Origin of the sequence: Microvirga sp. 2MCAF38 (assembly GCF_052115485.1) — a bacterium.
In the GTDB taxonomy this organism is placed as follows: Bacteria; Pseudomonadota; Alphaproteobacteria; order Rhizobiales; family Beijerinckiaceae; genus Microvirga.
Genome location: NZ_JBFRGU010000002.1, coordinates 395,053 through 451,761 on the forward strand (window position 1 = coordinate 395,053; position 56,709 = coordinate 451,761).

The 56,709-nt window shown below is 61.5% G+C and carries 58 protein-coding genes (1 of these 58 only partly in view); 23 read left to right on the forward strand and 35 right to left on the reverse strand.

Annotated elements, in window-relative coordinates; genetic code table 11:
* The first annotated feature begins 209 nt into the window (after positions 1–209).
* The gene (locus AB4072_RS06330) at positions 210–683 is read left to right on the forward strand and encodes a hypothetical protein (protein WP_441966338.1); all 474 of its coding nucleotides are present in this window, start codon (positions 210–212) and stop codon (positions 681–683) included.
* Between the two features lie 391 nt (positions 684–1,074).
* Here AB4072_RS06330 and AB4072_RS06335 read toward each other — a convergent pair whose 3' ends face one another.
* The 6 genes from AB4072_RS06335 to AB4072_RS06360 form a co-directional block, all read right to left on the reverse strand.
* A complete protein-coding gene (locus tag AB4072_RS06335; RefSeq protein ID WP_441966340.1) occupies positions 1,075–1,563 on the reverse strand; it encodes a MerR family transcriptional regulator in 489 nt (162 codons plus the stop codon).
* An 18-nt stretch (positions 1,564–1,581) separates the two neighbouring features.
* Positions 1,582–1,896, reverse strand: coding sequence for an integration host factor subunit alpha (locus tag AB4072_RS06340; protein WP_441966342.1), 315 nt, complete (start codon positions 1,894–1,896; stop codon positions 1,582–1,584).
* A gap of 130 nt (positions 1,897–2,026) precedes the next feature.
* Entirely contained in the window at positions 2,027–3,004 is a 978-nt protein-coding gene (locus AB4072_RS06345) for a beta-ketoacyl-ACP synthase III (RefSeq protein ID WP_441966344.1), read from the reverse strand.
* A 14-nt stretch (positions 3,005–3,018) separates the two neighbouring features.
* Positions 3,019–4,053: a phosphate acyltransferase PlsX gene (gene plsX / locus AB4072_RS06350; RefSeq protein WP_441966346.1), complete on the reverse strand. Its 1,035-nt coding sequence runs from the start codon at positions 4,051–4,053 to the stop codon at positions 3,019–3,021.
* A 125-nt stretch (positions 4,054–4,178) separates the two neighbouring features.
* Positions 4,179–4,697, reverse strand: coding sequence for a YceD family protein (locus AB4072_RS06355; protein WP_441966348.1), 519 nt, complete (start codon positions 4,695–4,697; stop codon positions 4,179–4,181).
* Positions 4,694–5,233, reverse strand: a complete 540-nt coding sequence (locus AB4072_RS06360; RefSeq protein WP_441966350.1) for a ubiquinol-cytochrome C chaperone family protein — start codon at positions 5,231–5,233, stop codon at positions 4,694–4,696. The genes AB4072_RS06355 and AB4072_RS06360 overlap by 4 nt, the downstream gene beginning before the upstream one ends.
* 110 nt (positions 5,234–5,343) lie before the next feature.
* Here AB4072_RS06360 and AB4072_RS06365 point away from each other — a divergent pair, with 110 nt between their 5' ends.
* Complete coding sequence (locus AB4072_RS06365) at positions 5,344–5,805, forward strand: outer membrane protein assembly factor BamE (protein WP_441966352.1); 462 nt, start codon at positions 5,344–5,346, stop codon at positions 5,803–5,805.
* Positions 5,806–5,868: 63 nt separating this feature from the next.
* Here the strand turns inward: AB4072_RS06365 and AB4072_RS06370 are convergent, their stop codons facing one another.
* The 10 genes from AB4072_RS06370 to glyA form a co-directional block, all read right to left on the reverse strand.
* Positions 5,869–6,417, reverse strand: coding sequence for a DUF2087 domain-containing protein (locus AB4072_RS06370; RefSeq protein ID WP_441966354.1), 549 nt, complete (start codon positions 6,415–6,417; stop codon positions 5,869–5,871).
* 393 nt (positions 6,418–6,810) lie between these two features.
* A complete protein-coding gene (locus tag AB4072_RS06375; RefSeq protein WP_441966356.1) occupies positions 6,811–8,934 on the reverse strand; it encodes a sodium-translocating pyrophosphatase in 2,124 nt (707 codons plus the stop codon).
* A gap of 151 nt (positions 8,935–9,085) precedes the next feature.
* Positions 9,086–10,279 (reverse strand): MFS transporter, encoded by a 1,194-nt coding sequence (locus tag AB4072_RS06380; RefSeq protein ID WP_441966358.1) that lies wholly within the window; start codon positions 10,277–10,279, stop codon positions 9,086–9,088.
* A 7-nt stretch (positions 10,280–10,286) separates the two neighbouring features.
* Positions 10,287–11,273, reverse strand: a complete 987-nt coding sequence (gene thiL, locus AB4072_RS06385) for a thiamine-phosphate kinase (protein WP_441966359.1) — start codon at positions 11,271–11,273, stop codon at positions 10,287–10,289.
* Positions 11,274–11,464: 191 nt separating this feature from the next.
* Positions 11,465–11,947: a transcription antitermination factor NusB gene (gene nusB / locus AB4072_RS06390; RefSeq protein ID WP_441966361.1), complete on the reverse strand. Its 483-nt coding sequence runs from the start codon at positions 11,945–11,947 to the stop codon at positions 11,465–11,467.
* A 4-nt stretch (positions 11,948–11,951) separates the two neighbouring features.
* Positions 11,952–12,440: a 6,7-dimethyl-8-ribityllumazine synthase gene (ribH, locus tag AB4072_RS06395; protein ID WP_441966363.1), complete on the reverse strand. Its 489-nt coding sequence runs from the start codon at positions 12,438–12,440 to the stop codon at positions 11,952–11,954.
* A gap of 289 nt (positions 12,441–12,729) precedes the next feature.
* Complete coding sequence (locus AB4072_RS06400; protein ID WP_441966364.1) at positions 12,730–13,362, reverse strand: riboflavin synthase; 633 nt, start codon at positions 13,360–13,362, stop codon at positions 12,730–12,732.
* Entirely contained in the window at positions 13,362–14,471 is a 1,110-nt protein-coding gene (gene ribD / locus AB4072_RS06405; RefSeq protein ID WP_441966366.1) for a bifunctional diaminohydroxyphosphoribosylaminopyrimidine deaminase/5-amino-6-(5-phosphoribosylamino)uracil reductase RibD, read from the reverse strand. The genes AB4072_RS06400 and ribD overlap by 1 nt, the downstream gene beginning before the upstream one ends.
* A gap of 31 nt (positions 14,472–14,502) precedes the next feature.
* Positions 14,503–15,000: a transcriptional regulator NrdR gene (gene nrdR, locus AB4072_RS06410; RefSeq protein ID WP_441966368.1), complete on the reverse strand. Its 498-nt coding sequence runs from the start codon at positions 14,998–15,000 to the stop codon at positions 14,503–14,505.
* 15 nt (positions 15,001–15,015) lie between these two features.
* A complete protein-coding gene (glyA, locus tag AB4072_RS06415) occupies positions 15,016–16,320 on the reverse strand; it encodes a serine hydroxymethyltransferase (RefSeq protein WP_441966370.1) in 1,305 nt (434 codons plus the stop codon).
* Positions 16,321–16,513: 193 nt separating this feature from the next.
* Between glyA and AB4072_RS06420 the strand changes: the two genes are divergently transcribed.
* Entirely contained in the window at positions 16,514–18,250 is a 1,737-nt protein-coding gene (locus tag AB4072_RS06420) for a hypothetical protein (RefSeq protein WP_441966372.1), read from the forward strand.
* Positions 18,251–18,295: 45 nt separating this feature from the next.
* Here AB4072_RS06420 and AB4072_RS06425 read toward each other — a convergent pair whose 3' ends face one another.
* The 7 genes from AB4072_RS06425 to AB4072_RS06455 form a co-directional block, all read right to left on the reverse strand.
* Positions 18,296–18,667, reverse strand: a complete 372-nt coding sequence (locus tag AB4072_RS06425; RefSeq protein WP_441966374.1) for a hypothetical protein — start codon at positions 18,665–18,667, stop codon at positions 18,296–18,298.
* A 93-nt stretch (positions 18,668–18,760) separates the two neighbouring features.
* Positions 18,761–18,973: an alkylphosphonate utilization protein gene (locus AB4072_RS06430; RefSeq protein WP_441966376.1), complete on the reverse strand. Its 213-nt coding sequence runs from the start codon at positions 18,971–18,973 to the stop codon at positions 18,761–18,763.
* A gap of 187 nt (positions 18,974–19,160) precedes the next feature.
* Positions 19,161–19,943, reverse strand: coding sequence for an ADYC domain-containing protein (locus AB4072_RS06435; protein ID WP_441966377.1), 783 nt, complete (start codon positions 19,941–19,943; stop codon positions 19,161–19,163).
* Between the two features lie 49 nt (positions 19,944–19,992).
* Positions 19,993–20,160 carry a hypothetical protein gene (locus AB4072_RS06440; protein WP_441966378.1) on the reverse strand — a complete coding sequence of 56 codons (168 nt, stop codon included), beginning with the start codon at positions 20,158–20,160 and terminating at the stop codon, positions 19,993–19,995.
* A gap of 238 nt (positions 20,161–20,398) precedes the next feature.
* Entirely contained in the window at positions 20,399–21,655 is a 1,257-nt protein-coding gene (locus tag AB4072_RS06445; RefSeq protein ID WP_441966380.1) for a L,D-transpeptidase family protein, read from the reverse strand.
* 243 nt (positions 21,656–21,898) lie between these two features.
* Positions 21,899–22,345, reverse strand: coding sequence for a DUF6163 family protein (locus AB4072_RS06450; RefSeq protein WP_441966382.1), 447 nt, complete (start codon positions 22,343–22,345; stop codon positions 21,899–21,901).
* Between the two features lie 29 nt (positions 22,346–22,374).
* A complete protein-coding gene (locus AB4072_RS06455; RefSeq protein WP_441966383.1) occupies positions 22,375–23,430 on the reverse strand; it encodes an enoyl-CoA hydratase/isomerase family protein in 1,056 nt (351 codons plus the stop codon).
* A gap of 392 nt (positions 23,431–23,822) precedes the next feature.
* Here AB4072_RS06455 and AB4072_RS06460 point away from each other — a divergent pair, with 392 nt between their 5' ends.
* The 7 genes from AB4072_RS06460 to AB4072_RS06490 all read left to right on the forward strand — a co-directional run bounded on the left by AB4072_RS06460 (position 23,823) and on the right by AB4072_RS06490 (position 30,750).
* Positions 23,823–24,236: a helix-turn-helix domain-containing protein gene (locus AB4072_RS06460; RefSeq protein WP_441966385.1), complete on the forward strand. Its 414-nt coding sequence runs from the start codon at positions 23,823–23,825 to the stop codon at positions 24,234–24,236.
* A 157-nt stretch (positions 24,237–24,393) separates the two neighbouring features.
* Positions 24,394–25,434 carry a porphobilinogen synthase gene (gene hemB, locus AB4072_RS06465; RefSeq protein WP_441966387.1) on the forward strand — a complete coding sequence of 347 codons (1,041 nt, stop codon included), beginning with the start codon at positions 24,394–24,396 and terminating at the stop codon, positions 25,432–25,434.
* Positions 25,435–25,502: 68 nt separating this feature from the next.
* Positions 25,503–26,807, forward strand: a complete 1,305-nt coding sequence (locus AB4072_RS06470) for a branched-chain amino acid ABC transporter permease (protein WP_441966389.1) — start codon at positions 25,503–25,505, stop codon at positions 26,805–26,807.
* A gap of 16 nt (positions 26,808–26,823) precedes the next feature.
* Positions 26,824–28,077: a threonine ammonia-lyase gene (locus AB4072_RS06475; protein WP_441966391.1), complete on the forward strand. Its 1,254-nt coding sequence runs from the start codon at positions 26,824–26,826 to the stop codon at positions 28,075–28,077.
* A gap of 11 nt (positions 28,078–28,088) precedes the next feature.
* Positions 28,089–28,559, forward strand: a complete 471-nt coding sequence (locus AB4072_RS06480; protein ID WP_441966393.1) for an RDD family protein — start codon at positions 28,089–28,091, stop codon at positions 28,557–28,559.
* Positions 28,560–28,669: 110 nt separating this feature from the next.
* Complete coding sequence (locus tag AB4072_RS06485; protein ID WP_441966394.1) at positions 28,670–29,416, forward strand: arginyltransferase; 747 nt, start codon at positions 28,670–28,672, stop codon at positions 29,414–29,416.
* Positions 29,417–29,514: 98 nt separating this feature from the next.
* Positions 29,515–30,750, forward strand: coding sequence for an MFS transporter (locus AB4072_RS06490; protein WP_441966396.1), 1,236 nt, complete (start codon positions 29,515–29,517; stop codon positions 30,748–30,750).
* 120 nt (positions 30,751–30,870) lie between these two features.
* Here the strand turns inward: AB4072_RS06490 and parC are convergent, their stop codons facing one another.
* The 3 genes from parC to AB4072_RS06505 form a co-directional block, all read right to left on the reverse strand.
* Positions 30,871–33,114, reverse strand: coding sequence for a DNA topoisomerase IV subunit A (gene parC / locus AB4072_RS06495; protein WP_441966398.1), 2,244 nt, complete (start codon positions 33,112–33,114; stop codon positions 30,871–30,873).
* Positions 33,115–33,179: 65 nt separating this feature from the next.
* The gene (recO, locus tag AB4072_RS06500) at positions 33,180–33,911 is read right to left on the reverse strand and encodes a DNA repair protein RecO (protein WP_441966400.1); all 732 of its coding nucleotides are present in this window, start codon (positions 33,909–33,911) and stop codon (positions 33,180–33,182) included.
* 530 nt (positions 33,912–34,441) lie between these two features.
* Positions 34,442–34,567, reverse strand: a complete 126-nt coding sequence (locus AB4072_RS06505) for a hypothetical protein (RefSeq protein ID WP_441966402.1) — start codon at positions 34,565–34,567, stop codon at positions 34,442–34,444.
* Positions 34,568–34,997: 430 nt separating this feature from the next.
* Here AB4072_RS06505 and AB4072_RS06510 point away from each other — a divergent pair, with 430 nt between their 5' ends.
* Entirely contained in the window at positions 34,998–36,050 is a 1,053-nt protein-coding gene (locus AB4072_RS06510) for an OmpA family protein (protein ID WP_441966404.1), read from the forward strand.
* A 9-nt stretch (positions 36,051–36,059) separates the two neighbouring features.
* Here the strand turns inward: AB4072_RS06510 and AB4072_RS06515 are convergent, their stop codons facing one another.
* The 6 genes from AB4072_RS06515 to AB4072_RS06540 form a co-directional block, all read right to left on the reverse strand.
* The gene (locus AB4072_RS06515) at positions 36,060–37,835 is read right to left on the reverse strand and encodes an adenylate/guanylate cyclase domain-containing protein (RefSeq protein ID WP_441966405.1); all 1,776 of its coding nucleotides are present in this window, start codon (positions 37,833–37,835) and stop codon (positions 36,060–36,062) included.
* 87 nt (positions 37,836–37,922) lie between these two features.
* A complete protein-coding gene (era, locus tag AB4072_RS06520; RefSeq protein ID WP_441966406.1) occupies positions 37,923–38,837 on the reverse strand; it encodes a GTPase Era in 915 nt (304 codons plus the stop codon).
* Positions 38,824–39,537: a ribonuclease III gene (gene rnc, locus AB4072_RS06525; protein WP_441966408.1), complete on the reverse strand. Its 714-nt coding sequence runs from the start codon at positions 39,535–39,537 to the stop codon at positions 38,824–38,826. Before rnc ends, era begins: the two co-directional genes overlap by 14 nt.
* Before the next feature lie 4 nt (positions 39,538–39,541).
* The gene (gene lepB, locus AB4072_RS06530; RefSeq protein WP_441966410.1) at positions 39,542–40,300 is read right to left on the reverse strand and encodes a signal peptidase I; all 759 of its coding nucleotides are present in this window, start codon (positions 40,298–40,300) and stop codon (positions 39,542–39,544) included.
* A 180-nt stretch (positions 40,301–40,480) separates the two neighbouring features.
* Complete coding sequence (gene acpS / locus AB4072_RS06535; protein WP_441966412.1) at positions 40,481–40,882, reverse strand: holo-ACP synthase; 402 nt, start codon at positions 40,880–40,882, stop codon at positions 40,481–40,483.
* Positions 40,883–41,030: 148 nt separating this feature from the next.
* Entirely contained in the window at positions 41,031–41,786 is a 756-nt protein-coding gene (locus tag AB4072_RS06540; protein WP_441966414.1) for a pyridoxine 5'-phosphate synthase, read from the reverse strand.
* A 325-nt stretch (positions 41,787–42,111) separates the two neighbouring features.
* On the opposite strand from AB4072_RS06540, the gene rpsF reads away from it, so the two are divergent.
* From rpsF to AB4072_RS06590, 10 genes are all read left to right on the forward strand, one after another.
* Positions 42,112–42,501 (forward strand): 30S ribosomal protein S6, encoded by a 390-nt coding sequence (gene rpsF, locus AB4072_RS06545; RefSeq protein WP_441966416.1) that lies wholly within the window; start codon positions 42,112–42,114, stop codon positions 42,499–42,501.
* A 2-nt stretch (positions 42,502–42,503) separates the two neighbouring features.
* Positions 42,504–42,758, forward strand: coding sequence for a 30S ribosomal protein S18 (gene rpsR / locus AB4072_RS06550; protein WP_196272021.1), 255 nt, complete (start codon positions 42,504–42,506; stop codon positions 42,756–42,758).
* Positions 42,759–42,882: 124 nt separating this feature from the next.
* A complete protein-coding gene (locus AB4072_RS06555) occupies positions 42,883–43,863 on the forward strand; it encodes a DUF2232 domain-containing protein (RefSeq protein WP_441966418.1) in 981 nt (326 codons plus the stop codon).
* Between the two features lie 25 nt (positions 43,864–43,888).
* On the forward strand, positions 43,889–44,452 hold the full coding sequence (rplI, locus tag AB4072_RS06560; RefSeq protein WP_441966420.1) for a 50S ribosomal protein L9: 564 nt from the start codon (positions 43,889–43,891) through the stop codon (positions 44,450–44,452).
* 332 nt (positions 44,453–44,784) lie between these two features.
* Positions 44,785–46,278, forward strand: a complete 1,494-nt coding sequence (locus tag AB4072_RS06565; RefSeq protein ID WP_441966422.1) for a replicative DNA helicase — start codon at positions 44,785–44,787, stop codon at positions 46,276–46,278.
* An 8-nt stretch (positions 46,279–46,286) separates the two neighbouring features.
* Positions 46,287–47,429 carry an alanine racemase gene (gene alr, locus AB4072_RS06570; protein ID WP_441966561.1) on the forward strand — a complete coding sequence of 381 codons (1,143 nt, stop codon included), beginning with the start codon at positions 46,287–46,289 and terminating at the stop codon, positions 47,427–47,429.
* Positions 47,429–48,832 carry a DNA repair protein RadA gene (gene radA / locus AB4072_RS06575; RefSeq protein ID WP_441966424.1) on the forward strand — a complete coding sequence of 468 codons (1,404 nt, stop codon included), beginning with the start codon at positions 47,429–47,431 and terminating at the stop codon, positions 48,830–48,832. Before alr ends, radA begins: the two co-directional genes overlap by 1 nt.
* Before the next feature lie 260 nt (positions 48,833–49,092).
* Positions 49,093–49,683, forward strand: a complete 591-nt coding sequence (locus AB4072_RS06580; protein ID WP_441966426.1) for a CvpA family protein — start codon at positions 49,093–49,095, stop codon at positions 49,681–49,683.
* 120 nt (positions 49,684–49,803) lie between these two features.
* Positions 49,804–51,291, forward strand: a complete 1,488-nt coding sequence (gene purF, locus AB4072_RS06585) for an amidophosphoribosyltransferase (RefSeq protein ID WP_441966428.1) — start codon at positions 49,804–49,806, stop codon at positions 51,289–51,291.
* A gap of 6 nt (positions 51,292–51,297) precedes the next feature.
* Entirely contained in the window at positions 51,298–52,041 is a 744-nt protein-coding gene (locus AB4072_RS06590; protein WP_441966430.1) for an SDR family NAD(P)-dependent oxidoreductase, read from the forward strand.
* Between the two features lie 147 nt (positions 52,042–52,188).
* Here the strand turns inward: AB4072_RS06590 and AB4072_RS06595 are convergent, their stop codons facing one another.
* Positions 52,189–52,692: a DUF805 domain-containing protein gene (locus AB4072_RS06595; protein WP_441966432.1), complete on the reverse strand. Its 504-nt coding sequence runs from the start codon at positions 52,690–52,692 to the stop codon at positions 52,189–52,191.
* A gap of 201 nt (positions 52,693–52,893) precedes the next feature.
* Between AB4072_RS06595 and AB4072_RS06600 the strand changes: the two genes are divergently transcribed.
* Positions 52,894–54,324, forward strand: coding sequence for a hypothetical protein (locus AB4072_RS06600; protein WP_441966434.1), 1,431 nt, complete (start codon positions 52,894–52,896; stop codon positions 54,322–54,324).
* Between the two features lie 84 nt (positions 54,325–54,408).
* Here AB4072_RS06600 and AB4072_RS06605 read toward each other — a convergent pair whose 3' ends face one another.
* Positions 54,409–54,549 (reverse strand): hypothetical protein, encoded by a 141-nt coding sequence (locus tag AB4072_RS06605; protein WP_441966436.1) that lies wholly within the window; start codon positions 54,547–54,549, stop codon positions 54,409–54,411.
* Positions 54,550–54,915: 366 nt separating this feature from the next.
* Here AB4072_RS06605 and AB4072_RS06610 point away from each other — a divergent pair, with 366 nt between their 5' ends.
* On the forward strand, positions 54,916–56,460 hold the full coding sequence (locus tag AB4072_RS06610) for a hypothetical protein (protein ID WP_441966438.1): 1,545 nt from the start codon (positions 54,916–54,918) through the stop codon (positions 56,458–56,460).
* A gap of 20 nt (positions 56,461–56,480) precedes the next feature.
* Here the strand turns inward: AB4072_RS06610 and der are convergent, their stop codons facing one another.
* Positions 56,481–56,709 carry the end of a ribosome biogenesis GTPase Der gene (der, locus tag AB4072_RS06615; RefSeq protein ID WP_441966440.1) on the reverse strand. It continues 1,118 nt past the right edge of the window, so 229 of the gene's 1,347 nt are visible here — the last part of the coding sequence; the start codon falls outside the window, past its right edge; its stop codon occupies positions 56,481–56,483.

Here is a 56,709-nt window from a genome sequence, read left to right on the forward strand (position 1 = left end):
TTTCAGAACGAAACGGACTCGGTGTGCATGCTTGGAGGCCGAAAGTCCGATCATCATGGATCCGTTTTTCACCCGTCGTGCGCCAAGCGAAGTACGATCCCTATTATTTTCGAGAGGGCAGATCGACTTCTGATTGAGCAATGATAGTATATTCCGCCGCCTGAGGATGCAGAAGACATAGCTCTATGCCCCTATACCCAGCAAAACTGTTGAGTGCCCTGTTGCTTTTGCTCGGATTGGGCGCACCTGCAAGAGCAGATATCGCACCTGCAAGAGCAGATATCGAGATGATCTTCGCGTCCTGCGGCGCGTCTCAAGGCGTAGCATATTTCTTCGAGGGCGGGCTCGTTGGCCCAGGACAAGGCGGTTGGCTCAAAGATGGCGTTACCGACGGTGGCATTGCCCTCGTTAAGTTGGATGGGAAATTAGATATTCTATTCAAAGATGCCACGGGGAACCGGTATTCCCACCGCGCGGAGGGTTCCGATATCCGCTTGATCGCAGCGGACCCTGACGGATCATATTTGGTTATCGCAACCAACCCTAAGGGTAAGTCCGCAGAGCATTTCCTTTTTAAGGTCAATGAATACGGTGTAGGGACTTTGGTCTGGGGCACAATCAGAACGGACACCCCGGCATCAAAGAGTTCCCTCATGACGGCAGAATGCGGTCCAAAGAAATGAGCCTGGGAGACTTTGCCTCGCTCTTTACTGCGCGCAGAAGACGTTGGGCGAATAATAATTTCCATAATGATCAGCCCCGGGGATACATCAGGAGAATGCTGGGCGCTACTTGCGCCGTGGCTTTGATCGTTATCGGCGGCTATGTCGTTGGCTCCATTCTGGAGCGAGGGGAGATTCCTCTCGGTTGGTTCACACTAATAGGGCCGAACCTTATTGTGGTCGGCCTCATCTGGCTTGGTTGCGAGGCTAGGGGTTACTAAGCCCGCGGCGTTAGTCGCACTCAGTTGGGCGGCGAGCCAACCGTGAATGCCTTTTCGAAAGCATCCGCTGCAGTCTTCGCAGATTTAAAATGCCCTACGTCGAACCACGCACCAGCGGCATCAAAGACTGCTCACTCCGGCACGCCACTTCCAGCCGGCACCTTCAGGGCGCTGATGACGCGCTCGCACTCCGCTAGCTCGGTGAAGGCAGACCGGAGGAGGTCGAGATCGGCGTCCGAAAGGCTGGGGCCTGAACGATCGGAGCCAGAGCCGTTTCCGGTATAGACCTCCCGCTCGTCTGCGCCATTCAGCTCTCTCTCGTCTGCCGAGGGGGCAGAGACGAGCGTTTCCCCACGGCCGACAGATTGGACAAACCGCACCCCCTCTTCCTTGAGGATTCGCTGCACACCCTTGATGGTGTAGCCCTCTCCGTAAAGGAGGTGGCGAATGCCTTTCAGGAGCTCAACATCGTCCGGACGATAATAGCGGCGGCCGCCGCCGCGCTTGAGCGGCTTGATATGAGTGAAACGGGTTTCCCAGAAGCGCAGGACGTGCTGCGGCACATCGAGGTCTTCGGCGACCTCGCTGATCGTGCGGAAGGCGTCAGGACTCTTGTCCATCGCGTTTTCCCGTTCCTATCAATCGTCCAACCCGTTGATGCTTTCGCCGTTGATCTGCGCTTTCAGGATATTCGACGGCTTGAAGACCATGACCCGGCGCGGGTCGATCGGCACCTCGATGCCGGTTTTGGGGTTGCGCCCGATACGCTCCCCCTTTTCGCGTACGATGAACGACCCGAAGGAGGACAACTTCACGGTCTCACCTGCGGCCAGGCAGGTGCAGATTTCCGAAAGGACGGACTCTACGAGATCTGCTGATTCCGTTCGGGAAAGGCCGACTTTCTGATAAACGGCCTCGCTCAAATCCGCTCTGGTGACTGTTTTTCCAGCCATCAACGCCCCCAAGCGCTCGGTAAAATGCTGCTGACAAATCGTTCGATCCGGTGACGCTATGCAGACGCGAGCCTGCGGTCAACCGTCTAAAGGTCTGAAATCGTAATCAAAAACGCAACACGGTGTCCTATTACCAGCGGATCAGCGCACTGCCCCAGGTAAATCCACCACCGATCGCCTCAATCATCACGAGATCGCCCTTTTTGATGCGGCCATCCTTGCAAGCGACGTCGAGCGCCAGCGGAATCGACGCCGCCGACGTATTGCCGTGTTTGTTGACGGTGATCACCACCTTCTCGGGTGCAATGCCGAGCTTTTCGGCGCTCGCCGTGATGATGCGTTTGTTGGCCTGGTGCGGCACGAACCATTTCAGGTCTTCAGCCGTCGTCCCCGTCGCGTTGAACGCATCCTTGATCACATCGGTGACCGAGCCGACCGCGAAACGGAAGACCTCTTTGCCCTCCATTTTCAGGACGCCGGTGGTCTTCGTCGAGCCGGGGCCGCCGTCCACGTAGAGCTTCTCACGATATCGCCCATCGGAACGCAGATGAGAAGTCAGCACGCCGCGATCGGCCGAGGTCCCCTCGCCTTCCGCCGCTTCCAGCACGATGGCGCCCGCGCCGTCGCCGAAGAGCACGCAGGTGGTACGGTCGTTCCAGTCGAGAATGCGCGAGAAAGTCTCCGCGCCGATGACCAGCGCGCGCTTATGGGAGCCCGAGGCCAAAAACTTGTCGGCGGTCGCGACCGCGTAGACGAAGCCGGTGCACACGGCCTGCAGATCGAACGCCGCGCCGTGGCTCATGCCGAGGCCGAACTGGATCTGGGTCGCGGTCGAGGGGAAGGTGTAGTCCGGCGTCGAGGTGGCGCAGATGATGAGATCGATATCGGCGGGCGTCAGGCCGGCATCCGCCAGCGCCGCCTGCGCGGCCTTGATACCGAGCGCGGAAGTCGGCTCGTCGTCGGCCGCGATATGGCGTTCCTCGATGCCGGTGCGCTGCACGATCCAGTCATGGGACGTTTCCATGACCTTCTCGAGATCACGGTTCGTGACGACGCGCTCCGGCAGGTAGGAGCCGACGCCGCGAACGATGGAACGAATGCGTTTCAATCCCTGACCGTCCTTTAGGCGGGTTGTTCCAGCGGTCCATGCTCGAGCATGTCGCGGATGGTCTTCATCAATTCAAAGCGGGCCATGTCGTAGGCGACATCCACGGCACTGGCGAAGCCGATGGCATCGGTGCCGCCGTGGCTCTTCACCACGACGCCCTCGAGGCCGAGAAACACGCCGCCATTCACCTTGCGCGGGTCGAGTTTGTCTTTCAGCGCCGCAAAAGCCTGCTTGGCGAAAAGGTAGCCTATCTTCGCCATGATCGAACGGCTCATGGCCGCGCGGAGATATTCAGCAATCTGCTTGGCGGTGCCTTCGGCGGTCTTCAGGGCGATATTGCCCGTAAAGCCCTCGGTTACGACCACATCGACCGTGCCCTTGCCGAGATCGTCGCCCTCGACGAACCCGCGATAATCGAGATGCGGAACCGGCGTCTCCCGCAGGATCCTCGCCGCTTCTTTCACGGTCTCGATGCCCTTGATCTCTTCCGTACCCACGTTCAGCAGGCCCACCGTCGGGCGTTCCAGATCGAACACGATCCGCGCCATGGCCGCGCCCATGATTGCCATATCGACGAGGTGCTGCGCATCCGCGCCGATGGTCGCGCCCACGTCGAGAACGATGCTCTCGCCGCGAAGGGTCGGCCACATGGCAGCAATGGCCGGACGGTCGATATGGGCCATCATCTTCAGGCAAATCTTGGCGGTCGCCATCAGGGCGCCCGTATTGCCGGCAGAAACGGCCGCATCCGCCTGACCGTCCTTCACCGCCTGCACGGCCCTCCACATGGAGGATTTGCCACGCCCGATGCGAATCGCCTGGGCGGGCTTCTCGTCCATGGAAATGGCGACATCCGTATGACGGATCTCGCTGGCGGCCTTGAGTTTCGGATGCGCGTTCAGAAGCGGCGCAATCATGGCCTCGTTCCCGAAGAACAGGAATTGCATGTCCGGATGACGCTCCAAAGCCAAGGCTGCGCCCGGAACGACAACCGAGGCGCCATGATCCCCACCCATCGCGTCAAGCGAAATACGCACCGGCTTCGACATGGGAAGGCTATTCTTTCTTGGTTCTCTGGAACAGGCGCCGGAAAATACCGCTTTGATACGTGACCGCAACCGAATTCTACCTTTCCACGAGCCGCTTTTGACGAAACGCGGAAGGTAATCAGCCCTTAGTCGCTTTTCTTCAGCTTTTCGAGCGCAGCAAAGGGAGATTCTTCTCCCTCGCGCGCCGTTTTCTCATCGAAATTCACGCCTGGTTTCTTCGGATAGGGGTCGAGACCGAGAGCCAGAAACTCCGCCGTGAGCGCGCCGATATCGACACGCCCGTTCACGATCTCGTCCGGCGGGTCGTATTCGCTGACTTCCACCGCATGCTCCGGCTGACGGGTATCCGTATCGGCGAAATCGATCTCCACGTCTTCCTCGATCACGGAATCGAACGGATCGAGGCTGACCACGCAAATCTGGGTCACATCGGCCGTGATGCGGCCGGTGACGCGAACACCCTTGCCGGTTTTCGAGATCGTGTAATCGCCAATGAGAGAACGGATGGCGGCGAGCTTGAAATCCTCGGCCAAGGCCCTGCATTCATCAGGCGTCGCTTCGAGCCGTTGGGCAAGCCCACGGGGCGGCAGATGCCGCACATCGATGAGCCGGGTCAGCGGGCCGACGGGTTCTGGCGTCATCATGCACCCTCCTTGAAGGTTTCAGGCTCAGGGAAAGCAGGCCCCTGTTTCAGAATTGTGTCGAGATCTATGGCTTTGAGAAGCCTGTCCGTGGCGAGCGCATAGCGCGCCAGTCCCGTCGCCGGCAGGTCGTCTCCGGTCACGTTCCGGCCGAGAGCCAGGGCCAGGCCCGCTTCATCCCCGGAATCAAGTGGGCCGTCATAGGCCTGCGCCCGGCCATAAAATGCGCCCGCCATCTTTTTCATCCGCTTCGGCACCGTGGTGTCACCCACACCCATTTCGCGTAAAGCAGCATCGAGCTCGGCGAACAGGGCATCAGTCAGGTCGGCCGCGACATCATTGGCCGGCTCGGGCAGCGGCTTCAGAGCGCGGAGGACCAAAATCATATGCAAAGCAAGGGATTCGAAGCGCCCCTCCAGGGTATCCGGGATGCCCAGGGAGAGATAGAGGCCCGGCACACGGGACGCCGCGGCAACGCGCTCGTAGAGGGTGCCGATGGTCACACGCCGTTGATCCTTACGGAAAAGACTGAAGATCACTGGGCCTGTCCTGCCTTGTCAAAATCGAAGCCTCGGGTTACGCCACCGAGGTACGCCATCCACATCCAAAGGCGCAAGCTTACCCTGCGCCTCACCATTGGAAGTTTTACATGACGCGTCGAGTTTCTCCGATTGTTGCGCGCTTGGCCGCAGCAGCTTTCCTCGCCTCCCCCCTTCTCGCCTGCAGCTCTATCGGCGAGGATTTCCAGCGCGGCTATATTGTCGACGAGAACGCCCTCGCAACCGTGAAGAAGGGCATGAGCGCCGATCAAGTTCTCCAGATCCTTGGCACGCCCTCCACGGTCTCCACGGTCGGGAACAAGAACTGGTACTATATCAGCCAGAAATCCCGTCGCACCCTTCAGTTCATGGGTGAGACCGTGGTCGACCAGCGCGTGACCGCCGTCTATTTCGACAAGGGCCTCAAGGTCGAGCGCGTGGCGCTCTACGGCTTGGAAGAAGGCAAGGTGTTCGATTTCATCAGCCGCACCACCCCCTCCGGTGGCGAAGAGTCGAGTTTCCTCGGCCAGCTTTTCCGCGGCACGAACAACTTCAACCCGTTCGGAGCCTAAAGGACGAACGCGAGCTGTCATCCACAGGAGATCGAGGCCGGGCTCGCGCCCGGCCTTTTTGTTTCAACGATTCCCTGAGCCCAGCTTCAGATGACGCAACATCGCCACCGCGTCAGCGGGCATGGGCTGCTCGACCCGGCGATAGATGCGCCCGTCGCGGGTGCGCTCCACCAGTCCAAGATCGCAGAGTTCGCGACGCAGAAGCGCGTGATCGCCAAAGCCGTGCATCGCCTGGAGCCGCTCGTTCACTTGCGCCTCCGAAAGCGCGTCCTTTGCCGGCAGTTGCGCCCACAAAACCCAGAGCGCGATAAGCCGTTCGCTGTGCTTTGCCGGCCAGCGCACCAGACGGCCTTGTGCATCGTAGCAACGGGCCAGTCGCTCGAGCTTGCGGAAATCGACCGGCTCGGCGTCGACCGGCGAATGGCTCAGTCGCTCCGATGCCGCCATCTGAGTGCGGAGTTGCTGGAAATTGCCGTGCCCGATGGAGCGGGCGAGCATGTTGAGCAGTTCCACATGGCCCGGCGCGACGTCGCGCTCGGCAAGCTGGCTGCGTAAAGAGCGCGCAACGGCGGAAATGTCGTTGGCGTGAAATGGCAAGGCTGTCCTGGACATGACCTATCCCCTGATGTCGTGCCTATCCGACGCGGGATGACCGGTGATCGCCCTTCCGACGCGGCACGAGATGAGAGGTGTCCGTCGACTTGGTAGAACAGGTTTAGCGTGCCCTTGCGGGCGGCGATGCCTCGGTGAACTGCAGACCGTTGCCTTTGGATAGTATGGTCTCGCAGCGCGATCAAGGTGTCTTTCGACAAACCGTAACGATCAAGACAAGAGCCTCACCCCGAGGGATGCGAAGCATGGTCTCGAAGGGCGAGGCGTCTCCAGTGCGCACTGGACCCTCCTTCAAGATGCGGCTTCGCCGCTCCTCAGATGGGTTGTTCCATTTCAAAAACGAAAAGCCCCGCAGCAGGAGCTACGGGGCTTCGATTCTCGTCCTAGCAAGGCTTACGAATGCGCGAGGATCGCCAACAGCAGCAATGCGATGATGTTGGTGATCTTGATCGCCGGGTTCACGGCGGGGCCCGCCGTGTCCTTGTAGGGGTCGCCGACGGTATCGCCGGTGACCGATGCCTTATGGGCTTCCGAACCCTTGTGATGCATGATCCCGCCATCATCCAGGAAGCCGTCCTCGAACGACTTCTTGGCGTTGTCCCAGGCCCCGCCGCCGGAGGTCATGGAGATGGCGACGAACAGGCCCGTCACGATCACGCCGAGGAGCATCGCACCCACAGCCGAGAACGCCTGCGACTTGCCGGCGATCCAGAAGACCACGAAATAGGTCACGATGGGCGCCAGCACCGGCAGGAGCGAGGGTACGATCATTTCCTTGATCGCGGCGCGGGTGAGCATGTCGACCGCGCGGCCGTAATCGGGCCGATCCGTGCCCGCCATGATGCCGGGCTTCTCGCGGAACTGCCGACGCACCTCTTCGACCACCGAACCCGCCGCTCGGCCGACTGCCGTCATGGCGATGCCGCCGAAAAGGAACGGGATGAGGCCGCCGAAGAGCAGACCGACCACCACATACGGATTGGCGAGCGAGAAATCCGGCTTCACACCCTGGAAGTACGGATAGGCGCTCGCATTCTGCGTGAAGTGGTTCAGGTCCGAGGTGTAAGCCGCGAACAGAACCAACGCGCCGAGGCCCGCCGAGCCGATGGCATAGCCCTTGGTCACGGCCTTCGTGGTGTTGCCCACGGCATCGAGCGCGTCCGTGGACTTGCGGACTTCTTTCGGCAGCCCCGCCATTTCGGCGATGCCGCCCGCATTGTCCGTCACCGGGCCGAAAGCATCGAGCGCGACGATCATGCCCGCGACGCCGAGCATCGCCGTCACCGCCACCGCGATGCCGAACAGCCCCGCGAATTTGAAGGCGATGATGATGCCCGCGATGATGGTGAGCGCGGGAAGCGCGGTCGATTCAAGCGATACGGCGAGACCCTGGATCACGTTGGTGCCGTGGCCCGTCACCGACGCCTGCGCGATGGACCGCACGGGTCGGAAGCCGACGCCCGTATAGTACTCCGTGAACACCACGATGAACGCCGTCACGCCGAGGCCGACAATCGCGCACCAGAACAGGTCGAGCCCGGTAAAGCTCGCGCCCGCCACCGGCCCGAAGCCGATGGTCTGCGAGGTGACGATGGCGATCGCCGCGAGCGAGAGAACGCCCGTCGCAGCAAGCCCTTTGTAGAGCGCGCCCATGATCGACTGGTTCTGACCGAGCTTCACGAAGAACGTGCCGATGATGGAGGTCAGGATGCAGACCGCGCCGATGGCGAGCGGATAGAGCATCATCGTTTCGAGCAGCGGCTGCCCCGCGAAATAGATCGCGGCCAGTACCATGGTGCCGACGATTGTCACCGCATAGGTCTCGAACAAATCGGCGGCCATACCGGCGCAATCTCCGACATTATCGCCCACGTTGTCGGCGATGGTGGCCGGATTGCGCGGATCGTCCTCAGGAATACCCGCCTCGACCTTGCCCACGAGATCGCCGCCGACATCAGCACCCTTGGTGAAGATGCCGCCGCCGAGACGGGCAAAGATCGAGATCAGCGACGCACCGAAACCGAGAGCCACGAGGCTGTCGATGACCTGCCGATCCGAGGGCGCAAGGCCCGCACCGCGCGTGAGGTAGGTGTAGTAAATCGCAACCCCGAGAAGCGCGAGACCGGCCACCAGCATTCCGGTGACCGCGCCTGCCTTGAAGGCCACGTCGAGGCCGCCGCCGAGAGATTGGGTCGCAGCCTGGGCCGTGCGCACATTGGCGCGCACCGACACGTTCATGCCGATGAAGCCCGCAACACCGGAGAGGATCGCACCAATGGCGAAACCGACGCCGACCCGAATGCCGAGCAAGTAGGAAATCACCACAAACAGAACCACACCGACAATGGCGATGGTCGTATATTGTCGTCGGAGATAGGCCTTCGCACCTTCCGCGATCGCCCCCGCGATCTCTTGCATGCGCTGCGAACCTGCGTCGCGTTTCATCACGTCCGAGATGGCCCACAGGCCATAGACGATTGAAAGCAGGCCGCCGAGAATGATCAACGTTAATGCCATTGTGCCGTCCTTGTGGTGGATGGCAGATAGCCGATCATCAAAGCCTGAATTTTGGCCTTGACCGGCCTCTACCTCCGCGGAAGGTCTTATTTGGTGGCAAATATTTGAGCACCGCGCAACGAGACTTCAGGATGACATTCACAGAAGAGTTCTAGGCCGCAGCCACCGAACTTTTCTTGCTTTGCCAGGCGATCAGTCCAAGAGCGACGATCACGGGCGGAAAAACGAGCAGATTCAATGTGCCCCACCCTTCCGTGCTCAAAAGATTTCCAGAGGAAAATGACGCCAGCGCCACGGAACCGAAAACCAGAAAATCGTTGATCGCCTGAACGCGGGCGCGTTCTTCCGGGCGATAGCAATCGGTCACGAGCGCAGTTGCGCCGATGAAGCCGAAATTCCAGCCGATTCCGAGCAGAATCAGCGCGCCCCAGAAATGAGCGGTGGTGAGGCCCGACAGACCGACAGCCGCCGAAACGGCAATGAGCAACAGCCCCGCCGCCGTCACCCACTCCTTACCGAAGCGCTGGATCAACCGGCCCGTGAAGAAGCTCGGGCCATACATGGCGAGCACATGCCATTGAATGCCGAGCGCCGCCGTGCTGACCGAATGGCCGCAGCCGATCATGGCGAGCGGCGCGGCCGTCATCACGAATGTCATGAGCGACGCCGAAACGAGGCCGCTCGTCACCGCCATGATGAAACGCGGTTGGGCGATGATTTCCCGCAGCGGCCTGCCGCCGCTCTGCGCCTGCGTGGCCACAGGCGGCGCCCGCAGGAAAGCGACGACGGTGATGGTCATGAGCGCGAGAAGGGATTGCGCGAGGAAGGCCCCGGCGAAGGGCGCGGTGACGATGAGATCGCGGGTCCAGATCACGGTCTGTGGGCCGATGACCGCCGCAGCGAGGCCGCCGATCATCACCCATGAAATCGCCCTCGCCTTAAAGCTCTCGGAGGCGCTGTCCGTCACGGCGAAGCGATAGCTTTGGGTGAACGAGCCCCAGAAGCCGGCAATGGTGGTACCGATGCAGAAAATCAGGAAACTCGCCGTCGCGATGCCGAACGCGGCGAGACACCCGGCGACAACGCCGATTGCACCCGCAAATACGTAACCGGTCCGTCGCCCGACGCCGCGCATGAGCATGGCCGCGGGAATGGTACCCAGCGCCAGACCCAGGTTGAACAGGCTGATCGGCAGGGTCGCGAATTGCTTGTCGGTGACGAGCGCCTGCCCGACGAGACCGCCGAGCGACACGACAATGGCCGGGTTCGCCCCGCTGAACGCCTGCGCCAGGGAGAGGACGAGGGCGTTACGCTTGGCAAGCGTATCATTTGCAATCGGGAGCATCGCGCAATCAGAAATGAGAAAAGGAACCGGCTTCGTAGCGCCTTTCGTGCCCGCCTGCACGAAAAAGCGGCAACCCGTCCCCGGAAACCACGTGACCGATTGCAGTCAGGGCGATCCCGACCCGCGCCGCTTGAGCCACGAAGTTCTCGTAATTTTCCGGCGGCACGGTGCAGAGAATTTCATAATCGTCGCCGCCCGTGACAACCCGGTCGGTCAGGCGTGGCTCCACGGCGACGGCATGCGCCGCAGCAGGCGACAAAGGTACGTTGGCGGTCTCGACGACGCCAGTTACGCCGCTGACCCGCAGCATCTTCGCAAGATCGCCGGCAAGCCCATCGGAGACGTCCATGGCCGCGTTGGCGTGATCGCGAAGTGCAGCGGCCAGGGCGAAGCGCGGTTGCGGGTGCCGGTTGCGGTCGATGAGGAAAGAGCGCTCTTCCGGCGAGAGTTCAGCGCCCCAAGCCGGTGAGAACCGCAAATCGAGCCCGAGCGCGCCATCGCCGATGGTGCCGGTGACGCAGATGAGATCGCCTGCCTGCGCGTTCGTGCGACGCACCATGCGTCCGCTCGGTACATCGCCCAAGGCGGTCACGGTGAGGGTCAACGGCCCCCTCGCCTTCACCGTATCGCCGCCGAGTAGCGGACATCCGAAATCGCGGGCTGCCGTCTGCAAGCCTTTGGCGAAAGCCGCGAGCCATTCCTCGGTCCAGTTTTCGGGCAAGGCCAAACTCAGCAGAAACCCACGCGGTTCAGCACCCTTGGCGGCAAGATCCGACACATTCACGCCAAGCGCTTTTCGCGCAACAGAGCCAGGGGGATCGTCAGGCAGGAAATGCCCGCCCTCGACCAGCGCATCCGTCGTCAGAACGAGATCGTATCCTAGGCGCGGCGTGTAGGAGGCCGCATCGTCCTTGAGAGCGAGCGCACCCTCGCCCGCCATAGGCGCGAAGTAACGGGCGATGAGATCGTCTTCGGAGGAACGGTGAGGACTCATCTCTCGATCTTATGCCCTGCTTTCTAAGCCGCCACGCACAATCCTCATCCTGAGGGACGGCAAAGCCGCGTCTCGAAGGAGGTTCCAGTGTCCTCTGAAGACGCCTCGCCCTTCGAGACGACCTTCGGTCTCCTCAGGGTGAGGCTGCGGGACGACCCGATGCCCTTGGCGGGCTGCAAAGGTCGGACAGCCTACCGTTTGGCCTGCCCCCCGGCCTTCTTCTCCAACTCGCCCGGACGGACTTCGCGCGCGACAGCGTCGAGCACCGCGTTCACGAGCCCCGGCTCGTCGTCTCCATAAAAGCCGTGCGTGACATCCACATATTCGGTGATGACGACGCGGGCGGGTACATCCTTGCGGAACATCAGTTCGTAACCACCGGCGCGTAAGATAGCGCGGATGACGGCCTCGATCCGCGCCAGCGGCCAACCGGCGGCGAGTGCCTTGTCCACGCTCACATCGATGGCGCGCTGGTTGTTCACCACGCCCGAAAGGATATCGCGAAAGAAAGCCTTGTCGGAGGGCTGGAACTCGATTCCTTCGACCTCGCGTCCGAGCCAGAAGGCTTCGAACTCGGCCAGAGCATCGATTACGTTCTTGCCGGAGACATCCATCTGATAGAGGGCCTGGACGGCGGCGAGACGAGACGCTGCGCGCTCTGCAGGTTTTGCCATGGCTTCAGGCTCCCAGAAGACGCTGCTTGATCCGAAGGACAGCCAACGCCGCCTCGACCGCGCCACCGCCCTTGTTCATTTCGTTGACGCGGGCCCGCGCCCACGCCTGCTCGTCATTCTCTACTGTCAGGATGCCGTTGGCGAGAGGAAGGCTCAACGACAGGGAGAGATCCATCAGCGCACGGGCACTCTCGCCCGCTACGATGTCGTAATGCCCCGTCTCGCCACGGATGACGCAACCGAGCGCCACCACAGCGTCGTAGGGCTTGCCGGCCTCTTCCGCCGCTTCAAGCGCAATCACCGCCGTCGTCGGGATTTCGAGGGCGCCGTCCACGGTCAGCACATCGGCCGTCGCCTGCGCCGCCTCGACTGCCGCTTTCGCGCCGCGCAGCAATTCATCGGCAATGTCGTCGTAGAACCGCGCCTCGACGATGAGGACGCGAGCGCCGGGAACGGGGGGGCGGGCAGTTGGCTTTGCGTGCGTGGCAACCATGGACAAACCGATTGTGGCAGACGGATCCACAAAGGATCGCGCGCTGCGCGTGTCAAAGAACGTGTTGCGGCTGACCTAACCCGCCACGAGCGTCACCGCAAGCGAGGCGATGCGATGGGGCGTTCTGTCATCACCGTCATTCCGGGGCGTGCTTCAGCACGAACCCGGAACCCATACCCGCCAACGTTGCAGAAAGAAGCGTCACCGACCCCGGTCTATTCTTCCTGGATAGCGGCTATGGGTTCCGGGTTCCGCTATGCGGCCCCGGAATGACGGTGGTCGGCCTCTCTCAGCCGCCTGCCCTGGCGTCCACAAGGCGCGCGGCGTAGCGGGCCATCGTGTCCACCTCGATGTTGAGCGTATCGCCGACCTGCCGCTCGCCCCAGGTGGTGACGCTGAGGGTGTGTGGGATGATGAGCACCGAGAACACATCGCCCTTGACGGTGTTCACCGTGAGCGAAGTGCCATCCAGTGTGATCGAGCCCTTTTCGGCGATGAAGGGAGCCAGTTCCTTGGGCACCTGGATCTCGAAACGGGCGGTCGGTCCCCACGGATTATCGCCCGCGGTCATCGCCTCGCGACTGATAATGATTGCAAGCCCGTCCACATGGCCCGTGACGATATGGCCGCCGAGTTCATCGCCGATCTTGAGTGCCCGTTCCAGATTGACCCGCGTTCCGACCTTCCAGGCTGGAACGTTGGTACGCTCGAGCGTCTCGAAAGCCGCATCCACCTCGAACCAGCAGCCGTTGCCGCGCGGCCCCACATCGACCACCGTCAGGCACGGGCCGCCGCAGGCGATCGACGCGCCAAGCGCGATCGAAGATGGATCATAGACCGACTCGATGCGGATGCGCCGCAGCTTGTCCGCATCCGAAATCGAAGCAATGCGGCCCACATCCGTCACGATGCCTGTGAACATCAAACTTTCTCCCAAAACATCAGAAGATCGGGGCCGAGCATCTCGTCTCCGATCAAACGCAACTCGTCCATCTTGTCCTGAAGCGCCGGGCCAAGGGCGGTCACATCGCCCTGCCCCCGCACTGAGCGGCCCGTGAAAAGCACGAGTTCGTCGATCAGGTCGGCACGAGCCAGCGCGTCCGCAAGGCCCGGCCCGCCCTCGCTGAAAACGCGAGTCAGACCGCGCGTGCCGAGCAGTTGCATGGCCTGGGCCAGATCTACATGGCCATGAGAGTCCGTCTCGACCCGCAAAACCTCGACGCCGGATTCGACGAGACGTTTCTCGGCCTCGACCGAAGCTCCGATTGTGGTGACGATCCAGGTCGGGATTTCCCGCGCGCCGGCAACAAGCATCGCGCCCACGGGCATGCGCAAGTGGCTGTCGATGACGACGCGGATGGGGGATCGGTCTTCGAGCCCCGGCAGGCGCACATTCAACAGCGGATCGTCTGCGAGAACCGTGCCGGCGCCGACCATGATCGCATCCGCATGGGCGCGCATCATATGCACGCGGGCGTTGGACAATTCGCCCGTGATCATCAGACGCTCGCCGGAACGCGACCCGGCGAAACCTTCCGTCGTGCGGGCGAGCTTCACGGTGATCGCCGGTCGTCCTTTGGTGACGCGGGTGATATGCCCGCGATGATCGCGGCGCGCCTGTTCGGCGAGGCATCCGACATCGACTGCGATGCCCGCCTGACGCAGCAGCGCATGACCCTCGCCCGCAACCCTGTCGTCCGGGTCTTCGATGGCCGAGACGACCCGCGCGACGCCGGAGGCGATGACCGCGTCTACGCAAGGGGGAGATTTACCGTGATGGGAACAGGGTTCGAGGGTCACATAAAGAGTCGCGCCCTTGGCAGCCTCTCCGGCAAGCCCGAGCGCCACGCGCTCCGCATGGGGTCGCCCTCCAGCTTCCGTGACGCCCTGTGCGACGATCAGCGGATTACCGCCCTCATCCCGAACGACGACCGCGCCGACCGATGGATTGGGCCATGTCGAACCGAGGTTGCGCACGCCCACGGCCAAGGCCAGACGCATGAAGCGTTCGTCCGTCGCGCTCGCACTCATCGGCTGTGCTTCTCAGATGAAGGCCGGGGCGTCATTCGCCGGCGCGGGAGGATGGCGGTTCATCGGGCTCCATGCTCTCATCCTCAGCCAACTTGCCAAGAATCTCCTCGAAGTCCTTGGCTTCACGGAAATCTTTGTAAACCGAGGCAAAGCGCACATACGCGATGTCATCGAGACCTTTGAGGCCTTCCATGATCAATTCGCCCACGGTTTCACTCGGAACTTCCGCCTCGCCCTGGCTTTCCAGTTGCCGCACGATACCGTTGATCATGCGCTCGACGCGCTCGGGATCGACCGGGCGCTTGCGTAGAGCGACCTCCACGGAGCGTTCGAGCTTGTCCCGGTCGAACGGGACGCGGCGGCCTGACTTCTTGAGCACAAAAAGCTCGCGCAATTGCACGCGCTCGAAGGTGGTGAAGCGTCCGCCGCAATCCGGGCAGATGCGCCGCCGACGGATGGCAGACGCATCATCCGTCGGACGGGAATCCTTCACTTGCGTATCGAGGCTACCGCAATAAGGACAACGCATCTCTTAAGCCGAACCTCAGGCGTAGATCGGAAAACGCTTGGTCAGCTCGTGAACCCGCGTCTTCACGGATTCCTCGACCTGCCCGTTGTTCTCGTCGCCGTTGCGGGCGAGACCGTCGAGGGTCTCGACGATCAACTCGCCCACTTTACGGAATTCCGCGACGCCGAAGCCGCGTGAGGTGGCGGCCGGAGTGCCGAGACGGACGCCCGAGGTCACCATCGGCTTTTCGGGATCGAACGGCACGCCGTTCTTGTTGCAGGTGATGTGAGCGCGGCCGAGCGCATGTTCGGCGGCTTTGCCGGTCAACTTCTTCGGGCGAAGATCGACCAGCATGAGGTGGTTGTCCGTGCCGCCAGCGACGATGGCATAGCCGTTCGAGACCATGGTGTCGGCGAGCGCCTTGGCGTTCTCGACAACCTGACGGGCATAGACCTTGAAATCGGGACGCAGCGCCTCGCCAAAGGCCACCGCCTTCGCCGCGATCACGTGCATGAGCGGTCCGCCCTGGAGACCTGGGAAGATCGCGGAATTGACCTTCTTGGCGATGTCCTCGTCATTGGTGAGGATCATGCCGCCGCGCGGGCCGCGCAGGGTCTTGTGGGTGGTGGTGGTGACCACATGGGCGTGCGGGAACGGCGACGGATGCGCGCCACCGGCCACGAGACCGGCGAAATGGGCGATGTCGACCATGAAGAACGCGCCCACCTCGTCCGCGATCTCGCGGAAACGGGCGAAATCCCAGAAGCGCGAATAGGCCGAGCCGCCGGCCACGATCACCTTCGGCTTGTGCTCGCGGGCAAGCTTGGCGACCTCGTCCATGTCGATGATCTGGTCGCTCTCGCGGACCTTGTAGCTCACCACGTTGAACCACTTGCCGGACATGTTGACCGGCGAGCCGTGCGTGAGGTGCCCGCCGCACGCGAGATCGAGGCCCATGAAGGTGTCGCCCGGTTTCATCAGCGCCATGAACACGGCCTGATTGGCCTGGCTGCCGGAATTCGGCTGCACGTTGGCGAACTTGCAATCAAACAGGCGCTTGGCGCGGTCGATGGCAAGCTCTTCCGCGATATCGACGAACTGGCAGCCGCCATAGTAGCGGCGGCCCGGATAGCCCTCCGCATACTTGTTGGTCATGATCGAACCCTGCGCTTCCAGGACCGCGCGGGAGACGATGTTCTCCGAGGCGATCAGCTCGATCTCATCGCGCTGACGGCCCAGCTCCAACTGAATCGCACGGGCGATTTCGGGATCGCTGTCGGCAAGGCTTGCCGAGAAAAAGCTATTGGACAGATGACCTTGGGCCGCTTCGCTCATGCTCATATTGAACCTTTTGCCGCCTATGCGGAGAGTAATGCCTCGACTGCGTTCAGGCCTTTATCACGCCAGCCGGAAGAGAGCCAACCCGCCCATTGCCGCGAGGAGCCAGGGACAGGGGACAACCATCAAAAGCGGAATTGAATATCGTTTCATAACAATATAATCCGTGACCAACACTTACAACGCAGAGTCACAAATGGCGACCGAGACCACAACCCCGACCAATGGCGATGACATTCTTATCGTTCGTGACAGCCAGGTGACTGGCGGAACCTTCGACGGGCTGCTCGGCAACGATATCTTGCAGCTCAGCGGTGACACAACAGGACCTTGGGCGCTGACGTTCGACTTCACGAAGGCCGCACGCCTCGCAAACTTTGAAACCATTCGCGGCTCCGCCACCACGGACTACATCAGGCTCACACAATCCCAGTTGGCGGGAATCTCGACTTTCGACAGCGGCAGTACAAGGTACATCGACTACGTTGAGTTCGAAGGGTCCTTCGATCTCAGCAACAAAACCATTGTCGGACAGGTGAAGTTCAAACCGCTGACAAGCGGCGCCACGATCACCGTGAACAGCAAGGACATCGCCCTGGCCATCTCGGCGACGTACAAAGGCGTAACCCTCATCACGAAGGGCTTCACGCTTTCTGCTAGCGAGATCAGTGCGATCCATAGCGGGGGCGTCGACGTTATCAAGAACGAAGCGGGGACTGTTATTTCCACCGACTACGCGCCGACGGTCACAGGAAAGTTCGGCCCAATTTCGGTCAACTCCGGCGCGAAGATGCACCTCGATGGGGATCAGAGCACGATCCTGTCTGAAGATCGCGGAGTCAGATCTATGAAGATCTGGCTGTCCAACTGGTTTCACAAGAATGACAAGCTCGACATCGATACAAACGGCTCAGTCGCGCTGACACCGACAACCTGGGACGAACGCGTTTTCGTCAGCGGCGTCGAAATCGGTACGCTCTCCAGAGTTGATTGGGCCAACCAGTTGAATTTCACTTTCAACAATGAGGCAACACCGGCTCTCGTTCAGGAGCTAATTCGCTCCGTCACGCATGAGTACAATGGCGCCTACCTTCCTTACGGAAGCAACGATGTCGACGTCACAATAACCGACACCGCCTGGCACAGCGTCGAGAAGACCTGGACTCTCGTTTATAAGAACGACGCGCCCATCGACATCATTTTGAGCAACCAGCAGGTGTCGGAAGCCGCCGCAAGCGGCTCGTCGGTCGGCACGCTGACAGGCATCGACGGCAATGAGGACGATCGAGTGACCCTTTCCTTGATCGACGATGCAGGCGGCAAGTTCAGACTGCTCGGCAACGACCTCGTCGTATCCTCCAAGATCAACTACACCAAGGCCCAATCCCACAACATCACCGTGCGAGCGACCGACCGTGGAGGACTGACCCTCGACAAGACTTTCAAAATTTCCGTGATAGATGCCATCGACTATGGCGGCGCTCTCCTCGACCCCTCCACTACCTTGATCGGGACTTCGGGCAAGGACCGGCTGACCGGGACCGACAAGGATGAAATCCTCTTCGGCAAGCTCGGAAACGACACCCTCATCGGCGGCACAGGTAAGGACATCTTCGTGTTCGACACCAAGCCCGGCAAGAAGAACGTGGACAAGATTGTCGATTTCACGCCTGCCGATGACTCGATCTATCTCGCAAAGTCGATCTTCAAGGAGCTCGGCAAGAAGGGCTCCATGAGCAAGCCGGTGCAGTTGTCCAAGGCGGCGTTCTGGACGGGCACGAAGGCGCAGGATGCGAGCGACCGCATCATCTACGACAAGAAGACCGGCGCGCTCTATTACGACGCCGACGGAACCGGCGCGATCGCGCAGGTGAAAATTGCGACCCTGTCGAAGAAGCTGAAGATCATGCACAAGGACTTCTTCATCATCTGACGAGGAAGATTCTTCAATGAGGGCGGTGCTTGCCACCCTCTCCTCTCACGGCCGCACTGAGACCACGATCCGGCGGGAGAGCGGTGTCGCGTCGGTGGACGCATTGACGATGAAAGTGCCCGTGCACACGCCTGTCGTGGCATAGATCGGCGCTTGATTCAGGTCCGATCCGTGCATGTAGTTGATGGTGTAGTAGAACTCGCCGCCGTCGTAGCTCGTGGCCTTCGCAACGAACTTATAGCCGACCTGCGTGGGGCTGATCCGAACCACGGATGCCGGTGGCCCAAGGGCGGCGATCCGCTCCGAAATCGGCTTTCCGATGGTTTCGGAACAGGCCATCGCGACGCTCACCGAAGGCTGCGGCGCGCAGGCGCCCAGAATTGCAACGGCGCTGAAAAGGCAAGATATAAATTTCACAAGAGCCTCCCCTTAGGGAAGGCTATCATTCTTACGCAGAGATTCGAAGGCTCGCGAGGAACTCCGAGGACTTCATTCCGGGTCGTCGCCTGCTCACGCCTTCTTGAGGAACGCCGTCTTCAGAACGAGATCCTTCACTTTCTCCGCCCGGCATTCGACTTCGTCCTCATTGTCCGTGAGGCGAATATTCTTGATGAGCGTGCCGCGTTTCAGGGTGACAGATGTCCCCTTCACTTTCAGATCCTTGATGAGGGTCACGGAATCGCCGTCGCTGAGGGGCGCGCCGTTGCTGTCTCTGACATTCATAACTGGGCTTTCCCATCGCGTTCTGAACAGGAGGCTCGAAAGGTCCATCGGCTTCGCGACCGGACCCGATTTGATGGCAGGGCCTAACATGGCTGCGTAAGTCTCGCCAAGAGGGTCGAGGAGTGGCTGGATGTTTTCGCGCGTCGTGTGGCACGAGTTGATCGCAGCCTTGCATCGCCAAGCAGCACTACCGTGACCGGTTGAGCAAGAGAGCCTTCGGGTTGGCTGCCATGGTCGCCTCATCGCACGCCTGTGGTCCGAGGGCGCCGCTGAGGCCTAGATACGTCTTGGCGAGATCTTCCAGCGTCGTAACCTCCGAAACACGCGGGTGCGCGACGCAGAGCGCCCCATCCGTCCCCCAGGCAGCTTCGAAAGGCATCCGGTTGTCTTTGGGGAAATCGCGAATACCAAGATTGTCGCGAAAGACGATCTGAGTCCCATCCTTCGTGTAGGAGAGATCATCGCCACCGTAATCGGCCCGAATCATGCGCACGCAGGCGGCGTGAACGTCGTGAAGCGAAATTTCACCGACCTTTTCCCAAGGGCGGTAGCCGAGGAGAATGCACTTGCCTTCCGCGCCACTCGTGCAGGTGAGGCTCACGCGGCCGGATTCGCCCAAATAGGCAATGGCTGCTTCGCGGCCCGCCGCATCGCGCCCGCAAAGGCTCTTGAACGCATGACCAGCGCGCAACCGCGCTGAAATTCGGTAAAGCGGAACCAGGTGACCGCTATCGTCCTCGTGCTCGTCGAGCCCATCGATGCGAATCTCGATGGAGTCGCCTGGAATCGCCACGACAAACGCTTGACCGACCAAACTACGGCGCGTCAGCACCATGCCGCCATCACGGCTGAATAACAGATATCCCGATTCGACCTCGAAACGCCCATCAAGCGCAAGAGACGCCCGCCCTGGCTGCGGCCAACAGAACGCACAACAAAGTGCAAGGGTGAAGAAGATGACAGTACGCATCGGACAAAAAGCCCCCGCCGTAAGGCGGGGGCGGAGGTTAACACCGAAATCAGAGACCGGTGATCTTTAGGCCGTCACGGCTGGAGCCGTTGAGCGTAAGACCGTCGCGGCTCTTACCGTTAACTGTGAGTCCCTCGTTCTTCTTTGCCGCAGCTTCCGATGCGGCAAGGAAACCCGAGAGCGCAGCGGCGACGAGAGCGTAAGTTAGCGTTTTCATAGCATTTCTCCGACGAGAGAAGGCGACGATGCCTTCCTCAAAGTCGAATTTATAACAGTATAACATTCAGGTAAATCCGATTTACCTTCTGAAGTGCGGAGGCGCACTTTTTAGATATGTTATATCACATAAAACGCGATATTCGTTACTTCGAAAAATGAGCAATCTTTGGCTGTAAAGCAACAAAAAGGCCCGCCATGAAGCGGGCCGTTGTTGTTTCAACAGAGGGTTTAAATCCTCAATTCTGAAGGAACATCTCTTCGTCCGGCTCGTTCGGCACACGGCTCGCGACGGGGATGGAGGCTCCGAGGCCGTCGCGGTTGTAGATGTCGTCGCGGAACTGCACGAGGCCGTCGGGGGTCGCCCAAGCGGTGATGTAGGTCCAGTAGATGTTGACCGGGCTGGCGATGCGCGCATCGGTGCGCGAACCGGCTTTGAAGGTCGCGTCGATCTGCTCGCGGCTCCAGCCGGGCGTGTCCTTCAACAGCCACTCGATGTAGTCGCGCACGTTCTGCACGCGCACGCAGCCCGACGATACGAAGCGGAAATCGTCGCCGAACACGCCCTTCGACGGAGTGTCGTGCATGTAGACGCCATGCGGGTTCGGGATGTTGATGCGCACGAAGCCCATGGAGTTCAATTCGCCGCCCGGATCCTGACGAAAACGGTAGCGCGTCGCCTCGTCCGAGAACCAGTTCACCTGGCTGGGGCTCAACTCCTGACCGGCACCGTTGAAGATGCGGATCTTGTTGTCGGTCAGATAGTTCGGCTCCTTCTGCATCTTGGGGATCAGATCCTTGCGGATGATCGAGGCCGGGACTGTCCAGAAGGGATTGAAATTGATCTCGACGACCTTGGAATTCATGATCGGCGACTGGCGATCGATCTTGCCGACGCCGGCTGCGTGACGGGTGTGAACGACACCGCCCTCCACCGTCTCGACAAGAGCGGCGGGGATGTTCACGCTGACAAAACGATTACCGAGATTGCCGGAATAGGTGCGCAGTCGGACCAGGTTGATCTCGAGCTGACGCATGCGCACGTCGGCGGGCACGTTCATGGCGGCCGACGTCACCCCGTTCATGGCACCCGTGCCGCTCAGGCCGTGACGAGCCTGGAAGCGGCGGACGCCTGCCTCGACATAAGAATCGTAAACCGGAGATTCGCCGGCGGTCGGGTCGAGATCGCCGGTGATGATCAGACGTTGACGCAAGGCGACCACTTCGGGGCCTTTTGAGCCGACGCGAAGCCGATCCGCGCCACGCACCGGCTGCCACCCGCCGCGAGCGGCGATGTCACGATAGCGCTGGATCATCTCTTCGGTGGCCGCAATCGTCTCGTGGGAGAGCATCGGCGTCGAGGTTCGCTGAACGCGGCCGCGCGAAACAGCCTCGTAGTTCTGCGACCACTCGGCCTGGCTTTGGGCGAAGGCGACGGCCGGCGTGAAGATCAGAGCGAGCGATCCGGTCAGAAGGAGGCGGCGGCGAGACAGCATGGACGCAGGCTTTCGGGTCATAACCAGGCGGATGATGAAGAGGCTAAATCCTCTCGTTCTCGGTGGAAAATGCCGGGAGACGATTAAGGAACCGTATCGAAATTGAAGAACATCGGGGCGGGATTGTGGCAAGACACGAAACCGTGTGCCTCCCATGCCCGAAAGCCGGGATCGTTGGGCATTGCGCGCGCCAGTGTGTGCTTAAAACAACAGTCTGCGAAGGGCCGCCTACCCTTACACCCTCTAAGACTGCGCCTTCTGCTCTTCACGCGCCACGAGCCAGGAAATGGCGAGATAGGCGGCGACGAAGCACGCCGAGAGAATCAGCATCAGCGGGCTCGTGGAGACGATCCGCGGGAAAAAGGCTGCGAGGATCAACTGGCTCATGACCGCGAGCAGCCACATGACGCCGCCCCAGGCGCTTGCCATCCACAGGCCGACAGCGGCAACGAGATCGATCACGGCGAAATAAACGATGGTGGCCTGATAGCCCGTGGAGCGCGTCTCGAATAAGCCGGCGGGCGTCCAGACGCCGAGGATGATTGCCCAGGCGCTCAGACCCTTCATGATCCAGAGAATCGCAAGGATACGCATGAACCACGTGAGCACGAAACTCCAGCGCATCGCGGCTGCTGCCGCTGCGGATTTCTCCTGAATCGCGTCGGAGAGCTTCTCCTTCGAGACGTCCATGAGTCTTCGGGGAAGCAGGGAGGGAGCCATCAAATCACTTTCAATTCTTCGCCCGGGTCGAGCGGCGCGAAATGCCGTTCGACCATTTCAGGCTCCACCGCGTCAAGGGTCGCGGGCTCCCAGAGGGGGCTCCCATCCTTATCGATGAGGGCAGCTCGAACCCCTTCGTAGAAATCATGATCGTCGAAAATCCGTGTGACGATGCGAAATTCCGTCTTCATCGCCTCGTCGAAGGTGAGCGAGCCCCCTCGCCGCACCTGTTCGAAGGTGATGCAGAGACTGGTCGGAGATTTCGTTCGCATCGTGGCGGCGGTCTTCGCAGCAAATTCGGAGCCGGCTTTCGCGGCTTCATCGAGCCGCGCAAGAATGGCGGGGACGCTCTCTCCCGAGAAACACTTCTCAATCAGAGGCAGATGCGGCTGTAACGGCGCCAGCCCCGGATCGACACGTTGCTTTGCGAGAATATCGTCGATGGGACCACCTGCGATCAGCGCGTCCCTGATCTGAAGCATGGCTTCGGAGGCCACCGCATGGGTGACGAGGCCGAGGAGAGCCCCATCCGCGAGACGGACCCGTTCGCCGGTCAGGGCGAGATAGAGCCCCGCCCGATGGGCCAAGCGCGGGAGGGCGTAGGTCCCGCCCACATCCGGGAAGAAGCCGATGCTCACCTCAGGCATGGCAAAGAGATAGCGGCCGCCAGCAACGCGATATGTGCCATGCAGCGACAGACCCACGCCTCCGCCCATGCAGATACCGTCGATGAGCGAGACATAGGGTTTCGGATACCGCTTGATGAGCGCGTTGAGTTGATACTCCTCACGCCAGAACGTGAGCGCCTCCGCCATCTGCCCGGCCCTGCGGAGTTCATGGAGGCGACGCACGTCACCCCCAGCACAAAAGGCCTTTTCCCCGGCCCCCGTCACGACGATGCGCGTCACGGAGGGGTCGGCCGCCCAGGCATCGAGCGCCTTTCGCATCTCGCGCACCATGCCGAGAGTGAGCGCATTGAGGGCGCTCGGACGGTTGAGCGTCACGACACCCGCCGCCCCCAGGCGCTCGCAGATCACATCATCGGTGGCTGACATGCGACGCTCCATCTCGACCTTGCGGATTAGGCAACACCCTCGGAAAAGGTCAATGCCGCGCTTAGGCGAATAGGCCAGCAAAACCCAAGATCCTTCCCGAAGCAGCCCCGGAATAACGGGAGAGTCGTCGGCCCACCATTGACCCTTTGCCCCTCCTACGTGTTATCTCGTAGCCGGAGCCGGCCGCAGCCGGTTCTGGGGCGTAAGAACCCCTCCTGAAGCGGCCGGCATCGGCCGCTAACGATGCCTTCCCAGCCTATGGCCGGGGAGGCGATGGCGCATGTCCAGGGCGAAAGCCTAAAGGTCATCGCGGCCGTCTTCAGGCGGTTTCTTAACTCCCCGACCACCAGCGGTTGTGCTGGTGGTCGCCACCGCCACAAGGGGAGTTTTTCATGAGCACGCCGACCGATCGCGCCAGAGCGCCAAGCGCCCGACCAAACGCCGCCAAATCGCCCAGCGCCGCGGACCGACGCATCGGTCAGCGCGTGCGCCTGAGGCGCACCGCCATGGGGTTGAGTCAGGAAAAACTGGCTCAGGCGCTCGGGATCACCTTTCAACAGGTGCAGAAATATGAGCGCGGCACGAACCGCATCGGCGCGAGCCGCCTGCAGGAGATCGCGCGGGTGCTGAGCGTGCCGGTCGCATCCTTCTACGACGCGGACGATCAGGCCGATGGATCGCTGACGATTGTGTTGGACACGCCGCAGAGCCTGCCCCTGCTCCAGGCCTTCACGGCCATCGCCCGCTCGGACTTGCGCCGTCAGGTTCTGGCGCTCGTGCGGGCCATTGCCGAAGCGAAGATGTGATCGCCGCCGTTCCATCATTTCGGGGCGCGCTTCTGCGCGAGCACGGCTGCGACGACACGGACAGAGGACATATGTCTTCCCGGTCTTTTTTAGACCTGTTTAAATGTGCTACCCGTCGCGCGTGCCGGTGGCGGACCATCGGCGTCGGATCAGGATCATGTCGAAGCTGTCTCACTTTCCCCGCCCGGTTGCCGAAAACGCATCTTCGGCCCTCTCGCTCACCCATCGCCCGCGCCGCAACCGCAAGGCCGATTGGTCGCGGCGTCTGGTGCGGGAAAACCACCTGACGGTGGACGATCTGATCTGGCCGATATTTCTCAACGAGGGCACGACCGCTCGTCAGGCCGTGGGCTCCATGCCGGGCGTCGACCGGCTGAGCATCGACGAGGCCGTGCGCGAGGCCGAACGCGCCGCAAAATTGCGAATTCCGGCGCTCGTCCTGTTTCCCAACACTGACCCCTCCCTGCGAGACTCGATGGGCTCCGAGGCATCGAACAGCCGCAACCTCGTGTGCCGCACCATTCGCGCGATCAAGAGCGCCGTGCCCGAGATCGGCGTGATCACCGATGTCGCGCTCGATCCGTATACGAGCCACGGCCATGACGGCGTGATGGAGGGCGACCGCATTCTCAATGATGAATCGGTCGCCGTTCTCGTGCGTCAGGCCCTTGCCCACGCGGAGGCCGGGGCCGACATCGTCGCCCCGTCGGACATGATGGACGGGCGCGTCGGCGCCATTCGCGAGGCGCTCGATCAGGCGGGCTTCCTCGACGTGCAGATCATAGCCTATGCGGCCAAATACGCCTCGGCCTTCTATGGCCCGTTCCGCGAAGCCATCGGCACCAATGCGACGCTTGTCGGCGACAAGCGCACCTATCAGATGGATCCTGCCAATTCGGACGAGGCCCTGCGCGAGGTCGCGCTCGATCTCGACGAGGGCGCGGACATGGTGATGGTGAAACCCGGCCTGCCCTATCTCGACGTAGTGAGACGGGTGAAGGACACTTTCGCGGTGCCGACCTTCGCCTATCAAGTGTCCGGCGAGTATGCCATGATCCAGGCTGCCGCCGCGAATGGCTGGCTTGATGGGGAACGCGCCATGATGGAGAGCCTTCTCGCCTTCAAGCGAGCCGGGGCAGACGGCATTCTGACGTACTTCGCCCCTCAGGTCGCCGAGAGGCTCAACGCGCAGGGCTAAAAATTCCGTCATCCCTCATCCTGTCGGGCCTCTCGAGAGCGTGGCGCATTGCTGCGTGCCTCCTGGGTTTGGCTCTGCTCGGCGGATGCGGATACAATGTCGACGCCGAACAGGCTCGCGTTTGCCGAAGCGCCCTGCCCGCCCTCAATCCCGGAGCGATCATCACCGTCACGAAGATCGAGCCCGGGCCGCTCCCGCGCACGGTGCGCGTGAGCTATACGGCCGAGCGACAACGCCGGCCCCTCCGCGATCGCTACGTGATCTGTCAGTTCGCGGCCGAAGGCCTCTCGACCAGGAAGGCCGACCTGATCGGCCTCGGGACGGAATTCAGACAGCTCTCCGACGCCAGCCTCTACATGCTCAAGCGGTACTATCTCGACACGCCTGAGGGAGTGGCGGGCGATCCGGGCGGTGTGCCGGAGGCCGGGGTCATCGAGCTGCCGGAGAGGCTCGCCTACTCGCTCCAGCAACTCCTCGTCAGCCTTCCCCGCACCGCGATCTATGCCCTGCTGTCGGTGGCCTATGCGCTCGTTTTCGGCTTGAGCGGTCGCATCAATCTGGCCTTCGGTGAATTGGCGGCGGTAGGCGCGGCGGCGACGGTCGCGGGAGCGACGATTTCCACCGTTGGGCTTTCCATCTCATCGCCGGTCTTCGGGCTCGCGCTCGGGCTGATGGCGGCGTTATTCGCCAGCGCCCTGCATGGGGCGGTCGGCGGCTATTTCACCATCGGCCGTGTCAGGAGCATCAGCAATCAACCGAGCTTGATTGCGACTGTCGGCTTGTCTCTGTTCCTCATGGAATATCTGCGGCTGGTGCAGAGCCCGGTGACAGTCTGGCTGCCGCCCATCTGGGCGACCCCTTGGGCACTCGCACAGGCGGGGGATTTTCTCGTCAACCTTACGCCCATTGCCGTCATCACCACCGGCATCGGCCTTGCCGCTGCCCTCATTCTGCTTTGGCTGATGAAGGCCACCTCCTTCGGGCGCGCATGGCGTGCTTATTCCGACGATGCGCGCGCCGCAGCGCTTTTCGGCGTCGATGGCAAAAAGCTTCTGTTGGTAACGCTCGCCCTCGCGGGCGCCATGGCGGGTCTCTCAGGCCTTCTGATCGTCGTGCAATATGGCGGCCTGGGCTTTGCCGGTGGCTTTCAATATGGCCTCAAGGCTCTGATTGCCGCTATCATCGGCGGCATCGGCTCCATTCCCGGCGCGCTTCTCGGCGGCATTGCCGTGGGGTTGTTTGAAACATTGTGGTCGGCTTATCTACCGATCGAGGCACGAGACATGGCTCTTTACGGGGCGCTCGTCGTCTTTCTGATCTTCAGGCCCGGCGGCTTGCTCGGCTTAAGGGATCCAACACCAAGAGCGGTCTAAAGCTCAAAGAAATATTGTGGAGGCAATTTTGGGCGAATACGCCATTACCGTCGAAGACATCAGGAAAGCCGCGGCGACGATCAAGGGACAGGTTCTGCGCACGCCGCTCGTCCCCGCGCCGCGCCTGTCCCAGCTCACCGGCGCAAAGGTCTTCGTCAAGCACGAGAACATGCAGCCGACCGGCTCCTTCAAAGAGCGCGGCGCCGTCACCAAGCTGGAGAGCCTGACACCGGAAGAGCGCAAGCGCGGCGTCATCGCCATGTCGGCGGGCAACCACGCGCAGGCGGTCGCGTACCATGCGACGAGACTCGGCATCCCCTCCACCATCGTCATGCCGGAAACCGCGCCGTTGGTGAAGGCCGAGAACACGCGCGCCTATGGCGCCGAGGTCATTCTCTATGGCGAAACGCTTTACGAATCCGCCGACAAGGCCCGCGCCATCGCTGCCGAGAAAGGCCTCGTCTTCGTCCATCCCTATGACGATCCGCTCATCATGGCCGGTCAGGGCACCTGCGGGCTCGAAATCCTCGAAGACCAGCCGGATCTCGATCAGATCATCGTGCCCATCGGCGGCGGTGGCCTGATTTCAGGCATCACCGTCGCGGCAAAGGCCTTGAAACCGTCCATCGAGATCGTCGGCGTCGAGGCGGCGCTCTACCCCTCGTTCCAGAACGCCATCGCCCATGAAGACCGCCCTATCGGTGGTGCAACGCTGGCCGAAGGCATCGCGGTGAAGGCCGTGGGGCAACTCGCCCTGCCCATCGTGACCGACCTCGTCTCCGAAATCATTCTCGTCGACGAGCCGATGATCGAGCGTGCCGTGAACGCCTATGCCACCCTGCAACGGACCATGGCCGAAGGCGCAGGCGCGGCGGGGCTTGCCGCCATGCTGACCCATCCGGAAAAATTTCGTGGCAAGAAGGTCTGTCTGGTGCTCTGCGGCGGCAACATCGACGCCCGCATCCTTGCCTCCGTCATGGTGCGCGAACTGGAGCGCGACGACAGGATCGTCTCCTTGCGCATAACCTCCCACGACAGGCCCGGCCTGCTCGGCCGCGTGGCTAGCCGCCTCGGCGAGCTGGGAGCCAATATCCTCGAGGTTTCGCACGGCCGCCTTTTCCTGGACGTGCCGGCGAAAGGCGTTTCTATCGACATTACTATCGAAACTCGCGATGCAGCACATACATCAGAGGTCTTCGAGGCCTTGCAGAAAGATGGTCTGGAACCCAGACGGATCGGCCAGCAATGCCTCTCCGAGAGCGCCTATTGAGGAGAAGATCAATGACCAGCGGGCAGACCGTGCCGGTGACCATGAACGCCTATGAGGTCGATCCTCGCTTGACCCGAGGCGCGATTTCGCGGCGGTTCTGGGCTTATATGATCGACGTGATCATGATCCTGATCTGGTCATGGATCGTGAGCATCGGCATTGCATTCTTTGGCCTGATCACCTTCGGTTTCGGCTGGGCGCTCTTCGCTCTCGTGCCGCTGACCGCCATCGCCTATAACGCCCTCACCATCGGCGGCCGCGCCCAGGCGACCGTCGGTATGCGAGCGTTGGGATTGCGTGCTGTGGATTCCGTCACCGGCGGCCCGGTTCACGTGGTCACCGCGGCGGTCCATGCATTGCTGTTCTATGTCGCCATCGGCACCTTCGCGCTTTGGGCGATCGACATCCTGATCGGCCTGTTCCGGAACGACAGCCGTTTCGGACACGATCTTTTGACCGGGATCACAATCATTCGTCCGTAGAAACCGATGCCGCGATGTCGCAGCAATCTGATGCTGGACGAACGCGGCACCAATGTTATCGTGAGGCGTTGTAGTCAGCGTCCAAGGTCTGCCAACCGAGGCCCAACAGCGTGACGAGCCAGCCCCGCGATCCACCGCAATTCTACCTCACCTCACCGACCGCCTGCCCCTACCTGCCCGGCAAGGAGGAGCGGAAAGTGTTCACACATATCGTCGGACGGCGCGGACGCGACCTGAACGAAATCCTCACGCAAGGCGGTTTCCGGCGATCCCAGACCATCGCCTATCGCCCCGCCTGCGAGTCGTGCCGGGCCTGCATTTCCGTTCGCGTGATCGCCAACGATTTCGAACCTTCAGGCAATCTTCAGCGCGTTCTGAGGACGAATGGCGATCTCATCGGAACCGTCATCCAGAATCGACCCTCGTCCGAGCAATATTCCCTGTTCCGTCGCTACCTCGCAGCCCGTCACGGGGATGGCGGCATGGCCGACATGACGGTGCTCGACTACGCCATGATGATCGAGGACAGCCACGTCGATACCTGCATCGTCGAGTATCGACGGCGCGGCATCGACAGCGGCATCACCAAGCGCGGCGAAGGCGATCTCATCGCCATGTGCCTCACCGACATCATGAGCGACGGCCTTTCCATGGTCTATTCGTTCTACGATCCATCGATGAACGAGCGCAGTCTCGGCACCTTCATGATCCTCGATCATATCCGCCGCGCTCGCACAATGGGACTGCCTTATCTCTATCTCGGCTACTGGGTCGATGGTTCGCCGAAGATGGGCTACAAAGCTCGCTTCAAGCCTCAGGAACGCCTGTTGCCCAACGGGTGGGTCAGAGTCGACTGACCGCGCCGGCTGCGTCTTTTCGTCGTGGAACCGGCATTCATTCCCAGGACTTTATCTAGGCGTTTCATCGAGAGGCGCTCATGTTCATGGGGATGGTCATGTCGACTCTGTCGGACCTGCGCGAACTGACCCCTCAACAACGAAAAGTGATCATCGCCAGTTTCCTCGGCTGGACACTCGACGCTTTCGACTTTTTCCTCCTGGTGTTTGTGCTCAAGGATATTGCGGAGGAATTCTCGACGACGATTCAAAGCGTGACGATTGCCATTCTGCTCACCCTCGCCATGCGACCCGTGGGCGCATTGCTCTTCGGCCTTGCCGCCGACCGCTGGGGCAGACGCCCGACCTTGATGGCGAACATTCTCCTCTATTCCGGTGTCGAATTCGCCTCCGGTCTATCTCCAAACCTCACGGTCCTGATCATCCTGCGGGCCATCTACGGCATCGCCATGGGCGGCGAATGGGGTGTTGGCGCATCGCTCGCCATGGAGTCGATTCCGCCCAAGATACGCGGAATGGTTTCCGGTATTCTGCAGGCCGGCTATCCGGCAGGGTATCTCTTGGCCTCGCTCGTGTTCTTCCTGCTCTATACCACCATTGGCTGGCGCGGCATGTTCTTCGTCGGCGCGGCACCGGCCCTGCTCGTGCTCTACATCCGGAGCCAGGTCGAGGAATCGCCTGTGTTCGTCGCGAGACAAAAGGAAGCGATCAGACCGAACCTTTGGCAGATCATGCGGGACAACGCCCGCCTCGCCATATGGGCGATCCTGATGATGACGGCGTTCAACTTCTTCAGCCACGGGACGCAGGATATTTACCCGACATTCCTCGAGGTGCAGCGTGGCCTCTCGACCCACGCGGTCGGCCTCATCGCCATCATCTTCAATATCGGCGCCATGCTCGGCGGCCTCTTCTTCGGCATGTTGTCGGACAGGATCGGGCGGCGCAAATCCATTGTCATCGCAGCGCTGTTGGCCATTCCGATGATCTGGCCATGGGCGTACGGAGCGAATGCGATCGTGCTCACCGTCGGTGCCTTCATGATTCAGTTCTTCGTGCAGGGCGCGTGGGGCGTCGTGCCAGTCCACCTCAACGAATTGTCGCCCGATGCAGTACGCGGAACCTTCCCCGGCGTCGTTTATCAGCTCGGCAACCTGCTGGCCTCGGCGAACGCGACCATGCAGGCCGGTATCGCCGCTCATTACAACGGCGACTACGCCTTCGCTCTCGCCATCGTCGCAAGCATCGTCGCGGTGGCCGTCGCGCTCCTCGCGGGCTTCGGCTTCGAAGCGAAAGGTGTCCGGTTCGGACCGGCGCAGGAGGTTCCGGCTTAAGACGTGATCCCCGTGACAGGCCATTTCCTGCGTCCGCTGGAACCTCCTTCGAGACGATGCTTCGCATCCCTCAGAGTGAGACTGTGCGGTGTGCGCCTTCTCGAATGGTTGCCTTATCCCTCACCCGAACTTGTTCGACCTTGGGAAACCCTTCGGCGGCAGTCGCCCGGCTTCGGCGCGGTTACCGATCCACTCGGCGAGATCGTTCTTCTCCACCGTCCAGGTGCGTCCCGACGTGTCCTTCCACGTCAAGCCGTTGTCGAGCGCGAAGACCTTGGCGTCGGAGACGCCGCCGTCCTTGTAGCGCTGCAGACGAACGCCCTTGCCACGCGTCATTTCGGGAACCTGATTGAGCGGAAAGGCCAGAAGTTTGCGGTTCTCACCAACGATGGCAACGTGATCGCCCTCCGCATCGGCGCAGACCACCAATTTGGCGGGCTCGTCGAGATTGAGGATCTGCTTTCCTTTGCGCGTATTGGCGATCACATCGTCCGTCGGCACCACGAAGCCGCGTCCGTCGGTGCCGGCGACCAGAAGTTTCGTGCCCGCTTTGTAGGGGAAGGCAGCGATGAAATCGGCGCCCTCGTCCAGATCGACCATGAGCCGGATCGGATCACCGAAGCCGCGTCCGCCGGGAAGCTTCGAGGCTTCCAGCGTGAAGAAACGCCCGTTCGTCGCGACGACGACGATCTTGGACGTGGTCTCCGCGAAGAATGACGTTTTCAGGCTGTCGTCACCCTTGAATTGCACCGCCGAAATATCGGCCTGATGCCCCTTCATGGCGCGGATCCAGCCCTTCTCGGACACGATGACCGTGATCGGCTCGCGCTCGACCATAGCCTCCGCGAAGTCGATGTCGGACGTATCGGGCGCATCCGCGAATTCCGTGCGGCGTTTGCCGAGCGCGGTGTCCGGTCCGAAAGTTTTACGCACTTCGCGGATCTGCCACGAGATCGTCTGCCACTGCACCTTCTCGGAGCCGAGCAGATTTTCGATGGTGGCCTTCTCGTCCTGCAAGCTCTTCTGCTCGCGCTTCAACTCCATCTCTTCGAGCTTGCGCAACGAGCGCAAGCGCGTGTCGAGAATGGCGTTGGCCTGTACCTCGGTGAGCTTGAAGACGCGCATCAGCTCGACTTTCGGCTCATCCTCCTCGCGGATGATTTTGATCACCTTATCGAGGTCGAGATAGACGATGAGCAGGCCGCCCAAGATCTCCAAACGCCGATCAATCGCATCCAACCGGAATTGCGAGCGGCGTACCAGCACTTCGCGGCGATGATCGAGCCATTCGCGCAGGCACTCAGACAGACCGAGCACCTTCGGCACCTTGCCGCGCGAAAGCACGTTCACGTTCATCGGAACGCGGCTTTCAAGCTCGGTGAGCTTGAACAGCGATTCCATGAGGATCACCGGATCAACCGTGCGCGAACGCGGCTCCAGGACGATGCGGACATCCTCCGCCGATTCATCGCGCACATCGGCGAGAAGCGGCAGCTTCTTTTCTTGCAGCAGCTCCGCGATCTTCTCGATCAGGCGCGATTTCGGCACCATGTACGGGATCTCGGTGACGACGATGTTCCACGTCCCACGACCGCCATCTTCCTTGTTCCAACGCGCGCGAACGCGGAACGAACCGCGCCCCGTGCGATAGGTCTCGGTGATGGCATCCCGCCCATCCACGATGATGCCACCCGTCGGCAGATCGGGACCCGGCACGAAATTGACCAGTTGCTCCGAGGTCGCGTTGGGATGAGAGATCAGATAGAGCGCGGCGTCGCACAACTCCGCCGCGTTGTGCGGCGGAATCGAGGTCGCCATGCCGACCGCGATGCCCTGCGAGCCGTTGGCCAACAGGTTCGGGAACGCGGCCGGGAGCACGATGGGCTCTTCGTTCGCCTGATCATACGTCTCGCGAAAGTCGACCGCGTTCTCGTCGATGCCGTCGAGCAGAAGGCGCGCGACTTCCGTGAGCCGCGCCTCGGTGTAACGCATGGCGGCGGCGTTATCGCCGTCGATGTTGCCGAAATTCCCCTGCCCCTCCACTAGCGGATAACGCTGCGCAAAATCCTGCGCGAGGCGGACGAGGGCATCATAAATCGCCTGGTCGCCGTGGGGGTGATACTGACCCATCACGTCGCCGACGATGCGGGCGCATTTCTTCGGGGCGGATTTCGGATCGAGCCGCAGCAGGCGCATGGCGTGCAGAATGCGGCGATGGACCGGCTTCAGGCCGTCCCGCGCATCCGGCAGCGCCCGGTGCATGATGGTGGACAGGGCATAGGCAAGGTAGCGCTCTTCCAGCGCTTCCTTGAGATTGATGTTCTCAATCTCCCCGCCGGAGGGCGGATTGACGAGTTTACCCATGAACTGAAATCCCCGGATTCGAATCGGTCGGCATGACGTTTAACAAGAACATATCGAAAACAAAACTATTCTTCCTCGGCCGTCGCCAAGGCGATGAAACGGGTCCGTTCCGCCGGCATGGCCTGCCCGCGCGGTTCGAACACGCTCTGATGCAGGAAGAATTCGGTTAGTGCAAATCCAGCCTGGATATCGGCTGTCGAGGGCCTGTTTCCGGTCGGGCGTCCAATCAGGAAACCGGGCAGCTTGAAAAGCCTGTCCTTATAAGGCTCTCCCGCAGCCGAGCTGACCGCCCGTCCGCTCTTGGGCGAAACATAGGCCAGATCGTCGGTGCGGCCCGTGGCGGCACAGGAGCCGAGATCGAGCCCGAAGCCGAGATCGGCGAGGAGCGCCAGCTCGAAACGCGCGAAAAGTGTGGGCGCGAGTTCGGGATCGTCGAGATTATCCACCAGTTCGACCGCAGCCTCGTAGAGATCTTCATGCGGATCGCGCTCGGGCAGCACGCGCAGGAAGTGCGAGAGTGTCGCCAGTCCATAAAGCGCCAGCGGCATGGGGATGAACCGCGCGGCGCGCAGGTCGATGCCTTCCACATGGAAATTGCCGAGATGCTCATCGAGCCGCGCGCGCCATGTCACCTGAACGCTGTTGCCAGGCTGCAGAACAGGCCGCTGCGCCTTGGAGCGGCCGCCTTGCACGAGGCCCATATGGCGGCCGTGATCGCGCGTCATCACCTCGAGGATGACGCTTGATTCGCCATGTTTGCGGACACCGAGAACGATGCCCTCGTCGGACCATTGCATGAGATCTCGCTTGCACAGGGCGCTCAACCCGGTGTTTCAATGTAAGTGCGTCACAACCTTTTTACTACGCTTTTTCAAGGTGATCCGCCGTTTTCCGAACACGCAATTGCCACGGTTCGAAAGCAGTTTTCGCTCACTGAGACACAGGTTAGTTTCGTCGAATCGCGCCTTTCGAACTGGGATATCATGCGACTTCATTCTCTGCTGCTGACGACCACGGCGATTTCCTTGTTGGGATTTGCCCCGATCGCTTTCGCCGACAATAGTCTCGGCACTCCCGAACCCCGCTGGCAAGTCGCGCAAGCGGAGCCCGACCAACCGCAGCGCCGGAAGCGGCCAGGCGAACAGCCGGATGAGCAGAATGGCAACAGGCCTCGCCCCCACCCCGGACAGGGACCGCATGAACGAGGCCCCGGCGCTCAGGGTCAACCCATGCCGTCTCCCGAAGTCCCACGCGGCCCTCGTCAGCCGCGACCGGAGGCGCCGCCCGAGATGCCGCAGATGCGCCAGCCTCGCATGGAGCAGCCAGGTCAGCAGCCACGTCCGATGCCTCCGGCACCGCAGACGGCGCCCCAGCCGGAGCGGCCGCGTGGTCCGATGACCCCGCCCGGCGTCGAGCGCCCGAGACCGCCCGCACCTTCCGCACCGCCCGTCATGGAACAACCGCGCCCGGCACCTTCTCCAATGCCTCAGCCCGGTCCCGCGCGCCCACCGGAAGCACAACCGCTGCCGGGTGGACCGAGGCCAGTTCCCGGGATGCCGGCTCCTGGAGCGGGACCCAACGGGCCGCGCCCGATGCCGCCGGCAACGCCGGAAGCACCGCGCGCTCAACCCGCACCGACTCCCGGACCACAGCCGCAAGCACCGCAACCGGTGCCTGGCCAACCACGACCAACGCAGCCGCCTGCGCCTGGAACTCCACGCGCCCAGCCGTCACCGGCTCCTGCGCCGCAGACTTTCCCGCAAGCCCAACCTCCCGGCCCTATGCCGGGCGTCCAAGGGCGACCGACAGAGGCCGGTCCTAACCGACCGGGTCCGTTCCCGCAGCAGCCCGGCGTCCAGCAGCCGCCGCAGGGCGCGCATCAGATGCCACCGGGCGGTGGCCGCCCCGGCGAATTCGGACGCCCGCCTTTCGATCAGGGGCAGCGACCGAATTTCATTCCGGGCGGTCCTGCTCCCGTTCCGGGTGTCATGCCGGGTGTCACGCCCGGCGCGTTTCCGGGCGGCAATCTCGACGATCTCCGACGCCAGCGCCGGGAGCGCACGGAAGATGGCGGACGACGTGTGATCATCCAGGAGCCGGACGATCGCACGATCATCCGCGATGGCGGCCGCCTGATCATTCGCCATGACGAGACCGACCGCTTCCGCCGCAGCTACGGCGGCGCGGACGTGCGCGTGCAGCAGCGCGGCGGTAATCAGGTGACGATCGTCCGACAGCCGAACGGCGAGGAAATCCTCACCGAGCGCGATGCCTACGGCAATCTCGTGCGGCGTATCCGGCGCACGCCCGACGGCCGCGAAGTGATCCTGATCCAGAACGAGTTTCAGGGGCGTCCGCGCTTTCCTTACGGCTATCTGCCGCGCGATGTGATGGACTTGCCGCCCCCCGTCGTAGTCATTCCGCGCAACGAATACATCGTCGATGTGGAGGGCGCGTCGCAGGACGATCTCTATCAGGCCTTCACCGCGCCGCCGATCATGCCCATCGCCCGTCCCTACACGCTCGATGAAATTCGCCAGAGCCAATTGCTGCGCGAGCGCGTGCGGCGCGTCGATGTGGATACCATCACCTTCGATACGGGCTCATGGGCGCTCTCCCCGGAGCAATACGGCGCCTTGACCGGCATCGGCGAAGCGATCCGGCGCGTGCTCGCCAGCAACCCGAACGAGATCTTCCTCGTGGAAGGCTACACGGATGCCGTCGGCTCGGACGAGGACAACCTGAGCCTCTCGGATCGCCGCGCGGATACCGTAGCAACGGTGCTCACCCAGAATTTCGGCATTCCCGCCGAGAACCTGACGACGCAGGGCTACGGCGAGCAATATCTGAAGATCGACACCCAAGGCCCCGAGCGCCGAAATCGTCGCGTCACGCTCCGCCGCATCACGCCGCTGTTGCAAGGGCAGCAGCGGTAGAGGCGACACTTATTCGGGAAGGCCCGCCAAACGCAGGCCTTCCCCGATGCGATCATTCACGGATTTGCTAAAAACCAGCGCATTGAGGACATCGGAAATCCTCAAGGTCGGATAGGCCTTGAGGAGTTCCCGCATGCTCCATTGCGCTTTCTCGTGCTGACCGGCCAAAGCATAGGTCGGCACCAGATTGCGGTGGATCCAGAGCGAACTCGGGCTCTCGATCAAGGCCTTTTCCTGCCAGAGAATTGCCTGCTCATAGCGTCCGGCGATGAAGTGCGCACAGCCGATTCCCATGTCGCAGTTGAACGCCAATGGATCGAACGGGCTCAGGCGGAGCGAGCGTTCGAAATGCTGGACCGCCGTATCGGGATCATCCAGATAATTGCGCAACCAACCGCTACGGTTCCAGGCCCAAGCTGAATTCGGATCGAGCGCCAGAGAGCGCTCAAGCATGGTGGCGGCTCTTTGATATTCATGCGTGATGGTAAGAGCTGCGCCCAACACGGTGAAAACAAGAGGATCATCCGAGGCGAGCGCCGCTGCGGCCTGCGCCTGCCGCAACGTTTCGCGCTTGTCTTCCTCGATGTTCTCGGACCAATTGTAGACGACCAGTTGCCCCCGGCACCAGGCCGCAAGCGATAGTGCGAGGGGATAATTGGGATCGAGGCGCAGCGCCTCGCCAAGCAATCGCATCGCTTCTCTGTTCGCACCGCGCTCCAGAGCCCAAACGTGGGGGAGCGCCCGCATGACAAGATCATAAGCATCGAGATTGTCAGGTCGCTTGCGTCTGGCCCGCTCGATCTCGGCGGCCCGAATGGAAGGTTGGATCGCTCCAACCACGCTGGCCGTGATCTTGTCCTGGAAATCGAAGACATCTTCGGCAGTGCCATCGTAATGTTCTGCCCAGAGATGCCCCCCGGTCGTTGCGTCGACGAGTTGAGCGGTGATGCGCAGCCGATCACCGGCCCGCCTGACGCCCCCCTCAAGCACGTAACGCACACCGAGTTCACGGCCGACCTGCTGGATGTTCACCGCCTTGCCTTTGAAAGTGAAAGTGGAGTTTCGGGCAATGACGAAGAAGGATCGAACGCGGGAAAGGGCTGCGATGATGTCTTCGACGATCCCGTCCGCAAAATGCTCCTCCTTCAAGTCTCCGCTCATATTGTTGAACGGCAGGACGGCAATCGATGGCTTGTCGGGCAAAGGCAGGCCGAGGCTCATGTCATTTGGTGTGTCGTGGGCTCCCGCCCGCTCGTGCAACCCGTAGACCCTCACGGGCCTGGCTATGTTCTTGACGCGCTGCTCTCCTAAGTCCGCGAAATCATAAGAAAGCTTGTCCCTCACCTCTTCGTAGACTTTTCCGGAGAGACAAATGCTTCCTGGCGTTGCCATCTGCTCAAGACGCGAGGCGACATTCACCCCATCGCCGTAGATGTCCCCATCGTCTTCGATGATGATGTCGCCGAGATTGATCCCGATCCGCAATTGCAGCTTACAGCCCAGCCTCTCGGCGAGATCGCCTACGAGGGCGTCCTGAACCTCGACAGCACAGCGAACCGCTTCGACCGGGCTTGAGAACTCCACGAGGAAGCCATCGCCGAGCGTCTTCACGAGACGGCCTTGATGCGACCTGATCGTCGGCTCGATCACTTCGCGCCGCAGCGTCCGAAGGCGCAGGAGCGTGCCTTCCTCATCTTTGGACATGAGCCCGGAATAACCCGCCACGTCTGCAGCGAGAATGGCCGCGAGGCGTCTTTGCGCCTTTCCGTCAGGAGCACTGGCCATTGACCATCTCCGAGACACATCGTCTTGGGGAAATAGTGCTGACCTTGAAGAAGTTGCATCCGGAACCGTTTGTCCCGGATGATCGGCCTACCCGCGCGGGAATTCCAGACCCATTTCGCGGTAGCGTTCCGGGTCGTCGCTCCAGTTCTCACGCACCTTCACGAACAGGAAGAGATGGACCTGGGTTTCGGCGATCTCGGCAATTTCCTTGCGGGCCGCCTGACCGATGGCCTTGATGGTCTGGCCGCCCTTGCCGAGCACGATCATGCGCTGGCTGTCACGCTCCACGAAAATCGTCTGCTCGATCCGCACCGAACCATCGGGGCGTTGCTGCCACTGATCCGTCTCGACGGTCGATTCATATGGTAGTTCTTCGTGCAGGCGCTCGTAGATCTTCTCGCGGGTGATCTCGGCGGCAAGCATGCGCAAAGGCGCGTCGGAAATCTGATCTTCTGGATAGAGCCAAGGCCCTTCCGGCATCATCCGCGCCAACTCGCGCTTCAACGCTTCGAGGCCGTCGCCCTTCAGCGCCGAGATCATGAAGGTGTGTGCGAACGGCACCATCTCGTTCAGCTTCGCCGCCAGTGCCAGCAGGGTCGAGCGCTCGATGAGGTCGATCTTGTTGAGGATGAGGATCTTGGGCCGCTTCACCTCGGGCAGCTTTGCGAGAATGGCCTCGGCCTCCTCGTCGATGCCTCTTCGCACGTCGAGCAGAAACGCCACCGCATCCGCGTCAGCCGCGCCGCCCCAGGCGGAGGTCACCATGGCCCGGTCGAGACGGCGCTTCGGCTTGAAGATGCCGGGCGTATCGACGAACACGATCTGCGTTTCGCCCTCGATGGCGATGCCGCGCACGAGAGCGCGCGTCGTCTGCACCTTGCGCGAAACGATGGAGACCTTCGAGCCGACGAGCGAATTGAGCAAAGTCGACTTGCCGGCATTCGGCGCGCCGATCAGAGCAACGAACCCGGCCTTTGTTTTTGTATTCTCAGGCTGAGCCATGTTCTTCCTCTGTCCAAACCTTTTCACGCATCAACAGGCTGCGCGCTGCCGCCTGCTCGGCGATGCGTTTCGATGTGCCGTTGCCGAACTCGTTCTCCGTGCCCTTCACCTTCACCACCACGCGGAAACGCGGCGCGTGATGCGGGCCGGTCTGCTCGACCACGGCATAGATCGGCGTCGGCAGGCCTTTTCCTTGCGCCCATTCCTGCAAGGCGCTTTTCGGATCTCGCAGCGAGCGGCGCGGCGAATCCAGAAGATCCTTGAACGAGCCTTCGATCACGGCTCTCGCCGCATCATACCCGCCGTCGAGAAACACCGCACCGATGATCGACTCGCATACATCGGCGAGGATCGTCGGATTGCGGCGCTCACCCGATTGGGCCTCGCCTGCGCCGAGCTTCAGATACGGCCCCACATCCCATTTCACACCGATTTCAGCGCAGGTCTCGCGACGCACCAGTTCCGACAGGCGGCGCGACAGCTCGCCCTCGCTGGCATTCGGAAACGCTGCATAGAGCATGTCGGCCACCGACAACCCGAGCACACGATCGCCTAAGAATTCCAGGCGCTGATAGCTCGGTCCCGTGGAGGAACGCTGCGCGCTGACATGGGTCAACGCCAGATCGAGAAGGTCGGCGTCCTTGAACCGATAGCCGATCTTGTCCTGCAGGTCTTCGGGATTGGTCTTGCGACGTGCCACGGGCCTAGCGAATCCGGTCGAAGATGCGGTTCCAGCGAATATAGCCGGGCCACTCCCAGGGCCGCCACAGAGATGCGTTCTCGTCGATGGAGAAGAAGATGATCTCGGCCCGGCCGATGAAATTCTCGAACGGCACCTGACCGACACTCGCCTCGTCGCGGGAATCGGTGGAGTTGTCGCGGTTGTCGCCCATCATGAAATAATGGCCGGGCTGCACCGTGTAGACATTGGTGTTGTCCCAATAGCCGCGGTCGTTGTCACGCTCGATGACGTAGTGCGTCGTCCCTTCGGCAAAGGTCTCCTTGTAGCGCGGCACGGAGATGGTGCGGCCGTAGAGATCCGTCGTCTGGTAATCCTCGGCACGCTCGCGCTTCACCGGCTGGCCGTTGATCTGCAGCACGCCGCCGATAACCTGAATCTTGTCGCCGGGAAGGCCAACGACACGCTTGATGTAATCGGTCGAGTTGTCCTTCGGCAGCTTGAACACGGCAATGTCGCCACGCTTGGGAGCGGAGGCGAAAATGCGGCCCGAAAAGACCGGCGGCCCAAACGGTATCGAATAGCGCGAGTATCCGTAGGAATACTTCGAGACGAAGAGATAATCCCCGATCAACAGGGTCGGGATAAGCGACCCTGAAGGGATGTTGAAGGGCTGGAACAGAACGGTGCGGACAACAACCGCGATCAGGAGAGCCTGGATGATGACCTTGATGGTCTCCCAAAGCCCGCCTTCTTCCTTCTTCGCCTTAACGTTTTCGCTCACGTGCAATCACCCATCTTGCGGAACAACAGTCCCACCCGGAGCGGGATCATATCCCGGCGGAACATCATCCCGCTCCAAGTTCCGATTCTGCATGCTCTGGTTCGGAAAGCGGATTCCATCCTTCCGGATCATGCGTTGCGGGTCTAACCCATGGCGGGGTCAGCCGCAACGCGGCCGATTTCACCTCTTCGGGAGCGCCTCGATAATGACGAAGGCCTGAGCGAGGGGCGGATCGTCCGTCAGCGAGACGTGGACGAAGGCCTCGTGGCCCGGCGGCGTCATCGCCTCTAGACGCTTCAGCGCTCCGCCGGTCAGCCGCATGGTGGGGCGCCCGCCGGGAAGATTGACCACCTCCATGTCGCGCCAGAACACGCCCTGATTGAGACCGGTTCCCAAGGCCTTGGAGCAGGCCTCCTTGGCCGCGAAACGGCGCGCATAGGACGGTCCGCGCGCCCGGCGGCGATCACTCTTCACGCGCTCGCCCTCGGTGAAGATGCGGTGCGTAAAGCGCTCCCCGAAACGTTCGATGGACCGCTCGATACGGCGGATGTCGCAGAGATCGGAGCCGATACCGAGAATCATCGTGCCCCCTCGTGGCTCGCGCCAAACCTCATCCTGAGGAGCGGCAAAGCCGCGAGGATCCAGCACGCGCTGGAGACGCCCCGCCCTTCGAGACGGCCTTGCGGCCTCCTCAGGGTGAGGCTGTGCGGTGCTGGCTTCAGCAGCGATTTCATATCGCTCGCACCCTGCCCGCATCCATTGCCGCGCGCATGGTGCGCACAGCTTCGTCGAGGCCCATGAAGATGGCCTCCGCGATCAGGAAATGGCCGATGTTCAATTCAGCGATCTGTGGAATGGCCGCGATGGGACCGACTGTGTCGAAGGTCAATCCATGACCGGCATGGATTTCAAGGCCAAGCGAGGCCCCGTGCGCGGCGGCGCGCCGCAGGCGCTCGAGTTCGTGGCTGACATGGGCTTCATCCGCCGCCAACGCCGCCTCGCAATAGGTGCCGGTATGAAGCTCGACCACCGGCGCTCCGAGATCGTGGGCAGCCATCATCACCTCGACTTCCGGCTCGACAAAGAGTGAGACGCGAATGCCGGCTTCCTTCAACTGCCTGATGGCGGGACGCAAGGTTTCGTGCCCGCCAATGATATCGAGCCCACCCTCGGTCGTGCGTTCCTCGCGTTTTTCCGGCACGAGGCAGGCTGCGTGGGGGCGCAGAGAAAGGGCGAGGCCGATCATTTCCGGCGTCGTCGCCATCTCCATGTTGAGCGGCACGAAAAGCTGGCGCTTCAGGCGCTCCATATCGAGATCGCGGATATGACGGCGATCTTCCCGCAAATGCGCCGTGATCCCGTCCGCGCCCGCCAGAACGGCCATATGAGCCGCCCGGATCGGATCCGGATAAAGCCCTCCGCGGGCGTTCCGGACGGTCGCGACGTGATCGATGTTGACGCCAAGGCGCAGAGGGGAAACTGTCATAAGAGTGGTTTTAGCCCAAGCAGAGCCCTTGTCGAGGCATTGAAGCCGCTATTGATTCTCAGCGATCCTATGTGACCTAGGATATTGCTTTGGCCCATCAAAGCGTCTATAGGCCCCTCTTCGCGTTCGCTCCGGCCGGGGGCTGAACGGACGGCCTGGCTCGCCAGGCAGGGTTTTCGACAACCCGTCGTCCCGTGTCTCCGCCTTCGACAACCGCTCGGGCCTTGCAGGCTCGAAGGGCTTGGCGCCGATCGGACGCGCGAACCGGCTCTAGACACTTCAATCAGTGCCTTAAGCTTGAACTCAACTTTGAGAAAGGCCCACTATGCCTCTCTACGAGCATATCTTTTTGGCTCGCCAGGACGTCACGTCCCAGCAGGTCGAAGCGATGGTCGAGACCTACAAGTCCGTCATCGAGCAGAACGGTGGCAAGGTCGAGAAGACCGAAATGTGGGGCGTCAAGTCCCTCGCCTACCGCATCAAGAAGAACCGCAAGGCGCACTTCACCCTCTTCAATCTCGATGCTCCGGCTCCGGCCGTCGCCGAGATGGAGCGCCAGATGCGCATCTCCGAGGACATTCTCCGCTTCATGACCATCCGCGTGGATGAGCTCGAGACGGAACCGTCGGTGATGATGCAGAAGCGCGACCGTGACGATCGCAAGGACCGCGAGCGCCGCGAGCGCGACGGCGGCTACGAAGGTGAGGAGGTCTGATCATGGCATTCGGTGCTGGTGGCGGCGGCGGTGGCCGTCGTCCTTTCTTCCGTCGGCGTAAGACCTGCCCGTTCTCGGGTCCCAACGCTCCGAAGATCGATTACAAGGACACGAAGCTCCTTTCGCGCTACATCTCTGAGCGCGGCAAGATCGTGCCCTCGCGCATCACGGCCGTTTCGGCCAAGAAGCAGCGTGAACTCGCCCAGGCGATCAAGCGCGCCCGCTTCATGGGCCTTCTGCCCTACGTGATTCGCTAAGATCTCTCCGGGCCGCCCAGAACGGGCGGCCCGACCTCTTCCACGTCACCCGGCGGTGAAATTCCATCGGGTTTGTTGGGGTAAAAGCCCCTAACCCTGCCAAAAGCAGCGGGACAGCGAGACCATGAATTTTATTGTTACAGGCATCGGCGCGGGCCTCGTCTCGGCGCTTCTGACGGCGGTGGTCGTGAAAGCGACCGCTCTTGCCGCGATCCTGTACGCTCTCGCCCCCATTCCCGTTCTCATCGTTTCTCTCGGCTGGAATCACCGCTCCGGTCTCGTTGCCGCCATTGTCGGCGGCCTCACGATCGGCGCCCTGCTCTCTCCGATGAGCGGCCTGAGCTTCGCCATCGTGACGGGGCTGCCGTCCTGGTGGCTTTCCTATCTCACTCTTCTCGGTCGCCAGGACTCGAATGGCGCGATAGAGTGGTATCCGCTCGGGCGGCTCCTCGCCTGGATCGCCGGGACCGCGACATTGACAGTCGCGGCGGTCGCGATTGTCGGATCGGGCGACTTTCAGGCTTTCCATGACGATGCACGCAAAGCATCGACCGCATTGATCGACCTGTATTTCCCCGCAAAGCTCCCGACCGACGAGGCGCTCGCGGAACGCGAGTCGTTGATCGTCTGGCTCGCCTATGCGGTACCCGCGATGCTCGCCATGGGATTTACGGTCACGTTGTCCCTGTACCTGTGGGCGGCTGCTAAAATCGTTTCCGTGTCGGGTCGGCTCCCCCGTCCATGGACACCGCTGCCCGATCTCCTGATGCCGCGCAATTCCATCCTCTTTGTCCTGCTGGGAAGCGCCTTCATCATATTGCCTCTGACCCGCGACAGCATCGTCGGCATCCTCTGCGTCGCCTTGGTTGGTGCATTCCTGACGGCTTTCGCACTCCAGGGGTTGGCTTCGCTCCATGCCCGCACACGCGGCAAGGTGGGACGGGCGGCCCTGCTGACGGGCATCTACATCCTGCTGGTCGTCCTGCCGGGCGTGGTTCTGCCGCCTCTCTCGCTTTTCGGAATTGTGGACTCCGTCTTCCAGCTTCCCCGGCGTTCTCAACCCGGCAAGCCGGACACCAAGTCTCCACAAAACCCTTCAACCTGATCACAACATTCAAAGGAGAAACCAAATGGAAGTGATCCTTCTCGAACGCGTCGCAAAGCTCGGCCAGATGGGCGAGACCGTTAAGGTCCGCGACGGCTATGCCCGCAATTTCCTTCTGCCCGGTGGCAAGGCTCTGCGCGCCACGAAGGCCAACAAGGAGCATTTCGAGGCTCAGCGCGCCCAGCTCGAAGCTCGCAACCTCGAGCGCAAGAAGGAAGCTGAGGCTGTCGGCGAGAAGCTGAACGGCCAGAGCTTCATCATCATCCGTCAGTCCGGTGAGACGGGCGTGCTCTACGGTTCGGTCGCCACCCGCGACCTCGCCGAGATCGTCACCCAGGGCGGCGTCTCGGTCGGCCGCAACCAGTTCCTCCTCCACCAGCCGATCAAGACTCTCGGCCTGCATGTGGTGCCCGTCCAGCTCCATCCGGAGGTTACGGTCGAGGTGACGATCAACGTCGCCCGCAGCCCCGAGGAAGCCGAGCGTCAGGCTCGCGGCGAATTGGTTACGACTCGCGAAGAGACGAATCTCGACGACCTCGGCCTCGAGGTCGGCGCTGCTCTCGCAGAAGCCGGCGACGTCGAGCTCTAATCGCAGGACGGGAACGGGGCTTGCGCCTCGTTCCCTTTTTGTTCACAATTGCGCCGCTCGTCGATTCGATGGGCGGCGTTTTTGTTTTCCTCACCCCTCAGGATAAGACTGCGGAGAGACCGTCATCCTGGGCCTCGCCTGCGCAAGGACTGTCTTTCGAAGAGTCAAGGCACTTCGTCAGCGAAATGATTTCGGTGTGACTATTGGGGACAGCGAGGAAAGGTTGCCTCGGACGTATGGGAATTTTCGTCTGTGTCCTCCCAGCCACCGCAGAATCGCCTGGACCGTCTTAAGAGGGATGAAACCTGTCCCACCCCACTTCGGAGCGCCTGATGGCTAGTGCCAATGCCCTGATTGCCCGTCTCGAAACGTCCGAGCCGCAATATCGGGCCGCTCCGAATAATCTTGACGCGGAACAGGCCCTGCTCGGCGCCATCCTGGTCAACAACGATGCCTATTACCGGGTCTCCGACTTCCTGGAGACCGGCCATTTCTTCGAAGATCTGCACCGCCGGATCTATGAAGTCGCGACCAGCCTGATCAGAGCAGGCAAGGTCGCGACACCGATCACACTCAAGACCTTTCTGGGCGATCAGGATCTCGGCGGCGTCACCGTCTCGCAATATCTTGCCCGCCTCGCCGCTGAAGCGACCACCGTCATCAACGCCGAGGATTACGGCCGTACCGTCTATGATCTGGCCATCCGTCGCAATCTCATCGGTATCGGCGAAGATCTGGTGAACGTGGCCTATGACGCACCGGTGGAAACCTCCCCTCGCGATCAGATCGAGGAAGCCGAACGGCGTCTCTATGAACTGGCTGAGACAGGCCGCTACGACGGTGGTTTTCAGCGGTTCTCGGACGCGCTCACGGACGCCATCGACATGGCCGCCGCCGCTTATAAGCGCGAAGGCAAGCTGTCGGGCATCTCGACCGGCCTGATCGACATGGACCGCACGCTGGGCGGACTGCAATCGTCCGATCTTGTGATCCTCGCCGGACGTCCTGCCATGGGTAAGACGTCGCTCGTCACGAACATCGCCTTCAATATCGCCAAGGTCTATCAGGGCGAGAAGCAGCCCGACGGTACGGTGAAAACCGTCAATGGCGGCATTGTCGGCTTCTTCTCCCTCGAAATGTCGGCCGAGCAATTGGCGACCCGTATCATCGCCGAGCAATCGGGCGTGCCGTCTTACAAGATCCGCCGTGGCGACATGCGTGAGGATGATTTCTACAAGATCACCGAAGCCGCGCGCGAGATGCAGTCGATCCCGTTCTACATCGATCAGACCGGTGGTATCTCGATTGCGCAGCTCGCCGCCCGCGCACGCCGCCTCAAGCGCCAACGTGGCCTCGACATTCTGATCGTCGACTACCTGCAACTGCTCTCGGCCTCCGCCAAGAAGGGCGAGAACCGCGTGCAGGAACTGACCGAAATCACCACGGGCCTGAAGGCGCTCGCAAAGGAACTCGCCGTTCCGATCATCGCCCTCTCTCAGCTCTCGCGTCAGGTTGAATCGCGCGATGACAAGCGCCCGCAACTCTCCGACCTTCGTGAATCGGGCTCGATCGAGCAGGACGCCGACGTGGTCATGTTCGTGTACCGTGAGGAATATTACCTGAAGAACAAGGAGCCGAAGCCCGGCACCGAGGAGTACTTCAAGTGGCAGGCCGAGATGGACCAGGTCCACGGTAAGGCCGAGGTGATCATCGGCAAGCAGCGTCACGGACCTACCGGAACGGTGCAACTCGCCTTCCAAGCTGATATCACGCGCTTCACAAACCTCGCGGACGAGGACAAGCTCCCTGAGCGGATTGGCGATTGAACATCATCATGCAGGGCCCACAATCAGGTCTCATTCCGGACGCCGAAGCCGGCGCCGTTCTCACCATCGATCTCGATGCCATCGCCGATAACTGGCGCATTCTGCGTGAGCGAGCGGGCACGGATACCGCCGCCGTCGTCAAGGCGGACGCTTACGGCACCGGCATCGAGAAGACCGTTCCGGCTCTGCTCCAGGCGGGTTGCCGCGTCTTCTTCGTGGCGCATCTGTCGGAGGCCAAGCGCGTCCGCGCGGTCGTGACCGAGGCCACGATCTACGTGCTCAACGGCTTTCCACGAGGCACCGCATCGACCTACGCCAACCATGATATCCGCCCGGTTCTCGGCTCCCAGGAAGAGATCGAGGAATGGGCCGCCTTCTGCCGTGCGCAAGGCGCGCGTCTTCCCGCTGCGATCCATGTGGATACCGGCATGCACCGCCTCGGCCTGCCCATCGTCGAGGGATTGGCGCTCGCGGACGATCCGCGATGCAAGGATTTCGAGCCCGCGCTTCTCATGAGCCATCTGGTCAGCGCGGAAGAACCGGAAAACCAGATCAACGCCCGCCAGATCGCGGCTTTCACAGCCTTGCGCAACGCCCTCCCCGGTATTCCCGGCTCGCTCGCCAATTCGTCGGGCACGTTCTTGAAGGACATGCCCTGTTTCGAGCTCGCCCGTCCCGGTTATGCGCTTTATGGGGGCAACCCCACGCCGCATCTGACGAACCCCATGAGCCCTGTCGTGAACCTGGAAGGACGCATCATCCAGCTTCGCTATGCGCATGAAGGCGAAACCGCCGGATACAACGCAACCTGGACGGCTCCTGGCCGCCGCCGTCTGGCGACGATCTCGGTCGGCTATGCGGACGGCTATCCGCGCGCGGCCGGCAGCACCAACACGAATGTGGGCGAGGCTGGCATCGCCATCGTCGCGGGCAAGTATTGCTCCTTCGTCGGGCGTGTCTCGATGGATCTCATCATCATCGACGTGACTGACGTTCCAGAGGATGAAATTCGGCGCGGCGACAAGGTCACGCTCGTCGGCCCGGATCTCACGGTCGACGAAGTGGGCCGCCGTGCAGGCACCATCGGCTACGAAATCCTCACCAGCCTCGGACGGCGCTATGCGCGGCACTATCGTGGCGGTCCGCGCTGATGGCGAAGCGCTCTCCCTCCTTCGCCTGCCAGAACTGCGGCGCGGTCTATAACCGCTGGAAGGGCAAGTGCGAGGCGTGCGACGGGTGGAACACCATCGTCGAGGAGACCGGCTCCTCCAATCCCATGGTCGGCCCGGTCGCTACGCGGCCTTCGCGCGCCAAGGGGCGGATCTTTCCGCTGGAAGGGCTTTCCGGCGAATCGAAGGAAGCACCACGCACGCCCTCCGGCATTGCTGAACTCGATCGGGTCACGGGCGGCGGCTTTGTGCACGGCTCGGTAATCCTGCTCGGCGGCGATCCCGGTATCGGTAAATCGACTCTTCTGATGCAGGCTACTGCCGCTCTCGCCAATCAGGGACACCGGGTCGCCTATATATCGGGCGAAGAGGCGGTGGCGCAGGTGCGTCTGCGAGCGGAGCGTCTCGGCCTCGGCCAGGCACCCGTCGAACTCGCTTCCGAGACCAATGTGGAAGATATCGTCGCGACGCTGAGCCAAGGCCGCCCGCCCGCGCTCGCCATTATCGACTCGATCCAGACCATGTGGACCGAGACGGTCGAATCCGCGCCCGGCACGGTAACTCAGGTGCGCGGCAGCGCCCAATCGCTGATCCGTTTCGCGAAGACCACCGGTACGGCGGTCATTCTCGTCGGCCACGTGACGAAGGACGGGCAGATCGCCGGTCCGCGCGTCGTGGAGCACATGGTCGATGCGGTGGTATCCTTCGAAGGTGATACGGGTCACCATTTCCGCATTCTCCGCGCGGTGAAGAACCGCTTCGGCCCGACGGACGAAATCGGCGTGTTCGAGATGTCGGATATCGGCCTTCGAGAGGTCTCGAATCCCTCCGAGCTGTTTCTCTCCGGACGCGATCTCGCCGCCCCCGGCACCGCCGTTTTCGCCGGCATGGAGGGCACGCGACCGTTGCTTGTCGAAATTCAGGCGCTCGTCGCCCCCTCCTCCCTCGGCACTCCGCGTCGTGCGGTGGTGGGCTGGGATCCGAGTCGCCTGTCGATGGTGCTCGCCGTTCTCGAAGCCCATGGCGGCCTCAAGCTCGGGATGCACGACGTCTATCTCAACGTCGCGGGCGGTCTGCGCATCACGGAACCAGCGGCGGATCTCGCGGCTGCCGCCGCGCTTGTCTCCTCTCTCTCCGGCTCGTCGCTTCCGCCCGATACGGTCTATTTCGGCGAGCTTGGCCTCTCGGGCGCGATCCGACCTGTCGCGCAGGAGCAATCGCGCCTCAAGGAGGCCGCCAAGCTAGGGTTCTCAGGCGCTGTCTCGCCCGCCTCGCGGGCGGACAAGCCCAACCCCGAGCGCCTGCCGCTCGCCGCTTCTCCTATTCAGCACGTGACGGACCTTGTTGCCGGCATCGCCGCACGGCGAAAGCGCTCGACAGCCTGAAAGCCTCAGGGCGTTTTTGCCCCCCTTCTCAACCCCCGGTGGGGACCGATCGGGGTTTCGCTTTTGTTTTCCCTCCGGAAAACACATTCCAATGCGCCTGACTCAATCTTCGGGAAGACAGATACGGGCGTTGCATATACTTTCATACTCAGGCTTTTTCCACGCGAAGGGTGACGAAAGCCTCGCTTGCGGTTATACAGCCCGCGCTTCGGCCCCGTTTCGCCGAGGCGTCCCCGTCATTCCCGCGTTAGGCCTGGTTCATGCCCTTTTCTGTCCTGGATCTCGTCGTCATCGGTGTCGTGGTGATTTCGGCGCTCCTGGCCGCCGTTCGCGGCTTCACTCGGGAAGTGCTGGCGATTGTCGCCTGGGTGGCTGCTGCCGCCGCAGCCTGGTTCCTGCACCCTCTGGCCCTGCCGAAGGCGCAGCAATACATTCACAACAACACCGTGGCGCTGGTCGCCGCCATCGGCGTGATCTTCGTGGTGACACTGATCATCGTGTCGATCATCACCGTCAAAATCTCCGACCTGATCCTCGATTCGCGCATCGGCGCGCTGGATCGCACCCTCGGCTTCTTCTTCGGCGCGGCGCGCGGCTTCCTGATCTGCGTGATCGGGTGGCTGTTCATGAGCTGGCTTCTCCAGGGCAAGAGCCCGAGCCCGGACTGGGTCACGACCTCCCGCGCCCGGCCGATGCTGGAAAAGACCGGTAACGACCTCATCACGCTTCTGCCGGACAATCCGGAAGGCTTGCTGCAGCAGCTGCGCCAGAAGGCGAAGCCCGAAGGCGAGCCAGGCGAACCGGCCGAACCTCCCGTTCCGGTGCCGCCTGTCCCGCAGAAAAAGAGCTGAGCCGATGACCTGTCGCATAGGTGAGATGCGCGACAGGAAAGAGCATTGGCGTTCGGCGCAAGGCCCCTTAAATAAGGCATTCGCGTCGAGGGTTTGGGCGCGCATTCCAAGGAAAAGATGATGTCTGGACGCTCAGAGACGTGGCAGGGCGAACCGCGGAAGGTGGACCTCAACCTCGATGGCGACACGCTGCGTGAGGAATGCGGCGTTTTCGGCATTCACGGTCACCCGGATGCCGCCGCGATCACCGCGCTCGGCCTCCACGCCCTCCAGCACCGAGGGCAGGAAGCGGCAGGCATCGTCTCCTTCGACGGACACGTCTTCCATCTCGAACGTAAGCTCGGCCTTGTCGGCGACGGTTTCTCGGACCGCTCCGTCATCGAACGCCTGGAAGGCCTCTCCGCCATCGGACACGTGCGCTACTCGACAACCGGCGAGACGGTCCTGCGCAACGTGCAGCCCCTCTTCGCCGAACTCGATGGCGGCGGGTTCGCGGTGGCCCATAACGGCAACCTGACGAACGGCCTGACCCTGCGCCGCAATCTCATTCGCGACGGCGCCATCTGCCAGTCGACCACCGATACCGAGGTGATCGTCCATCTCGTCGCCCGCAGCCGCCGCCATCCCTTCGTCGACCGCTTCGTCGAGGCGATCCAGCAGATCGAGGGCGCCTACTCCCTCGTGGCGCTCACCAACAAGAAATTGATCGGCGCGCGAGATCCGCTCGGCATCCGCCCGCTTGTGCTCGGCGAACTCGACGGCCGCTACATCCTGGCCTCGGAAACCTGCGCTCTCGACATCATCGGCGCGCGCTTCGTTCGCGATATCGAGAACGGCGAAATCGTCGTGATCTCGGACGAGGGCATCGAATCCTTCCGCTTCGCCGACAAGCAACCGGCTCGCCCCTGCATTTTCGAATACATCTACTTCGCCCGCCCGGATTCGGTCGTGAACGGCCGTAATGTCTATGAAGTCCGCAAGGCCATGGGCCGTGAACTGGCGCTCGAATCCGCGCCGGAGGCTGATGTGGTCATCCCGGTGCCGGATTCTGGCGTTCCGGCGGCCCTCGGCTTCGCGCAGACATCGGGACTGCCATACGAACTCGGCATCATCCGCAACCATTATGTGGGCCGCACCTTCATTCAGCCGACGCAGTCCGTGCGCGAACTCGGCGTGCGCATGAAGCATTCCGCAAACCGCGCGGCCATTGAGGGCAAGCGCATCGTTCTCGTGGACGACAGCCTCGTGCGAGGCACGACCTCCGTGAAGATCGTGCGCATGATGCGCGAAGCAGGCGCGAAGGAAGTTCACTTCCGCATCGCCAGCCCGCCGATCACCCATCCCGACTTCTACGGCATCGACACGCCGGAGAAGGAAAAACTTCTCGCCGCAACGCACGATCTCGAGCAGATGCGCGCCTATATCGGCGCGGATTCGCTGGCCTTTCTCTCCATTGAGGGCATCTATCGCTCCATGGGCGAGAAGGGCCGCAACGCAAAGCAGCCGCAATTCACGGATCATTGCTTCACGGGTGACTATCCGACCCCCCTCACCGATCTCGCGGTGGCAACCCCGCGCCGTCTTTCCCTTCTTGCCGAAGCCGATTGATCTCCCATGACTAAGCCTCTCTCGGGCCGCATCGCGGTCGTCACCGGCGCATCGCGCGGTATCGGTCGCGCTGCGGCGCTCGCGCTGGCGGAAGCCGGCGCGCACATCATCGCGCTCGCCCGCACGCAGGGCGCATTGGAAGCTCTCGACGACGAAATCCGTGCCAAGGGCAGCACCGCGACGCTCGTGCCGGTGAACCTGAAGGATCTCGACGCGCTCGACCGCCTCGGCGCATCGATCTACGAGCGCTGGGGCAAGCTCGACATTCTTCTCGGAAATGCCGGCGTTCTCGGCGAACTTTCCCCCATCACGCATATCGACCAGCCCGTCTGGGACGAGGTGATGCAGGTGAACGTGACGGCGAATTATCGCCTGCTCCGCTCCCTCGATCCGTTGCTGCGGGTATCCGATGCCGGGCGCGCGATCTTCCTCACCTCGGGCGCTGCACATAAGTGCACAGCCTATTGGGGCGTCTATTCGATTTCGAAAGCGGCACTGGAAGCACTTGTGCGTACCTATGCAGCTGAAACATTGAAAACCAACGTCAAGACCATGCTCGTCAGCCCCGGCCCGCTCCGCACCAACATGCGCGCGAAAGCGATGCCCGGCGAGGACCCGACGACCTTGAAGACGCCTGACGAGCTCGCTCCGCACATCCTGAAGCTCGCCCTGCCCTCCTGGAACGAGACTGGTAAGATTTACGATTTTACGCAGGGTGGGAAGCTGCTGACGCCGCAATTGCCGGCTTAGGGCGCAGATCTTTTCGGCTGCCTATTCTGAGAAGCGCAGTGGGCTACATCTCGAAGACTCATCCTGAGAAGCCGCATAGCGGCGTCTCGAAGGAGGCTCCAGCGCGCTCGGAGACGCCTCGCCCTTCGAGACGATGCTTCGCATCCCTCAGGGTGAGGCTGGGACTGTGGCCGGCGGTGGAATGCGCGAGGCGGGCGCTTCCCCGCCCTCTCCTGGAAGATCCCGAGGATCCGGTCCATATCGGTTGGGCCCAGGCGTGCCGCGACGGAAAAGTATCTCGATAATCAACCAAATCTGGATCAGGGCTCCTACGAGCAAGGAGCACAGGACAGAGATTGGATAGATCTGCCTGAGCCCATCCACCCAGTAGGTGGAGAAGCCGATCGCGAGGGAAACCACGATCCACCAGCCGGATCGGTTCCTGTCGTGAAGCCGCCGCGCCTGGAGCACGAGGCTAGAAAGCAGGATCACAGCGATCGCAAAAACCGCGACAAAACCGGCGGCGCGTATCCCCGTCGTCGAGAGCCATACGCCTGCGACGAGCACCGCAACAATCAGAATCAGTTGTCGCAGAAAGATCCTCAAATATGCATTGCGCGATAGACGACCACGCGGATCGAACCACTGCAGCAGTGTTGAAAAACGCTCCATGAACCCCTCGGAAATGAGCCGACTTCAGAGCGTTTTGCAGCATGTAACTATGTTTGGGCAAGCCTGTCGGGTCGGTATATACTGCCCCCCTATGTGGGGAGGTTTGTTTTCCCTACGGATAGATAATTATAAGTATTAGCCAAGTCTCCCCGAACAGTAAGGTGGACTTGTTACATATTGCAGCGAGCGAGCACTTTATCCATGGCTTCCACCACCAATCTGGATGACGACGCCGTCAACATGAATCTCAATCAGACGGTTCACATCGTGGACAGCAATAACGGCGACGACATCAGTCGTCACGGCATTGGCACAATGGCCGCCATCGATGCGGACGATCCGGCGCACAGAATGCTGGCCGCCACGGCAGCTCCTCAAGTGACTAACCTCGATGGAGACAGAACATTCTTTACGGGGCTGCCGGTCTTCCTCGATTTCAGACGCGACGCGATGGTCGTCGCCGATAATGGGTTCGGGTCTCTAACCGCAGCCCTCGAACTGGTGACGGCAAGCGACAGGCTGGGGATCAGTACATCCAATCGTGTCGATTTGCCCAACGGATTTGGGACCGGCAAGAATATCAGCGTCGATAACACCGTCATCGGCACGTTCACCTCCGTTGCCGGCGGATCATTGGTCATCGCTTTCAACACCTTCGCTACCCCGGAATTGGTGAAGGAGCTCATCAGCTCCCTCACATATTTCAACACAGACGGCATCTTCCGCGGTGAGAAGACGGTACGGATTACCCTGACGGATTTAGACGATAACGCGGCGGACAACGTGGTGACGATCGTCGGGAACACGCCGCCGAGCAATCCATCTTTGAGCGTCAGTAGCGTACTCGAGGGCGCTAAGGCAGGATCGGAGGTTGGTACATTGTCAGCGCTGGATCCAGACGTTGGCGATCAACTGACCTATCTCCTTCTCGACAATGCCGGCGGGCGCTTCGCCATCCAAGGCGACAAGCTGGTCGTGAAGAATGGGGTCAAGCTCGATCACGAGCAGGCGCTAAGCCACATGGTGAAGGTTCGCGTCATCGATAAAGCCGGGACCTCCGTCGATAAGGATTTCTCTATCGACGTTTGGGACGTGGCCCGTGAGAATGTGGTGGGAACCGGCGATGACGACATCATCGTCGGCGGCGGCGGCGCCGACACGTTCGACGGTGGCGCGGGAAACGACCGCCTTATGGGCAATGGCGGCGCCGACAGGCTCATCGGTGGGCTGGGCGCGGACACCTTGTCCGGCGGACTCGGCAAAGACGTTCTCACCGGCGGCAAAGGGAAAGATTACTTCCTCTTCGATACCCGCCCCAAAGGTAAGACCAACATCGATCGCATCACGGACTTCTCGGTCAAGGACGACACCATACTCCTTGACAGAATGGTGTTTACGAAGGCCGGGAAAGCGAGCGTCATGAAGAAGGGGGGCACGGTTTTTATGACGAAGGGGGCGTTCTTTGTCGGCATCGAGGCTCACGACAAGGATGACCGGATCATCTTCAACAAGGTGACCGGAGAACTCCTCTACGACCCGGATGGAATTGGCGGAAAAGCTGCTGTCGCGTTCGCCAAGCTGGACAAGGCAGCCTCCCTCCACCTGACTTACAAGGACTTCCTTCTGGTCTGACCGGCACCGCCAGAGTCGGTTGCGTGAGCGGCTCGCAGGACCGTGCCCGCCCCCGCAACTTGCGACGCCTCGCGAGCGCGGCCCTCAGCGGATCGGGATAGTTGGGATAAGAGAGATAGCCCAGCTTGGAACCATTGCTGGGAACAAAATAAGAACAATCTTGTCTATTGATGCAAAGCTTTTGGCAAACGCTTGATATCCAGCCTTTATAATATAAAGTTTCATGAATTACCGCCTTGGCATCGCATGTGATGCGCCAAGGCGATCCCGTTGGCCATAGCAAAACTAGCCATCAAGGCATCAGAAATGTCTGTCACGCAAATCGTTAACTCGTATCGTAACTCCACTTTTGCGCTTTCAGCAGGAGATGGCCTAAGAGTTATATCTGGCGGAACTATTGACCCCTTGAACGGAGGCAACGCTGTTACGAGCGGCGGAACAGTATCGTCCATTCAAATTGAAAACGGCGGCAGCATCAACTCGGCACAGGATTCCGCCATTGCCCTAACCTCGACAGTCATTACAATATTTGCTCTTGGAAAAATTACGGCACATATACATGGCATTGACTTCCTGGACGACGATGGTTGGGTGATCAATCGCGGTATAATCGATGTCGATGGAATTGGTGTCTTATGTGGTGATAGGCTTCTACAATTCAATGGTCGGTCTACCATTACGAATTCCGGCACCATCGACGGCGGTATAGGCGGTGTCTACACTGGAGATACTCCAGATGAAATCACGAATACTGGAGCCATCAAAGGGGGAAGCTATGCTGTTTCCCTCAATGGAGGGATTGATCTTTACGACGCCCGTGGTGGAGGCACGTCGATTGGCATTATCGATCTTGGAGCTGGCAACGATCAGGCCTATGGCGGCAATGGAGCCGAAACCTTCTTCGGTGGCGAAGGCAATGACCTGATCAATGGCGGCGGCGGCTCGGATACCGCAATCTATACGGGTGCGGCGGATTTTACGGTCAATCTTTCCCTTACGACAGAGCAGAATACAGGCCAGGGCAACGATACGCTCATTGGTATTGAAAACCTGATCGGAGGAAGCGGCAACGACACCTTCACCGGCACTTCCACTGCCAATACCTTCACAGGCGGCGGGGGTAACGACAGGCTCAATGGCGGGGGCGGCAACGACACGGCCGTGTTCTCGGGGATAAGAGCCGAGTATGATATTATGCCAAGCATAACCGGCAGCTACATCGTGGAGGATCTTGTCGATGGCCGTGACGGGATCGACCGGCTCAGCAACATCCGCTTCGCCCTGTTCAACGGCGTGCGAGAGGTTCTTTACAACACGAAGCCGGACAGTGTGGCCCTGTCGAAGACGGTGTTTGCGGAAAATCTCCTCGCCAACACGCCGCTCGCCACCCTCTCGGCGCATGATGCGGAAGGTGATGCGATCACCTACACCCTGACGGATCCCACCGGCACGTTCAAGCTCGACGGCACCACCCTCGTGCTGCTCAAAGCCCTCGATTATGAGACGAAGACTGGTTACACCGTCACGGTGACCGCCAAGGACCAGTACGGCCTGGCGACTACGCAGGAGATCGCTCTCGCCATCACAGACATCGGCGACACTCCCGGCACTCCCGGCGATCCCGGCACCGCCTTCGACCTGCCGCTCACGCTGACCGGCACAGCCGGTGCGGACACGCTGGCTGGACGGGGCAACAACGACGTGATCTCCGGCCTTGCCGGCAAGGACCAGCTCTATGGCAATAACGGCAACGACAAGCTCTCCGGTGGCCTGGGCAACGACAAGCTCACGGGTGGCGCAGGCCAGGACATCTTCGTGTTCGACGCCAAGCTGTCGAAGACCAACACGCTCAACAAAAAACAGAACCTGGACAAGATCCTAGACTTCGTGGCGGCGGACGACACGATCCATCTGGCGAAAAGCGTGTTCACCAAGATAGCTAAGAAGGGCGTGCTCAAGAAGGGCGAGTTCTATGCCGGCACCAAGGCGCACGATGGAGACGATCACGTTATCTACAACAAGAAGACGGGTGCACTTTTCTACGATGCGGACGGTAACGGCACCAAGGAAGCGATCCAGTTCGCCACGCTGCAGAAGTTCCTAAAGCTTACCAACCTCGACTTCTTCGCCGTCTGACGTGATCCTGGCGTTACGCCCTACTTCCGCTCCTTGTCGAACGGGTTCTTGCCCATACGCAGCAGCATGCGGATCGGCACGCCGGGGAGTTCGAAGGACTCGCGCAGGCTGTTGACGAGATAGCGCGTGAAACTCTTCGGAAGCGCGTCGAGCTGATTGCCGAAAAGAGCGAAGGTCGGCGGACGCGACTTGATCTGCGTCATGTAGCGGATCTTGATGCGGCGTCCCGACACCGCCGGCGGCGGGTTG

What these genes read in the sequence shown, in the direction of transcription:
- AB4072_RS06445 (WP_441966380.1), bottom strand. Translation starts at nt 21,655, where the DNA reads ATGCTGTCTCGCCGCCGCCTCCTTCTGACCGGATCGCTCGCTCTGATC.
- AB4072_RS06380 (WP_441966358.1), bottom strand. Translation starts at nt 10,279, where the DNA reads ATGCTCCCGATTGCAAATGATACGCTTGCCAAGCGTAACGCCCTCGTC.
- AB4072_RS06340 (WP_441966342.1), bottom strand. Translation starts at nt 1,896, where the DNA reads ATGGCTGGAAAAACAGTCACCAGAGCGGATTTGAGCGAGGCCGTTTAT.
- AB4072_RS06590 (WP_441966430.1), top strand. Translation starts at nt 51,298, where the DNA reads ATGACTAAGCCTCTCTCGGGCCGCATCGCGGTCGTCACCGGCGCATCG.
- nusB (WP_441966361.1), bottom strand. Translation starts at nt 11,947, where the DNA reads ATGGCAAAACCTGCAGAGCGCGCAGCGTCTCGTCTCGCCGCCGTCCAG.
- radA (WP_441966424.1), top strand. Translation starts at nt 47,429, where the DNA reads ATGGCGAAGCGCTCTCCCTCCTTCGCCTGCCAGAACTGCGGCGCGGTC.
- era (WP_441966406.1), bottom strand. Translation starts at nt 38,837, where the DNA reads ATGGCTCAGCCTGAGAATACAAAAACAAAGGCCGGGTTCGTTGCTCTG.
- rpsR (WP_196272021.1), top strand. Translation starts at nt 42,504, where the DNA reads ATGGCATTCGGTGCTGGTGGCGGCGGCGGTGGCCGTCGTCCTTTCTTC.
- AB4072_RS06555 (WP_441966418.1), top strand. Translation starts at nt 42,883, where the DNA reads ATGAATTTTATTGTTACAGGCATCGGCGCGGGCCTCGTCTCGGCGCTT.
- AB4072_RS06490 (WP_441966396.1), top strand. Translation starts at nt 29,515, where the DNA reads ATGTCGACTCTGTCGGACCTGCGCGAACTGACCCCTCAACAACGAAAA.
- AB4072_RS06505 (WP_441966402.1), bottom strand. Translation starts at nt 34,567, where the DNA reads ATGACGGGCGGTGCGGAAGGTGCGGGCGGTCTCGGGCGCTCGACGCCG.
- AB4072_RS06375 (WP_441966356.1), bottom strand. Translation starts at nt 8,934, where the DNA reads ATGGCATTAACGTTGATCATTCTCGGCGGCCTGCTTTCAATCGTCTAT.
- alr (WP_441966561.1), top strand. Translation starts at nt 46,287, where the DNA reads ATGCAGGGCCCACAATCAGGTCTCATTCCGGACGCCGAAGCCGGCGCC.
- AB4072_RS06510 (WP_441966404.1), top strand. Translation starts at nt 34,998, where the DNA reads ATGCCACCGGGCGGTGGCCGCCCCGGCGAATTCGGACGCCCGCCTTTC.
- glyA (WP_441966370.1), bottom strand. Translation starts at nt 16,320, where the DNA reads ATGAGCATGAGCGAAGCGGCCCAAGGTCATCTGTCCAATAGCTTTTTC.
- AB4072_RS06450 (WP_441966382.1), bottom strand. Translation starts at nt 22,345, where the DNA reads ATGGACGTCTCGAAGGAGAAGCTCTCCGACGCGATTCAGGAGAAATCC.
- AB4072_RS06595 (WP_441966432.1), bottom strand. Translation starts at nt 52,692, where the DNA reads ATGGAGCGTTTTTCAACACTGCTGCAGTGGTTCGATCCGCGTGGTCGT.
- AB4072_RS06605 (WP_441966436.1), bottom strand. Translation starts at nt 54,549, where the DNA reads ATGAAACTTTATATTATAAAGGCTGGATATCAAGCGTTTGCCAAAAGC.
- hemB (WP_441966387.1), top strand. Translation starts at nt 24,394, where the DNA reads ATGTCGAAGCTGTCTCACTTTCCCCGCCCGGTTGCCGAAAACGCATCT.
- AB4072_RS06580 (WP_441966426.1), top strand. Translation starts at nt 49,093, where the DNA reads ATGCCCTTTTCTGTCCTGGATCTCGTCGTCATCGGTGTCGTGGTGATT.
- AB4072_RS06355 (WP_441966348.1), bottom strand. Translation starts at nt 4,697, where the DNA reads ATGATGACGCCAGAACCCGTCGGCCCGCTGACCCGGCTCATCGATGTG.
- AB4072_RS06400 (WP_441966364.1), bottom strand. Translation starts at nt 13,362, where the DNA reads ATGTTCACAGGCATCGTGACGGATGTGGGCCGCATTGCTTCGATTTCG.
- AB4072_RS06430 (WP_441966376.1), bottom strand. Translation starts at nt 18,973, where the DNA reads ATGAATGTCAGAGACAGCAACGGCGCGCCCCTCAGCGACGGCGATTCC.
- AB4072_RS06540 (WP_441966414.1), bottom strand. Translation starts at nt 41,786, where the DNA reads ATGACAGTTTCCCCTCTGCGCCTTGGCGTCAACATCGATCACGTCGCG.
- parC (WP_441966398.1), bottom strand. Translation starts at nt 33,114, where the DNA reads ATGGGTAAACTCGTCAATCCGCCCTCCGGCGGGGAGATTGAGAACATC.
- rpsF (WP_441966416.1), top strand. Translation starts at nt 42,112, where the DNA reads ATGCCTCTCTACGAGCATATCTTTTTGGCTCGCCAGGACGTCACGTCC.
- AB4072_RS06565 (WP_441966422.1), top strand. Translation starts at nt 44,785, where the DNA reads ATGGCTAGTGCCAATGCCCTGATTGCCCGTCTCGAAACGTCCGAGCCG.
- nrdR (WP_441966368.1), bottom strand. Translation starts at nt 15,000, where the DNA reads ATGCGTTGTCCTTATTGCGGTAGCCTCGATACGCAAGTGAAGGATTCC.
- rplI (WP_441966420.1), top strand. Translation starts at nt 43,889, where the DNA reads ATGGAAGTGATCCTTCTCGAACGCGTCGCAAAGCTCGGCCAGATGGGC.
- plsX (WP_441966346.1), bottom strand. Translation starts at nt 4,053, where the DNA reads ATGTCGAAGCCGGTGCGTATTTCGCTTGACGCGATGGGTGGGGATCAT.
- AB4072_RS06335 (WP_441966340.1), bottom strand. Translation starts at nt 1,563, where the DNA reads ATGGACAAGAGTCCTGACGCCTTCCGCACGATCAGCGAGGTCGCCGAA.
- ribH (WP_441966363.1), bottom strand. Translation starts at nt 12,440, where the DNA reads ATGGTTGCCACGCACGCAAAGCCAACTGCCCGCCCCCCCGTTCCCGGC.
- thiL (WP_441966359.1), bottom strand. Translation starts at nt 11,273, where the DNA reads ATGAGTCCTCACCGTTCCTCCGAAGACGATCTCATCGCCCGTTACTTC.
- AB4072_RS06370 (WP_441966354.1), bottom strand. Translation starts at nt 6,417, where the DNA reads ATGTCCAGGACAGCCTTGCCATTTCACGCCAACGACATTTCCGCCGTT.
- AB4072_RS06515 (WP_441966405.1), bottom strand. Translation starts at nt 37,835, where the DNA reads ATGGCCAGTGCTCCTGACGGAAAGGCGCAAAGACGCCTCGCGGCCATT.
- purF (WP_441966428.1), top strand. Translation starts at nt 49,804, where the DNA reads ATGTCTGGACGCTCAGAGACGTGGCAGGGCGAACCGCGGAAGGTGGAC.
- AB4072_RS06460 (WP_441966385.1), top strand. Translation starts at nt 23,823, where the DNA reads ATGAGCACGCCGACCGATCGCGCCAGAGCGCCAAGCGCCCGACCAAAC.
- AB4072_RS06365 (WP_441966352.1), top strand. Translation starts at nt 5,344, where the DNA reads ATGACGCGTCGAGTTTCTCCGATTGTTGCGCGCTTGGCCGCAGCAGCT.
- acpS (WP_441966412.1), bottom strand. Translation starts at nt 40,882, where the DNA reads ATGATTCTCGGTATCGGCTCCGATCTCTGCGACATCCGCCGTATCGAG.
- AB4072_RS06600 (WP_441966434.1), top strand. Translation starts at nt 52,894, where the DNA reads ATGGCTTCCACCACCAATCTGGATGACGACGCCGTCAACATGAATCTC.
- AB4072_RS06440 (WP_441966378.1), bottom strand. Translation starts at nt 20,160, where the DNA reads ATGAAAACGCTAACTTACGCTCTCGTCGCCGCTGCGCTCTCGGGTTTC.
- AB4072_RS06455 (WP_441966383.1), bottom strand. Translation starts at nt 23,430, where the DNA reads ATGTCAGCCACCGATGATGTGATCTGCGAGCGCCTGGGGGCGGCGGGT.
- ribD (WP_441966366.1), bottom strand. Translation starts at nt 14,471, where the DNA reads ATGAGTGCGAGCGCGACGGACGAACGCTTCATGCGTCTGGCCTTGGCC.
- AB4072_RS06420 (WP_441966372.1), top strand. Translation starts at nt 16,514, where the DNA reads ATGGCGACCGAGACCACAACCCCGACCAATGGCGATGACATTCTTATC.
- AB4072_RS06435 (WP_441966377.1), bottom strand. Translation starts at nt 19,943, where the DNA reads ATGCGTACTGTCATCTTCTTCACCCTTGCACTTTGTTGTGCGTTCTGT.
- AB4072_RS06480 (WP_441966393.1), top strand. Translation starts at nt 28,089, where the DNA reads ATGACCAGCGGGCAGACCGTGCCGGTGACCATGAACGCCTATGAGGTC.
- recO (WP_441966400.1), bottom strand. Translation starts at nt 33,911, where the DNA reads ATGCAATGGTCCGACGAGGGCATCGTTCTCGGTGTCCGCAAACATGGC.